48 protein-coding genes, 1 tRNA gene and 2 pseudogenes (2 of these 51 running past the window's edge) are annotated in these 57,671 nt (G+C 71.2%); 26 read left to right on the top strand and 25 right to left on the bottom strand.

The genetic code is table 11. The features are described 5' to 3' along the window. Positions 1–1,175 carry the 3' portion of a beta-ketoacyl-[acyl-carrier-protein] synthase family protein gene (locus tag KKZ08_RS07665; RefSeq protein WP_223773722.1) on the top strand. It extends 70 nt beyond the left edge of the window, so only the last 1,175 of its 1,245 coding nucleotides appear in the window; the start codon falls outside the window, past its left edge; the stop codon is at positions 1,173–1,175. 62 nt (positions 1,176–1,237) lie between these two features. Here KKZ08_RS07665 and KKZ08_RS07660 read toward each other — a convergent pair. Next, a tRNA-Leu gene (locus KKZ08_RS07660) sits at positions 1,238–1,325 on the bottom strand. Positions 1,326–1,523: 198 nt separating this feature from the next. Between KKZ08_RS07660 and KKZ08_RS07655 the strand changes: the two genes are divergently transcribed. The 3 genes from KKZ08_RS07655 to KKZ08_RS38835 all read left to right on the top strand — a co-directional run bounded on the left by KKZ08_RS07655 (position 1,524) and on the right by KKZ08_RS38835 (position 4,223). Continuing rightward, the gene (locus KKZ08_RS07655) at positions 1,524–2,849 is read left to right on the top strand and encodes a M20/M25/M40 family metallo-hydrolase (RefSeq protein ID WP_223773721.1); all 1,326 of its coding nucleotides are present in this window, start codon (positions 1,524–1,526) and stop codon (positions 2,847–2,849) included. A 190-nt stretch (positions 2,850–3,039) separates the two neighbouring features. Continuing rightward, positions 3,040–3,273, top strand: coding sequence for a chaplin (locus tag KKZ08_RS07650; RefSeq protein ID WP_223773720.1), 234 nt, complete (start codon positions 3,040–3,042; stop codon positions 3,271–3,273). Positions 3,274–3,410: 137 nt separating this feature from the next. After that, positions 3,411–4,223 carry a chaplin family protein gene (locus tag KKZ08_RS38835; protein WP_223773719.1) on the top strand — a complete coding sequence of 271 codons (813 nt, stop codon included), beginning with the start codon at positions 3,411–3,413 and terminating at the stop codon, positions 4,221–4,223. A gap of 116 nt (positions 4,224–4,339) precedes the next feature. Here KKZ08_RS38835 and KKZ08_RS07640 read toward each other — a convergent pair whose 3' ends face one another. Continuing rightward, positions 4,340–4,528 carry a DUF5703 family protein gene (locus tag KKZ08_RS07640; RefSeq protein ID WP_127911640.1) on the bottom strand — a complete coding sequence of 63 codons (189 nt, stop codon included), beginning with the start codon at positions 4,526–4,528 and terminating at the stop codon, positions 4,340–4,342. 47 nt (positions 4,529–4,575) lie between these two features. Here KKZ08_RS07640 and KKZ08_RS07635 point away from each other — a divergent pair, with 47 nt between their 5' ends. Then, complete coding sequence (locus KKZ08_RS07635) at positions 4,576–5,445, top strand: hypothetical protein (protein WP_223773718.1); 870 nt, start codon at positions 4,576–4,578, stop codon at positions 5,443–5,445. Positions 5,446–5,556: 111 nt separating this feature from the next. Here KKZ08_RS07635 and KKZ08_RS07630 read toward each other — a convergent pair. Both KKZ08_RS07630 and KKZ08_RS07625 read right to left on the bottom strand, forming a co-directional pair. Next, positions 5,557–7,814 (bottom strand): annotated as a pseudogene (locus KKZ08_RS07630) (ATP-binding domain-containing protein). A gap of 380 nt (positions 7,815–8,194) precedes the next feature. Then, complete coding sequence (locus tag KKZ08_RS07625; RefSeq protein WP_223773717.1) at positions 8,195–9,175, bottom strand: aldo/keto reductase; 981 nt, start codon at positions 9,173–9,175, stop codon at positions 8,195–8,197. Positions 9,176–9,355: 180 nt separating this feature from the next. Here KKZ08_RS07625 and KKZ08_RS07620 point away from each other — a divergent pair, with 180 nt between their 5' ends. After that, positions 9,356–10,411, top strand: a complete 1,056-nt coding sequence (locus KKZ08_RS07620) for an LLM class F420-dependent oxidoreductase (protein ID WP_223773716.1) — start codon at positions 9,356–9,358, stop codon at positions 10,409–10,411. Between the two features lie 228 nt (positions 10,412–10,639). Beyond that, the gene (locus KKZ08_RS07615; protein WP_223773715.1) at positions 10,640–11,350 is read left to right on the top strand and encodes a ferritin-like domain-containing protein; all 711 of its coding nucleotides are present in this window, start codon (positions 10,640–10,642) and stop codon (positions 11,348–11,350) included. 43 nt (positions 11,351–11,393) lie between these two features. Here KKZ08_RS07615 and corA read toward each other — a convergent pair whose 3' ends face one another. After that, positions 11,394–12,392 (bottom strand): magnesium/cobalt transporter CorA, encoded by a 999-nt coding sequence (gene corA / locus KKZ08_RS07610; RefSeq protein WP_223773714.1) that lies wholly within the window; start codon positions 12,390–12,392, stop codon positions 11,394–11,396. Between the two features lie 61 nt (positions 12,393–12,453). Here corA and KKZ08_RS07605 point away from each other — a divergent pair, with 61 nt between their 5' ends. The 5 genes from KKZ08_RS07605 to KKZ08_RS07585 all read left to right on the top strand — a co-directional run bounded on the left by KKZ08_RS07605 (position 12,454) and on the right by KKZ08_RS07585 (position 19,083). Then, the gene (locus KKZ08_RS07605; RefSeq protein ID WP_223773713.1) at positions 12,454–13,140 is read left to right on the top strand and encodes a histidine phosphatase family protein; all 687 of its coding nucleotides are present in this window, start codon (positions 12,454–12,456) and stop codon (positions 13,138–13,140) included. Between the two features lie 70 nt (positions 13,141–13,210). After that, positions 13,211–13,801 carry a DUF3090 domain-containing protein gene (locus KKZ08_RS07600; RefSeq protein ID WP_223773712.1) on the top strand — a complete coding sequence of 197 codons (591 nt, stop codon included), beginning with the start codon at positions 13,211–13,213 and terminating at the stop codon, positions 13,799–13,801. After that, a complete protein-coding gene (locus tag KKZ08_RS07595; protein ID WP_223773711.1) occupies positions 13,765–14,586 on the top strand; it encodes an SCO1664 family protein in 822 nt (273 codons plus the stop codon). The genes KKZ08_RS07600 and KKZ08_RS07595 overlap by 37 nt, the downstream gene beginning before the upstream one ends. A 112-nt stretch (positions 14,587–14,698) precedes the next feature. Continuing rightward, positions 14,699–15,928 carry a cysteine--1-D-myo-inosityl 2-amino-2-deoxy-alpha-D-glucopyranoside ligase gene (mshC, locus tag KKZ08_RS07590; protein ID WP_223773710.1) on the top strand — a complete coding sequence of 410 codons (1,230 nt, stop codon included), beginning with the start codon at positions 14,699–14,701 and terminating at the stop codon, positions 15,926–15,928. A 92-nt stretch (positions 15,929–16,020) separates the two neighbouring features. Next, complete coding sequence (locus tag KKZ08_RS07585; protein ID WP_223773709.1) at positions 16,021–19,083, top strand: NPCBM/NEW2 domain-containing protein; 3,063 nt, start codon at positions 16,021–16,023, stop codon at positions 19,081–19,083. A 61-nt stretch (positions 19,084–19,144) separates the two neighbouring features. On the opposite strand, the gene KKZ08_RS07580 is transcribed toward KKZ08_RS07585, so the two are convergent. The 10 genes and pseudogenes from KKZ08_RS07580 to KKZ08_RS07535 all read right to left on the bottom strand — a co-directional run bounded on the left by KKZ08_RS07580 (position 19,145) and on the right by KKZ08_RS07535 (position 29,579). After that, positions 19,145–20,209: a PAC2 family protein gene (locus tag KKZ08_RS07580; RefSeq protein ID WP_223773708.1), complete on the bottom strand. Its 1,065-nt coding sequence runs from the start codon at positions 20,207–20,209 to the stop codon at positions 19,145–19,147. A gap of 159 nt (positions 20,210–20,368) precedes the next feature. Next, positions 20,369–21,040 (bottom strand): FadR/GntR family transcriptional regulator, encoded by a 672-nt coding sequence (locus KKZ08_RS07575; protein WP_223773707.1) that lies wholly within the window; start codon positions 21,038–21,040, stop codon positions 20,369–20,371. Between the two features lie 78 nt (positions 21,041–21,118). Then, positions 21,119–21,874 (bottom strand): ferredoxin reductase, encoded by a 756-nt coding sequence (locus KKZ08_RS07570; protein WP_223773706.1) that lies wholly within the window; start codon positions 21,872–21,874, stop codon positions 21,119–21,121. Next, positions 21,867–22,505: a sulfite oxidase-like oxidoreductase gene (locus tag KKZ08_RS07565; protein ID WP_223773705.1), complete on the bottom strand. Its 639-nt coding sequence runs from the start codon at positions 22,503–22,505 to the stop codon at positions 21,867–21,869. Before KKZ08_RS07565 ends, KKZ08_RS07570 begins: the two co-directional genes overlap by 8 nt. After that, positions 22,502–23,857, bottom strand: a complete 1,356-nt coding sequence (locus KKZ08_RS07560; protein ID WP_223773704.1) for an amidohydrolase — start codon at positions 23,855–23,857, stop codon at positions 22,502–22,504. The genes KKZ08_RS07565 and KKZ08_RS07560 overlap by 4 nt, the downstream gene beginning before the upstream one ends. 34 nt (positions 23,858–23,891) lie before the next feature. Then, the gene (locus KKZ08_RS07555; protein ID WP_223773703.1) at positions 23,892–24,662 is read right to left on the bottom strand and encodes a nucleoside phosphorylase; all 771 of its coding nucleotides are present in this window, start codon (positions 24,660–24,662) and stop codon (positions 23,892–23,894) included. Further along, positions 24,659–25,624 carry an ABC transporter permease gene (locus KKZ08_RS07550; protein WP_223773702.1) on the bottom strand — a complete coding sequence of 322 codons (966 nt, stop codon included), beginning with the start codon at positions 25,622–25,624 and terminating at the stop codon, positions 24,659–24,661. Before KKZ08_RS07550 ends, KKZ08_RS07555 begins: the two co-directional genes overlap by 4 nt. Further along, on the bottom strand, positions 25,624–26,697 hold the full coding sequence (locus KKZ08_RS07545) for an ABC transporter permease (protein ID WP_223773701.1): 1,074 nt from the start codon (positions 26,695–26,697) through the stop codon (positions 25,624–25,626). Before KKZ08_RS07545 ends, KKZ08_RS07550 begins: the two co-directional genes overlap by 1 nt. A gap of 349 nt (positions 26,698–27,046) precedes the next feature. Then, positions 27,047–28,537: pseudogene (locus KKZ08_RS07540) on the bottom strand (ABC transporter ATP-binding protein); the annotation flags it as partial. Next, complete coding sequence (locus tag KKZ08_RS07535; RefSeq protein ID WP_223773700.1) at positions 28,521–29,579, bottom strand: BMP family ABC transporter substrate-binding protein; 1,059 nt, start codon at positions 29,577–29,579, stop codon at positions 28,521–28,523. The gene KKZ08_RS07535 and the pseudogene KKZ08_RS07540, both read right to left, overlap by 17 nt. Positions 29,580–29,931: 352 nt before the next feature. Between KKZ08_RS07535 and mtnA the strand changes: the two genes are divergently transcribed. Then, entirely contained in the window at positions 29,932–30,990 is a 1,059-nt protein-coding gene (gene mtnA / locus KKZ08_RS07530) for an S-methyl-5-thioribose-1-phosphate isomerase (RefSeq protein WP_223773699.1), read from the top strand. Between the two features lie 82 nt (positions 30,991–31,072). On the opposite strand, the gene mtnB is transcribed toward mtnA, so the two are convergent. The 7 genes from mtnB to KKZ08_RS07495 all read right to left on the bottom strand — a co-directional run bounded on the left by mtnB (position 31,073) and on the right by KKZ08_RS07495 (position 38,276). Further along, on the bottom strand, positions 31,073–31,687 hold the full coding sequence (mtnB, locus tag KKZ08_RS07525) for a methylthioribulose 1-phosphate dehydratase (RefSeq protein WP_223773698.1): 615 nt from the start codon (positions 31,685–31,687) through the stop codon (positions 31,073–31,075). Further along, a complete protein-coding gene (gene mtnC / locus KKZ08_RS07520) occupies positions 31,684–32,412 on the bottom strand; it encodes an acireductone synthase (RefSeq protein WP_223773697.1) in 729 nt (242 codons plus the stop codon). The genes mtnB and mtnC overlap by 4 nt, the downstream gene beginning before the upstream one ends. Then, positions 32,409–33,020, bottom strand: coding sequence for a cupin (locus KKZ08_RS07515; protein WP_223773696.1), 612 nt, complete (start codon positions 33,018–33,020; stop codon positions 32,409–32,411). Before KKZ08_RS07515 ends, mtnC begins: the two co-directional genes overlap by 4 nt. 141 nt (positions 33,021–33,161) lie before the next feature. Then, positions 33,162–34,772, bottom strand: a complete 1,611-nt coding sequence (locus KKZ08_RS07510) for a glycerol-3-phosphate dehydrogenase/oxidase (RefSeq protein ID WP_223773695.1) — start codon at positions 34,770–34,772, stop codon at positions 33,162–33,164. A gap of 4 nt (positions 34,773–34,776) precedes the next feature. Then, the gene (glpK, locus tag KKZ08_RS07505; protein WP_223773694.1) at positions 34,777–36,321 is read right to left on the bottom strand and encodes a glycerol kinase GlpK; all 1,545 of its coding nucleotides are present in this window, start codon (positions 36,319–36,321) and stop codon (positions 34,777–34,779) included. Positions 36,322–36,419: 98 nt separating this feature from the next. Then, positions 36,420–37,211, bottom strand: coding sequence for an MIP/aquaporin family protein (locus KKZ08_RS07500; RefSeq protein ID WP_223773693.1), 792 nt, complete (start codon positions 37,209–37,211; stop codon positions 36,420–36,422). A gap of 300 nt (positions 37,212–37,511) precedes the next feature. Then, entirely contained in the window at positions 37,512–38,276 is a 765-nt protein-coding gene (locus tag KKZ08_RS07495; protein WP_223773692.1) for an IclR family transcriptional regulator, read from the bottom strand. Between the two features lie 275 nt (positions 38,277–38,551). Here KKZ08_RS07495 and metH point away from each other — a divergent pair, with 275 nt between their 5' ends. From metH to KKZ08_RS07475, 4 genes are all read left to right on the top strand, one after another. Continuing rightward, entirely contained in the window at positions 38,552–42,091 is a 3,540-nt protein-coding gene (metH, locus tag KKZ08_RS07490; protein ID WP_223773691.1) for a methionine synthase, read from the top strand. A 224-nt stretch (positions 42,092–42,315) separates the two neighbouring features. After that, the gene (locus KKZ08_RS07485; RefSeq protein WP_223778945.1) at positions 42,316–42,939 is read left to right on the top strand and encodes an HAD family phosphatase; all 624 of its coding nucleotides are present in this window, start codon (positions 42,316–42,318) and stop codon (positions 42,937–42,939) included. A gap of 338 nt (positions 42,940–43,277) precedes the next feature. Next, positions 43,278–44,885 (top strand): ABC transporter substrate-binding protein, encoded by a 1,608-nt coding sequence (locus KKZ08_RS07480; protein ID WP_223773690.1) that lies wholly within the window; start codon positions 43,278–43,280, stop codon positions 44,883–44,885. 78 nt (positions 44,886–44,963) lie between these two features. Then, entirely contained in the window at positions 44,964–46,550 is a 1,587-nt protein-coding gene (locus KKZ08_RS07475) for an ABC transporter substrate-binding protein (RefSeq protein ID WP_223773689.1), read from the top strand. Positions 46,551–46,638: 88 nt separating this feature from the next. On the opposite strand, the gene KKZ08_RS07470 is transcribed toward KKZ08_RS07475, so the two are convergent. Together KKZ08_RS07470 and KKZ08_RS07465 are read right to left on the bottom strand one after the other, a co-directional pair. Next, complete coding sequence (locus tag KKZ08_RS07470) at positions 46,639–47,310, bottom strand: response regulator transcription factor (protein WP_127912309.1); 672 nt, start codon at positions 47,308–47,310, stop codon at positions 46,639–46,641. Between the two features lie 14 nt (positions 47,311–47,324). Further along, complete coding sequence (locus KKZ08_RS07465) at positions 47,325–48,206, bottom strand: RecB family exonuclease (protein ID WP_223773688.1); 882 nt, start codon at positions 48,204–48,206, stop codon at positions 47,325–47,327. A gap of 69 nt (positions 48,207–48,275) precedes the next feature. Here KKZ08_RS07465 and KKZ08_RS07460 point away from each other — a divergent pair, with 69 nt between their 5' ends. The 4 genes from KKZ08_RS07460 to KKZ08_RS07445 all read left to right on the top strand — a co-directional run bounded on the left by KKZ08_RS07460 (position 48,276) and on the right by KKZ08_RS07445 (position 52,277). After that, a complete protein-coding gene (locus tag KKZ08_RS07460; RefSeq protein ID WP_223773687.1) occupies positions 48,276–50,243 on the top strand; it encodes a site-2 protease family protein in 1,968 nt (655 codons plus the stop codon). A 57-nt stretch (positions 50,244–50,300) separates the two neighbouring features. Then, positions 50,301–50,525: a cold shock domain-containing protein gene (locus KKZ08_RS07455; protein ID WP_223773686.1), complete on the top strand. Its 225-nt coding sequence runs from the start codon at positions 50,301–50,303 to the stop codon at positions 50,523–50,525. A gap of 47 nt (positions 50,526–50,572) precedes the next feature. Further along, the gene (locus KKZ08_RS07450) at positions 50,573–51,475 is read left to right on the top strand and encodes a tRNA (adenine-N1)-methyltransferase (protein ID WP_223773685.1); all 903 of its coding nucleotides are present in this window, start codon (positions 50,573–50,575) and stop codon (positions 51,473–51,475) included. Between the two features lie 214 nt (positions 51,476–51,689). Continuing rightward, complete coding sequence (locus tag KKZ08_RS07445) at positions 51,690–52,277, top strand: hypothetical protein (protein WP_223773684.1); 588 nt, start codon at positions 51,690–51,692, stop codon at positions 52,275–52,277. 16 nt (positions 52,278–52,293) lie between these two features. Here KKZ08_RS07445 and KKZ08_RS07440 read toward each other — a convergent pair whose 3' ends face one another. Continuing rightward, a complete protein-coding gene (locus tag KKZ08_RS07440) occupies positions 52,294–52,608 on the bottom strand; it encodes a ferredoxin (protein ID WP_223773683.1) in 315 nt (104 codons plus the stop codon). A gap of 253 nt (positions 52,609–52,861) precedes the next feature. Between KKZ08_RS07440 and arc the strand changes: the two genes are divergently transcribed. From arc to prcB, 5 genes are all read left to right on the top strand, one after another. Then, the gene (gene arc, locus KKZ08_RS07435) at positions 52,862–54,628 is read left to right on the top strand and encodes a proteasome ATPase (RefSeq protein WP_223773682.1); all 1,767 of its coding nucleotides are present in this window, start codon (positions 52,862–52,864) and stop codon (positions 54,626–54,628) included. 213 nt (positions 54,629–54,841) lie between these two features. Then, positions 54,842–56,353, top strand: a complete 1,512-nt coding sequence (gene dop / locus KKZ08_RS07430; RefSeq protein ID WP_223773681.1) for a depupylase/deamidase Dop — start codon at positions 54,842–54,844, stop codon at positions 56,351–56,353. A 123-nt stretch (positions 56,354–56,476) separates the two neighbouring features. Beyond that, positions 56,477–56,695 (top strand): ubiquitin-like protein Pup, encoded by a 219-nt coding sequence (locus tag KKZ08_RS07425; protein ID WP_223773680.1) that lies wholly within the window; start codon positions 56,477–56,479, stop codon positions 56,693–56,695. A gap of 5 nt (positions 56,696–56,700) precedes the next feature. Then, positions 56,701–57,306, top strand: a complete 606-nt coding sequence (locus KKZ08_RS07420) for an endonuclease VII domain-containing protein (RefSeq protein ID WP_223773679.1) — start codon at positions 56,701–56,703, stop codon at positions 57,304–57,306. Further along, positions 57,258–57,671 carry the start of a proteasome subunit beta gene (gene prcB / locus KKZ08_RS07415; RefSeq protein ID WP_223773678.1) on the top strand. It continues 432 nt past the right edge of the window, so 414 of the gene's 846 nt are visible here — the first part of the coding sequence; its start codon is at positions 57,258–57,260; the stop codon falls past the right edge of the window. The genes KKZ08_RS07420 and prcB overlap by 49 nt, the downstream gene beginning before the upstream one ends.

Raw genomic sequence — 57,671 nt, 5'->3', positions numbered from 1 at the left:
CCTGGGACGGCCTGGTCGCCGGCCTGCCGACCGCTGCCACCGACCCCGTCCTCACCGGACTCCCGCAGGACTTCTCGTGCCGCGTCCCCGACTTCGACGCCTACCGGCAGCTGGGAAGACGTCTGGCATGGCGGCTCGACCGCGGCACGCAACTGGCCCTGGTCGCCGCCCGCGAGGCCGTGGCGGACGCGGCCCTGGACCCGGCTTCCTGGCCGTCGTGCGATGTCGCCGTCGTCATGGGGGTGGGCACCTGTAGCTTCGAGCACTACGAGCGGGAGTTCGCACGGGCCGCAGCCGGCCGGCCCGACAGGGTCTCGCCCTTCGCCCTGCCGCGGAGCGTGCCGAACATGGTCGCCGGCGAGATCGGCCTGGACCTCGGCGCCCGCGGCGCCAACCTCACCGTCAGCACGGCATGCGCATCCGGGACCACGGCTCTGGGCGTGGCCCGCGACCTGCTCCGCTCCGGGAGCTGCGACATCGTGCTCGCCGGAGGCGCCGAATCCGTCTGTCATCGCATCCCGGCCATCTGTTTCGCGCAGATGGGCGCGCTCTCGACCCGCCGCCACGACCCGGGCGGCGCCTCCCGCCCCTTCGATCGCGACCGGGACGGCTTCGTCCTCGGGGAAGGAGCGGCCGTCCTCGTCCTGGAGCGCAGCGACCACGCCCGCGCCAGGGGTGCCACGGCCAGGGCACTGCTGACCGGATACGGCGCCTCCTGTGATGCCCACCACATCACCTCGCCCGATCCTCAGGGGCGCGGGCTGGCACGGGCTATCCGGTCGGCGTTGCGCGACGCACGGCTGGGCCCTGACGACATCGACCACATCAACGCCCACGGAACCTCGACCCGGCCCAACGACCTCGCGGAACACCACGCCTTCCACTCGGTGTTCACGCCACCCCCGCCGGTCACCGCCTCGAAGAGCGTCCTGGGGCACGCCGTGGGCGCCGCCGGCGCCATCGAGGCAGCGGCGACCGTTCTCACCTTGCAGCACCAGATAGTCCCGCCGACCGCCAATGCCGACACGCCTGACCCCGACATCGACCTCGACATCGTGCACAAGTCCGTACGCGCCGTCCGGATGCGGACGGCCATCAGCACCTCGAGCGCCTTCGGAGGGCAGAACGCCGCAGTCATTCTCAGCCGGAGCGCACAAGGCCTGCCCCGCCCATGACGCGGTCGGACGCGCCACCACCCAGGAACGCAGAAAACCCCACGTGAAGTGGGGTTTTCAACTGGTGTCCGAGGGGGGACTTGAACCCCCACGCCCGATAAAGGGCACTAGCACCTCAAGCTAGCGCGTCTGCCATTCCGCCACCCGGACCAGGTGTCTGTCTTCGCGGGGTGTTCCCCGCGGCGACACAGAGAACATTACCAGGCTTCCGGGGGCACTCGATCACCCCTCCGCCACCCCTGCACCCAGCGTGAACTGCTGATGACGGCACCCGCCCGCCCTTGGGCCCGGAGCCCGGGAGAGAGAGGATGAGGGGGACCACCAGCAGCGAATGCGGGAGGAGCCAGCGTGAGCGGGTCCAGCACGGGCAAGGCCGTCACCGGTGAGGACGAGGTCGTCGACCTCTGTCGCGAACTGATCCAGATCGATACGAGCAATTACGGCGACCACTCGGGCCCGGGGGAGCGCAAGGCCGCCGAGTACGTCGCCGAGAAGCTCGCCGAGGTCGGTCTCGAGCCGAAGATCTTCGAGTCCCACCCCGGCAGGGCGTCCACGGTGGCGAGGATCGAGGGCGAGGACCCGTCACGGCCCGCGCTACTCATCCACGGCCACACCGACGTCGTACCGGCCAACGCCATGGACTGGACGCACCACCCCTTCTCCGGGGAGATCGCGGACGGCTGCGTGTGGGGCCGGGGCGCCGTCGACATGAAGGACATGGACGCGATGACCCTCGCGGTCGTCCGCGACCGGCTGCGCACCGGCCGCAAGCCCCCGCGCGACATCGTCCTCGCCTTCCTCGCGGACGAGGAGGCGGGCGGGACGTACGGCGCGCGGTACCTCGTCGACAACCACCCCGACCTCTTCGAGGGCTGCACGGAGGCGATCAGCGAGGTCGGCGGCTTCTCGTTCACCGTCAACGAGAACCTGCGGCTCTACCTCGTCGAGACGGCCCAGAAGGGCATGCACTGGATGAAGCTGACCGTGGACGGCACCGCCGGCCACGGTTCGATGATCCACAAGGACAACGCGATCACCGAGCTGTCCGAGGCCGTCGGCCGCCTCGGGCGGCACAAGTTCCCCGTACGCGTCACCAAGACGCTGCGGCACTTCCTCGACGAGCTCGGCGACGCCCTCGGCACCGAGCTCGACCCGGAGAACATGGACGAGACGCTCGCCAAGCTCGGCGGCATCGCCAAGCTCATCGGCGCCTCCCTCCAGAACACCGCCAACCCGACGCAGCTCGGCGCCGGTTACAAGGTGAACGTGATCCCCGGCCAGGCCACCGCGCACGTCGACGGCCGCTATCTGCCGGGTTACGAGGAGGAGTTCCTCGCCGACCTGGACCGGATCCTCGGCCCGCGGGTCAAGCGCGAGGACGTGCACGCGGACAAGGCGCTGGAGACCACCTTCGACGGAGCGCTGGTCGACGCCATGCAGACCGCACTGCGGGCCGAGGACCCGATCGCGCGCGCGGTGCCCTACATGCTCTCCGCCGGCACGGACGCCAAGTCCTTCGACGACCTCGGCATCCGGGGCTTCGGCTTCGCGCCGCTGAAGCTGCCGCCGGAGCTGGACTTCGCGGGCATGTTCCACGGGGTCGACGAGCGGGTACCGGTCGACGGCCTCAAGTTCGGCGTCCGGGTGCTGGACCGGTTCATCGACGCGTCCTGACGGGAGCCGGCCGGAAGGCGGCCGGTTATCGTCTGCTTTTCATGGTGAAACGACACTCCAATAATCGCCAGCGCGTGCGTACTTGACTGAAAAGAGTGAAAGCACTCTTCAGCTCGTAGCCCCCTTACTCCTTCCTCGTTACAGGTGGTGCAGTCCGCGGCTGGGACTGCATTGCCAACAAGGAGGAACAATGATCAAGAAGATCGTCGCTGCTGCGGCTGCCACTGGTGGTCTCGTGCTCGCCGGCGCGGGCGTCGCCGCTGCCGATGCCGGTGCCCAGGGTGCCGCCGTCAAGTCTCCCGGTGTCGTCTCGGGCAACGTCATCCAGGCCCCGATCCACGTCCCGGTGAACGTCTGCGGCAACACGGTCAACGTGATCGGGCTGCTGAACCCCACCTTCGGCAACACCTGCATCAACAAGTGACGTTGTTGTGCCTCACCCCTTGAGGGGCTGAGTCCGTCGGCCCCGGAGCGCGCGCCATGCGCTCCGGGGCCGACGGGCATTCCAGGTCCGGGCAAGGGCCCGGGCGTATTCCGGAAGGTAGAAGGCAGGGAACAGCTATGCGACAGGGCACCCGCAAAGGATTGATCACCATGGCGGCCGCGACGGGCGTACTCGCCATGTCCGGTGGCTACGCGCACGCCGACTCGACCGCCAGGGGGGGCGCCTCGGATTCCCCCGGAGTGCTGTCGGGCAACACCGTCCAGGCCCCCATTGACGCCCCGCTCAACGTGTGCGGCAACACCGTGAACGTCGTCGGGGTCCTGAACCCCGCGATGGGCAACAACTGCGCCAACTCCGGCAAGGGGGGCGGCTCGCACAAGCCCTCCGGCGGGGCCAAGGCCGAGGGGCGCACCAGCGACTCCCCGGGCGTCGGTTCCGGCAACACCGTCCAGGTGCCGGTGAACGCTCCGGTGAACGTCTGCGGCGACAGCGTCACCGTCGGCGGTCTCGGCAACGCGACCAGTGGCAACGGCTGCGCCAACGACAGCGGCCCGGTGACCCCGCCGGGCGGCGAGAAGCCGCCGACGGACCCCGAGCACCCCGGGAAGCCGGAGGAGCCGGGCAAACCGGGGGATCCGGGCAAGCCCGAGCAGCCTGGTAAGCCGGGAGAGCCCGGTAAGCCGGGGGACCCGGGCAAGCCCGAGCAGCCCGGTAAGCCGGGGGATCCGGGTAAGCCCGAGCAGCCCGGTAAGCCGGGGGATCCGGGTAAGCCGAACCACCCGGGCACGCAGACCGTCACCCCGCCCGAGGGGACCTCGCAGCTCGCGCAGACCGGCAGCTCGCTGCCGGTCGGCCTCGCGTTGCCGATGGGCGCGGGCGTGCTGCTCGCGGGCGCCGTGCTGTACCGGAGGGCGCGGGCGGGCGCCTGAGTCACCCTGTGCCCGTGCGGTCAGCTGCCGCCGGGCACGCCGGAACGGAGCGGGCCCCGCCGTCGCGGGGCCCGCTCCGGTTCCCGCGGCCCCGGATCAGACGGGCTCGCGCCCGCTCACCAGGTGGCCCGCACCTGGCGGATGATCCGTCGTTTCAGCCGCACTCTGCGGCTCCCGTCGGGGTGCAGACTCAGGCGGTCCAACTCCCAGTGTCCGTACTCTGCGTGGTCTGTCAGCAGACGTGTGGCTTCCTTGCGGGTGACCCCGCGCGGTACATACACGTCGACAAATTCGTATTCCGGCATCGCATCTATTGTGCGGGCACGGGCCCTGTACGGATAGCGTCTGCACTATGTCTGATGCTGCGCAGCCCACCGCTGCCGAGGTACGTGCCGCCGCCGAGGCGGTCAAGACCGCGCTCGACCGCCACCTGGCCGCGGTCGAACGCAGGTCGGGCGAGGACGATCCGGCCGTGTACGAAGCGTTCAACGAACTCGCCGCCGCGGCGGAGGAGTACGACGAACTCCTCTACGACCGCTACGACGAGGTCACGCCCTTCGAGATCCCCGGTACCGACGACGCGTTGCCGCCCTACCAGGGCCCGGCGCAGGCGAAGGCGCTGAGCGTGCTGATCCGCCGCGACTACGCCGTGGCGGAACCGCAGCGGCTGCTCGCCCAGGCGCAGCGGGTCGCCGACCTCGACGCGGACGGGCCGGGAGGGACCGGTCCGGCCGACACCGTGCACGGCGCGCTCGGCGTCCTCTTCGGGGAGTTCGAACCGGACGAGATCGCCTCCCGGCACAAGGAGTTCGGCCTGGAGGAGGGCGATTCCACGCTGTGGGTCACCGCGGCGGACGTCACCGCCGAGCCGGGGGAGTGGCTGGGCGCCCCCTTCGACCAGGCCGACCCGCACCGGGTGGTCTGCCGCTTCGACGTCAGCTCGGTCTTCGACGACGAGCTGGATCACGACGGACTCGACGGCCTGGACGGACTCGACGGGCTCGACGCGGACCCCGACATCGACCCGGATGTGGCCGTGCCTCTCGACGACATCGACGAGGTCGAGGAAGCCGATGTGACTGACGCGCCGGATGTGACTGGCGACGTGGCTCATGGGGCTGCCGTGCCTGATGTGGCGAAGGGGGCGAATCGGGCGGACGAGGCAGGTGATGCTCGTGAGACCGGTGGGGCGGAGCCCGGTGTGCGGGAAGCCGGTCGCTGACGCCCTTCACGGACGTCTCCCTCGGTGGGCGCGCCGTCCCCTCAAGGGGGCGGCGCGCTCGTTCGTGGAGCAGGGCCGGGCCGCGCCCGTGGCGCCGCCCGGCTCAGCGGCTCAGGGCGCCGCCGAGGGGACCTGGGGGCGCAGCAGCGTCCGCAGGCGCGTCGTACGGTCCTTCCAGAGGCGCTCCGCCACCGCGCGCGGCAGGGCCTGTTCGACGCCCTGCACGACCGACAGGTGCCGCTCGCCCCGGGTGAACGCCGTGTAGACCCACGGCCGGGTCAGCGTCTGCGCCGCGTCGCCGGGGAGCACCACGACCACGGCGGGCCAGCGCAGCCCGGCCGCCTGATGTGCCGTGAGCGCCCAGGCGTGCCGCACCTCCCGCTCCACCCGCTCCCTGCGTACGAGCACGGGGTCGCCGTCGCACTCCAGGTGCAGCCCCTCCGCGTCGGCCCGCACCACGCGGCCGAGCGTCGTGTGGCCCGCCGCCGGGACGTGGGCGACCCGGTCGCCGGGGTCGAAGCCGCCGAACCGGCCGGGGCCGGGGTTCAGCCGCTCCTTCAGCGCGGCGTTGAGCGCGCGGGTGCCGGCGGCGCCGCCGTGCCCCGGTGTGATGACCTGCGTCTGCTCGGCGGGCACGCCGATCGCCCTCGGCACCGAGTCCGCGACGAGCTGCACCGTGCGGTGGATCGCCTCGGCGGCGTCGCGCACCGGGACCAGCACGACCTCCTTGCCGGGCGCCTCGACCGCGTTCAACTCGCCGATGCCGATGCCGGACGTCAGCTCGCCGAGGGGGCCGGGGTCCGGGGTGCGGGAGACGACGTGCGGGCAGCAGCGGGCGGCGACGAGGTCGGCGAAGACCCGTCCGGGGCCCGCCGACCACAGCACGCCCGGATCGCCGCTGAGCACCAGGCGGGCGCCGTCCGGCAGGGACTCCACGAGCATCGCCGCGGACTCCACGTCCAGCTGCGGGGCGTCCAGGACCACCAGCAGGTCAAGGGCGAGGGCACCGTCGGCGTCGCGTCCGGGGCCCTGCGCGCCGGAGAGCAGTCCCGCGACGGTCACGGCCGCCTCGTGTGTACCGGTCGCTTGCGCGAGGCGGCGCCGGCCGTCGGCGCTGTGGGCGGCCGCGCACACCGGAGGCCGAGCGCGGCGGCGGCGGCCACCAGCGCGGCGGGCTCCGAGCGCGCCGCCTCGCCACCGGAGTGCAGCACGAGGCCGTGCCCGCCCACGGCACGGATCAGCTCGGCCGTGGACCCGGAAGCCTCGGCCGCGGCTGCCTCCCAGTCGGTGTCACGGGGGCCAGGGCCGTCCTCCTTGGGCAGGGAGTTGATGATCCGGGCGAGTCCGTCGGCGAGGCTCTCCTCCGCCATGGCGTACCGCTCCAGGCCGATCAGGACGCGGACCGGGCGCTCCTGCTCTTCCTGTCCGCCCTCCGGCCCTTGCCCGCCCTCGTCGTCCGAGCGCTGGACCGGCACCGTCTCGGCTCCTTCGAGGGCGTCCTGGAAGACCAGGGCGTCGCCCTCCGCCAGGGCGCCGTGCACCGCGGCATCCGGGTCGGGCACCGCGCGCTGCCCCAGGGCCGCGGTCAGCGCGGCGGCGTCCAGGGCGGTGTGTCCCGCGACGGCGGCCTGCTCCAGGAGCCACACGGTGATCGCGCGGCCCCTGCGCTCGTCGCCGGGACCGCAGTCGGGGCCGAGCAGTGCCCTCGCGAACCCGTCGGCCTGCTCGGGGCGGACACCGCCGACCCGCAGCAACTGCCAGGGGTCCGCGCGCAGTCGGTCGTCCGCGCCCTCGCCGAGCGTGGCCGCCGTCGGCGCGGCGAGCGTCTCCGGCGCGCCTCCTTCGGCGAGCACGGCACGGACCGCGGCGACACTCTCCTCGGCGGGCGCCGCCTCAGTGGCGGGGTGCGGCCGTACGGGCTCCCGCGCGGGTGGCGGGGTGGGCCTGCGCCGCGCGGGCTCGGGCTCGCGGAAGGCACCGACGACGGGCTTCTCGCCGCTCTCCACGGCACGCACGGCGGCGAGCAGGTCGGCGGCCGTCCCGCTCAGCTTCGTCCCGGCCTCGATGGGCCCTTCCTTGGACGCCTTGCGCTGCTCGATCCGCTCCCGCAACTCCCGCTGCGCGGCGATCTCCGCCTCGGCCTCGGACAACGCGACGGCTTCGGCGCTTTCGGCCGCGCCTTCTGCCGCTGCCCCGCCGACGCCTTCCTCCTCGCCTGGCCCGGCGGGGGCCGACGGTCCCTCGGGCAGCCCGGCGGCTGCCGACGGCCCCTCGCCCGGCCCGGCAGATACTGACGGGGTCTCGGACAACGCGGCGGCCGCGGCGTTCTCGGCCGCGCCTTCTGCGGCCGTCCCGTCGGCGTCCTCCACCGTGCCCGGCCCGGCGGCTGCCGACGGAGGGGTGGCCGGCCCGGCGGCCTCGGTGCTTTCGGCTGCGCCTACTGCGGCTGTCCCGCCCACGTCCTCCTGGGCGCCCGGCCCGGCGGGCGCCGGCGGAGTCTCGGACCACGCGGCGGCCTCGCGGCTCTCGGCCGTGTCTTCCGCTGCCGTTCCGCCCGTGTGTTCCTCCCCGCCGGGCTCGGCGGCTGTCGACGGAGGGGCGACCGGCCCGGCGGCCTCGGCACTCCCGCCCCCGTTCTCCTCCGCACCCGGCCCGGCGGGCGCCGGCGGAGTCTCGCCCGGCCCGGCGGGCGACTCCGCTCGCTCCGCGGCAGCGGCTCCGGGGTCCTCCGCGGCAGCGGGTTCCGTACTCACAGCGTGCTCCAGTCGTGATCGGGATAGCGGTGCACGGGCGCCGACACATCGTCGAGCGCCTGGCAGATCTCGTCAGGAAGACTAAGGCTCTCCACTGACAATGCGGCCGTGAGCTGCTGCGCGTTGCGCGCGCCGACGATCGGGGCCGTCACTCCGGGGCGGTCGCGCACCCAGGCCAGGGCGACCTGGAGCGGGGTCGCCGCGAGTCCGTCGGCGGCCGTCGCGACCGCGTCGACGATGTGCCCCGCCGCGTCGTCCAGGTACGGCGCGACGAAGGGCGCCATGTGGTCGGAGGCGCCGCGCGAGTCGGCGGGGGTCGCGCGGCGGTACTTCCCGGTCAGTACTCCCCGGCCGAGCGGCGAGGAGGGCAGGAGGCCCACTCCCAGGTCGATGGCGGCGGGCAGCACCTCGCGCTCGACGCCGCGCTGGAGCAGGGAGTACTCCATCTGCGTACTGGCGATACGGGTGCGCGCGCCCGGCATCGAGAGCTGCCACGTCGCGGCCTTGGCGAGCTGCCAGCCGCAGAAGTTGGAGACGCCCGCGTAGCGCGCCCGGCCGGTGCTGACCGCGATGTCGAGGGCCTGAAGCGTCTCGTCCAGCGGGGTGCGTGGGTCGAAGGCGTGCACTTGCCACAGGTCCACGTAATCCGTGCCGAGGCGGGCGAGCGAGGCATCGAGCGCGGAGAGCAGATGGCCCCGGGAGCCGTCGAAGCGCCGCTCGGGATCGGGGACGCTGCCCGCCTTGGTGGCGATGACCAGATCGCGCCGGGAGACGAGCCGCTCGATCAGGCGGCCGAGCAGATACTCGGACTCGCCGTCGCCGTACACGTCGGCCGTGTCGACGAGCGTGCCGCCCGCCTCCCAGAACACCTTCAACAGCTCGGCGGCGTCGCTCTCCTCGGTATGGCCCCACGTGAGGGTGCCGAGTCCGATGCGGGACACGCGCAGGCCGGTCCGGCCGAGATGCCTCTGCTCCATGGGCGCTGAGATTACTGGCCACACCCCGGCGACGGGCGAGCCTGTGGACAAACCCGCGACTGTGGAGAACTCGGCCGCCCATCAGGGGAACCGACCAGCCCCTGACGGATCCCGCGCCCGCGCGCTACAGTCCCCGGCACAGGCACGTTACTCATGAGTACAGCGGTTAGGGGATCGGCCATGCAGCTCGGGATCAACCTCGGCTACTGGGGCGCCGGGATGGACGCGGACAATCTCGCGGTCGCCAAGGAGGCCGACCGGCTCGGCTACGCGGTCTGCTGGGCCGCGGAGGCGTACGGCTCGGACGCCGCGACGGTGCTGACCTGGGTGGCCGCGCAGACCGAACGCATCGACGTCGGGTCCGCGATCTTCCAGATCCCGGCCCGGCAGCCCGCGATGACCGCGATGACGGCCGCCACCCTCGACTCGCTCTCCGGCGGCCGGTTCCGCCTCGGCCTCGGTGTCTCGGGCCCCCAGGTCTCCGAGGGCTGGTACGGCGTGAAGTTCGACAAGCCGCTGGCCCGCACGCGTGAGTACGTCGAGATCGTCCGCAAGGCCATGACGCGCGAGCGCCTCTCCTACGAGGGCGAGCACTGGACGCTCCCGCTGCCCGGCGGCCCCGGCAAGCCCATCAAGCTGACCGTCCACCCGCAGCGCGAGCACATCCCGCTCTACATCGCCGCGATCGGCCCGAAGAACCTGGAGCAGACCGGCGAGATCGCCGACGGCGCCCTGCTGATCTTCCCGGCCGCCGAGCACCTGGAGGAGACCGCGCTGCGGCACCTGCGCGCCGGACGCGAGAAGGCGGGCAAGACCATGGAGGGCTTCGACGTCGTCCCGACGGTGCCGCTCGCGGTCGGCGCGGACGACCAGGTCGACGCCCTCGCCGACATGTTCCGGCCCTACACCGCGCTGTACGTCGGCGGCATGGGCAGCCGCAAGCAGAACTTCTACAACCAGCTCGCGCGGCGCATGGGCTACGAGAAGGAGGCCGCCGAGATCCAGGACAAGTACCTGGCGGGCGACAAGGACGGCGCGGCGGCCGCCATCCCGCGACAGCTGATCGACTCGACGACGCTGCTCGGTTCCGTGGAGCGGATCGCCGACCGGATGCAGGCCTACGCGGCGGCCGGTGTCACCACCCTCACGCTGGCGCCCGCGGGTTTCACGCTGGAGGAGCGGATCGCCGCGCTGCGGGCCGGCACCGAGGCGCTGGAACGCGCCGGACTGGCGTAACGAGGGGAGAGGGATTTCTGCGGCCGTGGTGGGGGCTCGGGGGGTCTTCCCCGCCACGGCCGTCACGCGGAACAACGCGCCACGGGCGCCCTCGGTTACGGCCTCGGGCCCGCCGTCGACGTCCTTCGGCCGGCCCACTCGCCCCGCACACCTGTTGCCCGGTGGCGGGCCTCGCATTTGACTTCGTCTTCGCGGAGGTCCACGTCCAGGGGCATGGAGGTGCCAGTGATGCTTTCGGCCAGGAGCGTCTTCGAGAACGGCCGCATCGCCGCCCTCGTTCCGGCGAGTGAGCGCGCGTTCGTGCCCAAGATCACCCGGCACGGCGCCGACGAGGACAAGCACGGCCGGATCTTCCGCGCCCTGATGAAGAGGCGCGGCCTGCGCCCCGTCGACGTACCGCACGAGACGGACTACACGATGCTGCTGGAGAAGCACGGCATCGGCCTCGCCCACGAGCGGCTGAAGACCGACCGGGAACTGACTGTCCGGGACATCGTCACCTATCTCGCGCACAGCCGGGTCACCGAACAGCGCGCCGCCGAGCAGATGCGGCTGCTGCTCAGGTACTTCGCCGACCACCCGGAGATCGGCCGTGCCGTCCGGATGATCTCGGAGGACGAGGACAACCACCTCGCGTACTGCCACGAGGAGCTGCTGCGCTTCGCGTCCGCCGGGTACGGCCACACCATCCAGCGCGTCCTGCGCGACTACGCGCTCGCCGAGATCCGCGTCCACCGCGACGTGAGCCTCGCCGTGCTGGACCACACGGGGCGCATCCTCCACTGGCCGCCCACCAAGCGGAAGGTGCTCGCCACCGGCATCCACGCCGCGTACACGTACGAGCGGCTCGGCGGCTGGCGGCGGATGGTCTCCCTGAAGCGGCCCGAGCGGCGCGACGCACTGAGCGGCCCTGCGGCCCCGGCGCCCGAGTACACCTAGGCCGCCTCTCCGAAGAGAAGGGCCACCTCTCCGAAGAAGCGGCCTACAGCCAGCCGCGGTGCTTGAACATGCGGTACAGGAGCACTTCCAGGACGACCATCACGACGATCACGGCCGGGTACGTCCACGTCCAGTGCAGCTCCGGCATGTGGTCGAAGTTCATGCCGTAGATCCCCGCGATCATCGTCGGGACCGCGGCCATGGCCGCCCACGCCGAGATCTTCCGCATGTCGTCGTTCTGCCGCACGCTCATCTGCGCCAGATGCGCGGACAGGATGTCCGACACGAGCCGGTCGAGGCCCTCCACCGATTCGTTGACGCGCGTCAGGTGGTCGTTGACGTCCCGGAAGAAGGGCTGCGCCGTCTCGTCAGCGAACGGCACCGGAGGGCCGAAGGGGCCCGCTCCGGAGAGGCGCGCCAGCGGCAGGGACAGCGGCCCGGTCGCCCGGCGGAATTCGAGGATCTGCCGCTTGAAGTTGTAGATCCTGGACGCCGTGTGGCGCGAACCGCCGCCGTCCGGTGAGAAGACCTCCGTCTCCAGGACCTCCAGGTCCTCCTGGAGCTCGTCGGCGACCTCCAGGTAGTGGTCGACGGAGGCGTCGGCGATCGAGTACAGGACCGCCGTGGGCCCGTGCTTCAGGACGTCCGGGTCGGCCTCCAGGCGGTCGCGCACGGCACCGAGCGGGGCGCCCTCGCCGTGCCGGACGGTCACCACGAACGAGTCGCCCACAAAGATCATGACCTCGCCGGAGGAGACGTTGTCGGTGTTCGGCTCGTACACCACCGGCTTCAGGACCATGAACAGCGAGTCGTCGTACACCTCCAGCTTCGGCCGCTGATGGGCCTTGAGGGCGTCCTCCACGGCCAGCGGATGAAGCCCGAACTCCTCGCTGACCTTGTCGAACTCGCTCTCGGTCGGTTCGTGCAGGCCGATCCAGACGAACGCCTCGCCCGTGGACCGCGCCTCGTCCAGGGCGTCGGAGAAGTCATGCGGGCCCTCGCGGCGACGACCCTCTCGGTAAATGGCACAGTCGACAATCACACCGCACATAGTTCCCAGCCACCCCGGAGGTATCACTTCTCCGGCGCTTAGGCTGGTCCGCATGCCCACGCTGATCCTCGTCCGGCACGGACGCTCCACCGCCAACACCGCGGGTCTGCTCGCCGGGTGGACCCCCGGTGTGGCCCTCGACGAGCGCGGCGCCGAACAGGCCGCCGCGCTGCCCGCCCGGCTGGCCGGCATCCCCCTCGCCGAAGTCGTCACGAGCCCCTTGCAGCGCTGCCGGGAGACCGTCGCGCCGCTGCTCGCCGCCCGCCCGGGGCTCCAGGCGCACACCGAGGACCGCATCGGGGAGTGCGACTACGGCGACTGGTCGGGCCGCAAACTCGCCGAGCTGGCCGACGAGCCGCTGATGGAGGTCGTCCAGCGGCACCCGTCCGCCGCCGCCTTCCCCGGCGGCGAGTCCATGCGCGCCATGCAGACGCGCGCCGCCGAGGCGGTGCGCGAGTGGAACGCGCGCGTGGAGCGCGACCACGGCGAGGACGCCGTCTACCTGATGTGCTCCCACGGGGACATCATCAAGTCCCTGGTCGCGGAAGCCCTCGGGCTCCACCTCGACCTGTTCCAGCGCATCTCCGTGGAGCCCTGCTCCGTCACCGTCATCCGCTACACCCGGCTCCGCCCCTTCCTCGTACGCCTCGGGGACACCGGCGACTTCGCCTCGCTGGTCCCGAGGGAGGAGCCGCCGGGCGACGACGCGACGGTGGGGGGCGGTGCGGGCGCACCGTGATCGTCGCCCGCAGTAGGGTGAAGCGGTTGAAGCAGCAGCCCCCTTGCAGTCGATCCAATGGAGACAGGACGTGTCCCGTCAGGTGTTCCTCTACGACCCCCCGGAGCGTTTCGTCGCGGGAACGGTCGGGCTGCCCGGACGGCGTACCTTCTTCCTCCAGGCCTCGGCGGGCGTCAGGGTGACCAGCGTCGCCCTGGAGAAGACCCAGGTGGCCGCGCTCGCCGAGCGCATGGAGGAACTCCTCGACGAGGTGGTGCGCCGCAGTGGGGGCAACGCCGCCGTGCCGGCCGTCGCGCCCGCCGAGATCACCGACAGCGCGCCGCTGGACTCCCCCGTGGAGGAGGAGTTCCGCGTCGGCACGATGGCGCTCGCCTGGGACGGCGAGGAGGAGCGCATGATCGTCGAGGCACAGGCCCTCGTCGAACTGGACGCCGAATCCGAGGACGACCTCGCCGAAGCCGAGGAGAAGCTCCTCCAGGACGAGGAGAACGGCCCGCCGATGCTCCGCGTCCGGCTCACCGGCGCCCAGGCCCGCGCGTTCGCCAAGCGGGCCCTGGACGTCGTGAACGCGGGCCGCCCGCCGTGCCCGCTGTGCAGCCTCCCGCTCGACCCGGAAGGACACGTATGCCCGCGTCAGAACGGATACCGGCGGGGAGTGTGACCACCGACCCCGGCACGCTCCTCACGCACGGCGAGCTGACCGTGCGCGGGCGGATCCGCGAGGCCTCGAACGCGGTGCTCTACTGCACGGTCGCGTACGAGAGCGAGGAAGCCCCCTGCGTCTACAAACCAGTCGCCGGGGAGCGTCCCCTGTGGGACTTCCCCGACGGCACGCTCGCCCAGCGCGAGGTCGCCGCGTACGAGGTGTCGCGGGCCACCGGCTGGGACCTCGTGCCGCCGACCGTGCTGCGCGACGGGCCCTACGGCCAGGGCATGTGCCAGCTGTGGATAGAGCCCTCGGGCGACGAGGCGCTGCTCGCCCTGGTCGACGCCGACGAGCCGGAAGAGGGCTGGAAGGCGGTCGGGCGCGCCCAGATCGACGAGGACCGCACCGCGCTGCTGGTGCACGCGGACGACCCCCGGCTGCGGCGGCTCGCGGTGCTCGACGCCGTGATCAACAACGGTGACCGCAAGGGCGGCCATCTGCTGGCCGCCGGAGGGCGCCTCTACGGCATCGACCACGGCGTCACCTTCAACGCCGAGGACAAGCTGCGCACGCTGCTGTGGGGCTGGGCGGGGGAGCCGCTGACCGAGGAGGCCGTCGAGGTCCTCCAGGCCCTGCGGGACGCCCTCAAGGAGGGTGCCGCCCTCGCCGAGCGGCTCGCCGGGCTCATCACGGCGGCGGAGACCGACGCACTGCGCGCGCGGGTGGACGCCCTGGTGGAATCCGGCCGCCATCCCGAGCCGTCGGGCGAGTGGCCCGCCATCCCCTGGCCGCCGGTGTAAGGCACCGCGCAGGGCCTTGCACAGGCCGGGCGGCGCCACAAGAGGGCCCGTCCGGCCATCGAACGATGATCCCCACTCGTATACGGACGCCCCGTCCGGTTAGGCTCAGGTCATGCATGCCTGGCCCGCTTCTGAGGTCCCCGCCCTTCCTGGCAAGGGCCGCGACCTCCGGATCCACGACACCGCGACCGGTGAGCTCGTCACCCTCGACCCCGGTCCCGTCGCCCGTATCTACGTCTGCGGCATCACTCCGTACGACGCGACCCACATGGGTCACGCGGCGACCTACAACGCGTTCGACCTCGTGCAGCGCGTGTGGCTCGACACCAAGCGGCAGGTTCACTACGTCCAGAACGTGACCGACGTGGACGACCCGCTTCTGGAACGCGCCAACCGCGACGGCAAGGACTGGGTCGAGCTCGCCGAGGGCGAGACCGCTCTGTTCCGCGAGGACATGACCGCGCTGCGGCTCCTGCCGCCGCAGCACTACATCGGGGCCGTCGAGGCGATACCCGGCATCGTGCCGCTCGTCGAACGCCTCCGGGACATGGGCGCCGCCTATGAACTGGAGGGCGACACCTACTTCTCCGTCGAGTCCGACCCCCACTTCGGGGAGGTGTCGGGGCTCGACGCCGCCGCCATGAAGCTGCTCTCCGCCGAGCGCGGCGGCGACCCCGAGCGCCCCGGCAAGAAGAACCCCCTCGACCCGATGCTCTGGATGGCGGCCCGCGAGGGCGAGCCGAGCTGGGACGGCGGCTCCCTGGGCCGCGGGCGGCCCGGCTGGCACATCGAGTGCGTGGCCATCGCCCTGGACCACCTCGGGATGGGCTTCGACGTGCAGGGCGGCGGCTCCGACCTCACCTTCCCGCACCACGAGATGGGCGCCTCGCACGCCCAGGCGCTGACCGGCGAGTACCCCTTCGCCAAGGCGTACGTCCACGCCGGCATGGTCGCCCTGGACGGCGCGAAGATGTCGAAGTCCAAGGGCAACCTCGTCTTCGTCTCGAAGCTGCGGCGCGACGGCGTCGACCCGGCGGCGATCCGCCTCGCCCTGCTCGCGCACCACTACCGCGCGGACTGGGAGTGGACCGACGCCGTCCTCACGGAGGCCGTGGAGCGGCTCGGCCGCTGGCGCGCGGCGGTGTCCCGCCCCGACGGGCCCGCCGCCGAGGCGGTCGTCGAGGAGATGCGGGAGGCGCTCGCGAACGACCTCGACGCGCCGGCCGCGCTGGCCGCCGTCGACCGTTGGGCCGCCCGTCAGGCCGCCGAGGGCGGTACGGACGAGGGCGCGCCCGGTGTCGTATCGCGTGCGGTGGACGCGCTGCTCGGCGTGGCCCTGTAGCACCCGCCCCCTGAATGGGCCGCTCCACAAATCCAGGAGCGGCCCAGCAAAGTCCATGGCCCCGGCGGGGGTCGACGCGCTAGACCTCCGCCATGAGATCTCCCACGCGCTTCAGATCGGCGGTCGCCGCCGCCCTGCTGGGCCTCCTCGCGGCGTTCGCGGTGCCCGGCGGCGACGCCCCCGCGCAGGCCGACGACGACGGTGCCACCACCGTCGGGGACGTCACCGGCTTCGATCACGCGGGCGGCGTCTACCGCCTGAGCGCGGGCCAGGCCGTGGCCCGCGTCAGCTTCGTCTCCCCGGAGACCTTCCGGCTCGAACTCGCCCCCGACGGCACGTTCACCGACCCGACGGGCAAGGACATCGTCCTGCCGCAGGGCCGCGCCCCGCACACCAAGTGGCGCGAGAAGAGCGACCGCTACGAGCTCAGCACCTCCAAGGTGACGCTGCGCGCCTACAAGTCGCCGCTGCGCTTCGCCCTGTACCGCGCCGACGGCACCCGCCTGTGGGCCGAGACCAAGGGCCTGTCCTGGACGAAGGACACCACCACGCAGAGCCTCGCCCGCGGCGCCGACGAGCAGTTCTACGGCGCCGGCATGCAGAACGGCCGCGGCAACACCTCGCACCGCGGCAAGAAGGTCGAGGTCGCCGTCGACTACAACTGGAACGACGGCGGCCACCCCAACTCCGTGCCCTTCTACCTCTCCTCGGCCGGGTACGGCGTCTTCCGCAACACCTACTCCCCCAATACGTACGACTTCGCCGAGCCCGTGACCGCCACCGCGAAGGAACAGCGCTTCGACGCCTACTACTTCGCCGGGCGCGGCTCCGACGCGGCCAAGGACGTCATCGGCCAGTACACGAAGCTCACCGGCAAACCATTCCTGCCGCCCATCTACGGCATGGAGATAGGCGACGCCGACTGCTACCTCCACAACGCCAACCGCGGCGAGAGGCACACCCTGGACGCCCTCAAGGTCGCCGACGGCTACGTCGAGCACGACATGCCGAACGGCTGGATGCTCGTCAACGACGGCTACGGCTGCGGCTACGAGAACCTCGCCGAGACCTCCAAGGGACTCGCCGAACGCAAGATGAAGCTGGGCCTGTGGACCGAGGACGGCCTCGACACGATCGCCGAGCAGGTCAAGGCGGGCCAGCGCGTCGCCAAGCTGGACGTCGCCTGGGTCGGCGACGGCTACAAGAAGGCGCTGGACGGCTGCAAGGACGCGTACCAGGGCATCGAGGACAACAGCGACGCCCGCGGCTTCACCTGGGCCCCCGAGAGCTGGTCGGGCGCCCAGCGCTGCGGGGTCCAGTGGTCCGGCGACCAGAGCGGCAGCTGGGAGTACATCCGCTGGCAGATCCCGACGTACGCCGGGTCCACCATGTCCGGCCTCGCCTACACGACCGGTGACGTCGACGGCATCTTCGGCGGCAGCCCCAAGACGTACGTACGCGACCTCCAGTGGAAGATGTTCCTGCCCGTCACCATGACGATGGACGGCTGGGCCGCAAGCGACAAGCAGCCCTTCCGGTACGGCGAGCCCTACACCTCCATCAACCGCGAGTACCTCAAGCTGCACGAATCGCTGCTGCCCTACCTCTACTCGTACGCCCACGAGGCGACCGAGACCGGCGTCGGCGCCGTGCGGCCGCTGGCCCTGGAGTACCCCGACGACCCGAAGGCGGCGACCGACGCCGCCAAGTACGAGTTCCTGACCGGCGAGGACTTCCTCGTCGCCCCCGTCCACAAGGACGCCACCACCCGCGACGGCATCTACCTCCCCAAGGGCACCTGGACCGACTACTGGAGCGGCCGCACCTACCAGGGGCCGACCACGATCGACGGCTACAACGCGCCCCTCGACACCCTGCCGCTGTTCGTCAGGGGCGGCGCGAGCGTGCCGATGTGGCCGGGCGGCATCCGGTCCTACGAGGACAGGAAGGCGGACTCACCGCTCGCCTGGGACATCTACCCGCAGGGGAAGTCCTCCTTCGAGCTGTACGAGGACGACGGCGTGACCCGGCAGCACCGCGACGGGAAGTACGCCACGCAGCGCGCCGACGTACGGGCCCCCCGCTCCGGCGCGGGCGACGTGAGCGTGCGGATCGGCGCGAGCAAGGGCCACTTCGCCGGAAAGCAGAGCACCCGGCCCTACGCCTTCACGCTGCACACCGGGGACGCGCCGAGCCGCGTGGAGCTGGACGGGCGCGGGCTGCCGCGGCTCGCGTCGGAGGCCGCGTACGAGAAGGCGGCGCGGGGCTGGTTCTACGACCGGGACGACCGGGGCGGTGTGGTGCGGGTCAAGACGGCTTCCCTGCGCACCGACCGCGCCTTCGCGCTGACCCTCGACGACACCAGCGCGGTCGGCGGCGCCGTGCCCGGAGCAGCCGCCGCCGTCGGCGCGCCCGCGGGCCAGGAGCTGGGCGCGGGCACGCCGGGCAAGGTCGCCGTCGACGTCACGGCGGGCACGAAGGACGCCACCGACGTCGAGGTCACCCTCGACGTGCCCGAGGGCTGGAGCGCCGACACCGCGAAGGCCGACCGGATCCCGGCGGGCACCACGCGCCGCGTCGAGGTGGCCGTCACTGCGGCCAAGGACGCGAAGCCGGGTGAGCAGCCGCTGACCGCGAGCGCCCGCTACCGCTCGGCGGGCCAGGAACGCACCGCCGTGCAGCGGTTCGCGCTCGGCGTGATGCCCGAGGCACCGGGCAGGGACACCTGGGCGAGCGACATGGTGTGGCTGAAGTCCACCAACGGCTACGGGCCGGCCGAACGCGACCGCAGCAACGGCGAGTCGGGCGCCGCCGACGGCCGGACGCTGACCCTCGCGGGCAAGGCCTACGAGAAGGGGATCGGCACGCACGCGGACTCCGTCATCGAGGTCTATCCGGGCGGGCGCTGCACGAAGTTCACCGCCGACGTGGGCATCGACGACGAGATCAACGGCTACGGGGAGGTGGCCTTCTCCGTCGAGGCCGACGGCAAGGTGCTGTGGACCTCGCCGAAGGTGACGGGCGCCTCGGCGACCGTGCCGGTCGACGTCGACGTGCGCGGCGCCCGGCATGTGGAGCTCAAGGTGCGGGACACCAACGGCTCCAAGAGCGGGGACCACGCGGACTGGGCGGCGGCCAGGTTCAGCTGCGGGTAGGAAGTGGGTGACAGGGGCGGAGGGAGCAGTCCCTCCGCCCCGTGCCGACCGGCGGAATCTCTCAGTCGTCCGAGGAATCCGAGGAATCCGAGGAACCCTCGGCATCCGAGGGGCTCTCGCCGTCGCCCTCGCTCTCACCCTCCGCGACCGGCCCCTCCGCCACGGGTCCTTCGGCCACCGGCCCCTCCGCGTCCTGTCCGGGCCGCTGGGTGGGCTTGGGCTTCGGGGGGCGGGTGCGGTCGCTCGGCGGGGTGTCGCGGGAGAACGTCCCGCCGCCCTCGCCGCCGCCGTCGCGGCGCCGCAGATAGCGCTCGAACTCCCGGGCGATGGCCTCGCCCGAGGCCTCCGGGAGCTCGGCGGTGTCCCGCGCCTCCTCCAGCGACTGGACGTACTCGGCGACCTCGCTGTCCTCGGCGGCCAGCTGGTCCACGCCGAGCTGCCAGGCCCGCGCGTCCTCGGCCAGCTCACCCAGCGGGATGCGCAGGCCGATCAGGTCCTCCAGGCGGTTGAGGAGCGCGAGCGTCGCCTTCGGGTTCGGCGGCTGCGAGACGTAGTGCGGGACGGCCGCCCAGAGGCTGACCGCCGGGACGCCCGCGTGCGTGCACGCCTCCTGAAGGATGCCGACGATGCCCGTCGGACCCTCGTACTTCGTCTCCTCCAGGTCCATGGTGCGCGCCAGGTCGGCGTCGGACGTCACACCGCTGACCGGGACCGGGCGGGTGTGCGGGGTGTCGCCGAGCAGCGCCCCCATGATCACCACCAGCTCGACGCCCAGTTCGTGCGCGAAGCCGAGGATCTCGTTGCAGAACGACCGCCAGCGCATGGACGGCTCGATCCCGCGGACCAGGACGAGGTCGCGCGGCTTGTCGCCGCCGACGCGGACCACCGAGAGCCGGGTCGTCGGCCATGTGATCTTGCGTACCCCGTCGTCGAGCCAGACGGTCGGGCGGTTGACCTGGAAGTCGTAGTAGTCCTCGGCGTCCAGCGCCGCGAACACCTCGCCCTTCCACTCCTTGTCGAGGTGCGCGACCGCGGCGGAGGCGGCGTCGCCGGCGTCGTTCCAGCCCTCGAACGCGGCCACCATGACCGGGTCGACCAGCTCGGGAACCCCCTCGAGCTCGATCACCCAGGCCTCCTTCCGATGTTCCCTTGCGTACGCCCCAACCTTACGGCGTCCGAAGGGGCCCCCAGCAGCCCCCTCGGTCGGGGGAATGCGTGATCACTGCCCACCCTCGGCGGCGGGAAACGGCGGGAAACGGCAGGTTCACGCGGGCCGGTACCACCGTCACAGCGTGGAACGCAGCCACTGCTCCACACTCGCGATGTGCACCGTCGCCCACGACCTGGCCGCCTCCGCGTCGCGGTCGCGCAGCGCCGTGAGGATCGCGCGGTGCTCGTGCAGCGTGCGGCTGACGGCGTCCTCCTGGGTCAGGCCGCGCCAGATGCGGGCCCGGGTGGTGGGCCCGGAGAGGCCGTCCAGCAGGGAGCACAGCACGGAGTTCCCCGACGACTGGACGATGCCGCGGTGGAACTCCAGGTCGCAGGCGACCAGCTCCTCCACGGACGGGGCGGCCCCCAGCTCGTCCAACTGCTGGGTCAGCGCGTCCAGTTCCGCCTCGCTGATGCGGGCGCAGGCCATCGCGGTGGCCGCCGGTTCCAGGATGCGGCGTACGGCGAGGAACTCCAGGACCGTGTCGTCGCGGTGGAAGTCGACGACGAAACTCAACGCCTCCAGGAGGAGTTGGGGGTCCAGACTCGTCACGTATGTGCCGTCGCCCTGGCGCACATCGAGGATGCGGATCAGCGACAGCGCGCGGACCGCCTCGCGCAGGGAGTTGCGGGAGAGGCCGAGGTCGGCGGCGAGTTCACTCTCCTTGGGCAGCCGGTCGCCGGGGCGCAGCGCGCCGGAGACGATCATGCCCTTGATCTTCTCGATGGCCTCGTCGGTGACAGCCATGGGGACCTCGCCTCAGGAATCAGAGAACCAACAGACATCCGATGTGCGAGCTGATTATGTCCCCTGCGCTGCGCGGCTTCAGCCGAAGCGTTCGATCCTGATCCGGTCCACCGGCTGGCCGCCCTCCACCAGGAGCCGAGAGGCGTGCTCCGCGAACCCGTTGGAGCCGCAGACGTACGCCTCCCAGCCGCCCTCGGGCCGCCGCGCTCCGCCGAGGAAGGGCGCCAGGTGGCCGGCGTTCAACCGGCCTTCGGTGCGGGTCAGCACGACGCTGGTCTCGTCCGCGTACTCGTCGGCGTAGATCAGGTCCTCGGGCGTGCGCGCGGAGACGATCAGCCGCAGCGGCACGGTGAGACCCGCGAGGCGGTGGTGGCGGATCATCGACATCAGCGGGACCACGCCCGACCCGGCGCCGAGCAGCAGCGCGGGGCGGTCGCCCGGCCACGCGAAGAAGCCGGACAGCGGCCCGCGCACCTCGACCGTGTCGCCGACCCGCGCGACGGTGTGCAGATGCCCCGACACCTCGCCGCCCGGCACATGGTCGAGGGTCAGCTCGATCTCGCCGCTGCCGTCGGGCGCGGAGGCGATCGAGTAGTGCCGCTGGGCGACATAGCCGTCCGCGGCCGTGAGCCGCAGCATCAGGTGCTGGCCCGGCAGGTGCCCCTGCCAGTCGGGGGCCTTGAGGCGGAACGTCGAGACGGCCGCCGTCTCCCGGCGGATCTCCGTGATCAGCGCCCGCTGCCACAGGGCGGCGGCGCGGTTGCTCACGGCGATCCGGCCGGGCACGGCGAAGCGCGTCGGCGGCACGAAGGTGCCCTGCGAGTTCTCAGTCACCTGCGTAGCGCTCCTCGGCCCACGGGTCGCCCCGGTGGTGATAGCCGTTCTGCTCCCAGAAGCCCGGCTCGTCGCGGTCCAGGAGGCGCAGCCCCGCGATCCACTTGGCGCTCTTCCAGAAGTAGAGGTGGGGGACGATCAGCCGGGCCGGGCCGCCGTGCTCGGCGGGCAGCGGCTCGTCCCCGTACTCCCAGACGATCCACGCCTTGCCGTCGCTGACGTCGCTCAGCGGCAGGCTGGTGGTGTAACCGGTGTGGGAGTACGCGACGACGTGCGTGGCGCCGGGCAGCGGGCGGGCGGCGGCCAGGAAGGTGTCCAGGCTCACCCCGCCGAAGCGCACCCCGAACTTGGACCAGCTGGTCACGCAGTGGATGTCGCCTCGGTACTCGGAGCCGGGCAGCGCGTGCGCCTCGTCCCAGCTCCAGGTGTGCGGGGCCGCCACGAGGCCGTCCACGCGGAACGTCCAGTCGGCGGCGGCCAGGTGCGGCGTCACCTCGGCCGACAGGACGGGCCAACCGTCGCGCGCGTCGTATTGGCCCGGCGGCAGGCGCGGGTCGCGGTCGGCGGCGCGGGCGCGGCCGGTGAAGCCGCGGGTGGGCTCGCGGGTGGTGGTCCGCTCGTCGTACGTCATACGGTGCTCGTCACTTCGGGGTCGGTCGCCGCGTCCCGCAGGGCGCGCAGGACAGCCGGTTCGTCCAGCGTACGCAGGGTGCGCCCGCGCATCAGAATCCGCCCGTCGACGACGGTGTCCCGCACGTCCGCGGCCGTGGCGGCGTACGCGAGCGTCGACCAGGGGTCGTGCCGGGGCGCGAGGTGCGGCCGGTCCAGGTCGACGACGACGAGGTCGGCGCGCTTGCCCGCCTCCAGCGAGCCCAGTTGAGCGTCGAGACCGAGCGCCCGCGCCGACTCGATGGTCGCCATCCGTACGGCCTGCTCGGCGCCGACCGCCGTGGGGTCGCCGCCGGCCTTGTGCACCAGCGCGGCCATCTTCACCGCGCCCAGCAGATCGAGTGTGTTGGAGCTCACGGCGCCGTCCGTGCCGAGGCCCACCGTGACGCCCGCGTCGAGCAGCTCCGGTACGCGCGCGATGCCGCAGCCCAGCTTGAGGTTGGACACCGGGCAGTGCGCGACGGCCGTACCGGTGCGGGCCAGCGTCACGATCTCCGCGTCCGTGAGGTCGACGGCGTGCGCGAGCAGCGTGTCGGGGCCGAGGACGCCGAGCGAGTCGAGCAGCTCCACCGGGCGCATGCCGTGCCGCTCGGTGACCATCGCCACCTCGCCCGCGTTCTCGGCGGCGTGCAGGTGCAGCAGCGCGCCGTGCTCGCGGGCCAGCGCGGATATCTCCGTCAGCTGCGCGGGGTCCAGCGTGTACGCGGAGTGCGCGAAGACGACGGGGCGGGTACCCGGCGGGGGCGTACGGGACTTCAGGTCGGCCGCCGCCCAGCCGGCGCGCTCCGCGTAGGCGCGGCCGTCCGGCGGGCCCGGCACGTCCATGAACGTCGGCCCGGTCAGCAGCCGCCACCCGGCCTCGCGCGCCACCGACTCGGCCGCCTCGTGGAACCAGTACATGTCGAGGGCGGTGGTCACCCCGCCCCGCACCGATTCGGCGATCGCGGCGCCGAGGGCGGCCGTCACCGTGGTGGGGGAGAGGATCGCGGCCTCGCGCGGGATCACGCGGGCCAGGAAGCCCTGGAGGGTGACGTCGTCGGCGATGCCCCGCATGAGGTTCATCGCGAGGTGCGTGTGGGTGTTGATGAGACCCGGCAGCACGAGGCAGCCTTGGGCGTCGATCTCCTCGGCGGCCTCGTACGCTGCGCGCAGCCGCCCGGCGGGGCCCACCTCGACGATCCGGCCGTCCCGGACCGCCACCGCGCCGTCCGCGACGACCGTGCCCGAGGCGTCGACGGTCAGCACGTCGCCGCCGTGCACCAGCAGGTCGAGGGAGCCGCCGCGGGCCTGGGCGGGCAGGTCGGTGAGCTGCATGGGTTCTGTTCTCCCTGGTCGCCGGGGTCGGACGTCAGTGCTCGGCCGCGGCCAGCAGACGCAGCGCGTCCAAGGCTATCCGGGCGCCCCGGTCGACCCCTTCGGCCACCACGTCGCGGTGCGGGTCGTAGCCGCTCGTCGAGAACGGCGCGTCCTCGGCGACGAGTTCGTCCGCGTTCGCGCCGTCCACCACCAGCGCGCCGCCCGCCGTCAGGCCGTGCGTGGAGGCGAAGACGTACAGCGCGGACAGCTCCATCTCGATGGCGGCGATCCCGGCGGCCGTGTACGCCTCGCCGGGCAGCGGCAGGAAGCCCGGCTGGAACGCGGCCCGCGTCCACACCACGCCCCGGTGGTAGGGGGCGCCGGCCGCCCGCGCCGCGCGCTCCAGGGCGATGACCGCCTCCGGGGCGGAGAACGCCGGGTACTCGGCGGGGATCAGCTGCTGGGTCACGCCGTCGTCGCGTACCGCCGCGTCCGCGATGACCAGGTCGCCGTCGCGGATGCCGGGGCGGATCGCGCCCGCCGTGCCGAGCCGCACCATCGTGCGGACGCCCGCCTCGGCGAGCTCCTGGAAGAGCAGGATCGCGCCGGGGGCGCCGACGCCGTGCGAGGAGACGACGACCTCCGTGCCCTGCCAGGTGCCGGTGAAGGTGCGGTACTCACGGTGGTACGACACCTCCTTGGCGTCGGACAGCAGATCGGCGACGGCGGCCGCGCGGCCCGGGTCGCCGACCACGACGGCCTGGGCGGGCAGCCCGGTGCGCGGGACGCGGGTGATGGGCAGGGCGTCGGTGAGCGACGTCATGAGGAGGCTCCTACCAGGGGCTCGGGGTCCCGGGGCGCCGAGCCCCCGGCCTTGGGCCCCACGGACTTGAGGCGCTTACGCCGCTTGCGGCGCGCCGTGGACAGGAAGAGGGCGATGAGGGTCACCACGTAGGGGGCGGCGTCGGTCGCCTGCTGCGGCAGGCCGTTGCCCTGGAGCCGGAAGCCGACCGCCTCCGCGACCCCGAAGAGCAGCGCGGCGAGCAGCACGCCGAGCGGCAGCGCCCGGCCCAGCATGACCGCGACCACGGCGATCCAGCCGCGCCCCGCCGTCATGTTCTCCGAGAACAACGTGACGTTTCCGAGGGCGAGTTGAGCGCCCGCGAGACCGCACAGGACGCCGCTGGTGAGCACGGCCGCGTAACGGTACTTGGCCGGGCTCACGCCGAGCGTCGCCGCCGCGTCCGGCGCCTCGCCCACCCCGCGGAGCCGCAGCCCCCACGGGTGCCGGGAGAGGAACACGGCCGCGACGGCAACGGCCGCCCACGACACGTACACGAGAGGGGAGTGGCCGGAAAGCGCCGGCCCGACGAAGGGGACGGCCTCCAGACCCGGCAGGCCGATGTCGCCGAGGCCCGCCAGCTGCGGGTCGGAGAAGGTGCCCTGCACGCCGAAGACCGTACGCAGCAGGAACCCGGTCAGGCCGACGGCCAGGAGGTTGAGCGCGACCCCGAGGACGACGGCGTCACCGCGCAGCGTGATGGTTCCCACGGCGAGGATCATCGCGTACGCCGCCGAGGAGAGGGCGCCGAACAGGACACCGAGCCACGCGCTGCCGGTGGACCAGCTGCCCGCGACCGCGCTGAAGCAGCCGATCAGCATCATGCCTTCGAGGCCGATGTTGAACACGCCCGCCCGCTCGCAGATCGCGCCGCCGAGCGCGGCGAGCAAGATCGGGGTGAGGGCGAGCAGCGCCGAGTGGAACAGCGCGGAGTCGACGGACATCACAGGTCCCCCTTACGGCGTGCGGCCTTGGTGGCGCGCCGCCACGTCAGCTGGAGGCGCGCGGCGAGGAAGACGATGACGACGGCCTGAAGCACCTGGGTCAGCTCCCGCGGCACCTCGGTGGCCCGCTCCATGGCGAGCCCGCCGACGTCGAGCGCGGCGAAGAACAGCGCGGCGAGCGCTGTGCCGAGCGGCGCGGCGGAGGCGAGCAGCGCGGCGGTGAGCCCCGTCCACGTGTGTCCGGCGGCCGTCAGCGAGCCGTCGATGAAGCGGTACGGGAAGCTGAGCACCCCGATCGCGCCGACCAGCCCGGCGACCGCCCCCGACAGGCCCATCAGCCGCAGCGTCAGGCGCGGCCTGTCGACGCCCGCGTACGCCGCGAAGCGCGGATTGAGCCCCGTCATGCGGATCTCGTAGCCCGTGGCGGTGCGGGCGTCCGCGAAGGCGAACACCGCGGCGGCGAGCGCGACGAGCACGAGCCCCACGGTGACCGTCGAGGAGCCGAAGGCGGGCAGCGCGACACCGTCCGGCAGCCGCCTGGTCTGCGGCAGGCTGGAACCGTCCTCCTTGAGCGGGAAACGCGCGAGGTAGGAGGCGAACGACATCGCGGGATAACCGAGCAGCAGGCTGCTCACCAGCAGCGGTACGCCGAACCGGTTCTGGCAGACGGCGGCGAGCGCGGCGTAGGCGCCGCCGGCCAGCATCCCGGCGAGCAGCGCGGCGGCCACGGCGAGCGGCGCGGGCAGTGGGACGTAGAGCCCGGTGGCCGCGGCGGCGATCCCGCCGAGCACCAACTGGCCGTCACCGCCGAGGTTCAGCAGCCCCGCCCGCATCGGCAGGGCGAGCGCCACGGCGAGCCCGAGGATGCTGGTGCCGGTCGTCAGCGTGGACCCGATGCCGTCGGGCCCGAGGGCCCCGCTGATGACGGAGCCGTACGCCCCCACGGGGTCGGCGCCGGTCCCGACGAGGAACAGCGCACCGACGAGCACGGCGGCGACGACGGAGTGCAGCGCGGAGGAACGCAGCACGCGGGCCGCGCCCGCGCGCCCGGCGACCGAACTCTGAACGGCCATGTCAGGGGGCCTCCTTCGGGGGCGTGGGCGTGGGCGTGGCCGTGGGCGCAGGCGGGCGTGCGGGCGCAGGCGCAGGCGTGGGCTGGGCCTCGGCGGGCTTGTCCGCGGGTGGTGCGGCGCTTGGGCGGTCCACGGCCCCGGTGGACGCTTGCCGCCGCGGGCTAGGGGCTGGCCGCGGCACGGGCGAGACCACACCGCCGGGCGTTGGGACGCCGGCGGCCTGGCGGCCGGCGCTTCCGGTGTCGCTTCCGCTGCCCCGGCCACCGTCGCTGTCGCTGTTGCCGCCCCGGCCGCTTCCGCCGCCGTCACTTCCGCTGTCGCCCCTCCCGCCGCCCGCGCAGCGCCCCGCTCCCGCCATCGTCAGCCCCAGCGTCCTCTCGTCCGCCTCCGCGCGCGCGTACTCCGCCACGACCTCGCCCTCGTACATCACGAGGACCCGGTCCGCGAGAGAGCGGATCTCGCTCAGCTCCGCGGAGACCAGCAGGACCGCGTGGCCCGCGTCGCGGTGGGCGATCAGGTGGTCGTGGATCGTCTGCACGGCGCCGATGTCCACGCCCCGCGTGGGCTGCTCGACGACCAACAGCGGGGAGTCATGGGCGAGTTCACGGCCGATGACCAGCTTTTGCAGGTTGCCGCCCGACAGGGACCGGGCCGCGTGCCCGGTCGACGCCGCCTTGATGCCGAAGCGTTCGATCAGGGCCCGCGCATGCGCGCGGAGCCAGGCCGGGCGGAGCACGCCGTGCCCGCGGTGGTGGCCCATGGCGAGGTTCTCCGCGATCGTCGCCCCCGGCGCCGTGCCGACCGCCGAGCGGTCCTCGGGGACGTACGCGAGACCCGCCGCACGCCGTCCCGCCACCGTCGCGTCCGTGACGTCCCGCCCGGCGAGCGTGACGCGCCCCGCCGTCAGCGGCCGCAGGCCGGTGACCGCCTCGATCAGCTCCGACTGGCCGTTGCCCGCGACCCCGGCCACGCCGACGATCTCCCCGGCGCGGACCGTGAGCGAGACGTCCCGCACCCCGGCCGCCGTCAGCCCGGAGACCGACAGGACCTCGGCGCCCGGCGCGCCCACCGGATGCGTCCGGTCCAGCTCCACCGCGCGCCCCGTCATGGCCGCCGCGATGCCGTCCGCGCTCGTCTCGGCGGTCCGCATGCGCGCCGCCACCCGCCCGTCCCGCAGCACGGTCACCGCGTCACTGCCCTCCATGACCTCGCGCAGCTTGTGCGTGACCAGCAGGACGGTGCGGCCCTCGGTGGCGAGGGAGCGCAGCACGCCGAAGAGCGCGTCCGCCTCGGCGGGCGTCAGCACGGCCGTCGGCTCGTCCAGGATGAGCGTACGGGCGCCCCGGTAAAGGAGTTTGAGGATCTCCACGCGCTGGCGCACGCCGACCGGCAGGTCCCCGACCTTCGCCGCCGGATCGACGGCCAGCCCGTGCTCCTCCGCGAGCGCCGCCACCCGCCGCAGCGCCTCCCGGCGGTCGGTGAGACCGAACCGGCGCGGCTCGGCGGCGAAGACGACGTTCTCCGCGACCGTGAAGGACGGGAAGAGCTTGAAGCTCTGGTGCACCATCCCGAGCCCGGCCGCGATCGCCTCGCTCGGGCTCGCGAAGGACACCTCGCGACCGTCCAGCAGGACCTGCCCCGCGTCCGGCCGCTGGAGGCCGTACAGGACGGACATCAGCGTGGACTTGCCCGCGCCGTTCTCGCCCATCAGCGCGTGGATCTCACCGCGCCGGACCGTCAGGTCGACCCGGTCGTTGGCAAGCGTGCCGGGGAACTCCTTGGTGATGCCCCGCAGTTCGACGGCGGGCGCGCCGCCGGTGCCCTCAGGCGGCGGGGTCATCGACGGTCAGCTTCCCGGCGACGATCGCGTCACGCAGCTTCTCGACGCGCGTCAGCACGTCCTTGTGGGCGGGCTTCGCGATCAGGCACTTGGAGCCGGCTACCCCCGGCTCCAGACCGGTCAGCGACATACCGCCCTCTTTGAGGCCGTACGACACCGTGGTGCCGCCCTTGCCGTCGAGGATCTGCGCGATGCCCTTCTCCACGGCGACGTCGGTCTTCTTCAGTACGTTGTCGACGACGACACCCGGGCTGCCCGGGCACTGGTTGGCGTCCACGCCGTACGCCGCAAAGCCCTTGTCCTTCGCCGCCTGGAAGACGCCCGTGTTGCCGCCCGCGGCGGCGGCCATCACCTGGTCGGCCCCGCCCGAACGGAGCGTCGCCGCCTGGTCCTTGGCGCGCGCCGCGTCGTTGAACGGCGACTGCCCGCCCACGAACAGCGTCCGGGCGCTCACCTTCGGGTTCACCTTCTTCGCGCCCGCCGCGAACGGCTCGCTGTACCGCCGGAACTGCGGGGTGTCGAGCACGTCGACGGCCCCCACCTTCCCGCTCTCGGTGAGCAACCCGGCCTCGGCACCCGCCAGGTACACCGCCTCGTGCTCGCGGAACACGGCGCACGTGACGTTCTCGTACGTCTTCTTCGTGCACGCGTCGACGAGCAGGAACCGCTGCTTCGGATGCGCCTCGGCCTGCTGCGCCACGATGTCCGCGAACTCGAAGCCGACCAGCGCCACGACGTCGGGCGCGGCGTCCACGGCCGAGGCGACGTTCTGCTGGCGCGAGCCGTTGTCGCTGCTCTGGAAGACCTTCTGCGAGCCGCCCTGCGCCCTCGCCGCGGCCCGCACCCCGGTGACGGCCAGTTTGAGGAACTCGTTCTGGGCGACCGGGTCGGGCGTGACGAGCGTGAACGTCTTGCCGCCCCCGCCCTTGCCCGCGTCCCCGCCCTTGGCGGCGGCGTTGCAGCCGGTGGCGAGGAGCGCGGCACAGACGACGCCGGCGGTGGCGGCGGTGAGCCTCGGGGACGTACGCGTACGCAAGGACATGAGGAGCGCCTTCGTGGAGGTGCCCGGGAGCGGCCCGGGCGGTGGCGGGAGAGTCGTACGTGCGTGAGCGGCGTCGCTCAGCGAGAACAGCGGCGACAGCCACACATTCGGCGGCCACACGTGTGACGGCCGCAGGACACGGCGGGGCAGCGCGGCGCGGCGAGTGTCGCGGTCATGGGCTGCCTCCTCACGCCATGGATCGGACCGATCTGTCCTGGGTGGCGGTGAGAGTAGCACCGGGTTTCGGACACCCGCACGAACGTCTCGAAATGTGGTTCGCGCACGTCAGGTACGGTGACGGCACCCCTCCTCCCGTGGCCGGAATCGCCCCCATTCATTCGGAGTTGAGCACATGAACAGCCAGGACCTGCGCGCCGTGACATGGACGGCCGCCGCGGAGGACGGCGCGCCGTGCCTGTCCCTCATCGACCAGACGGCCCTTCCGCACGCGCTGGAACGGCTCGACGTCACGACGGTCGACGCGCTGATCGACGCGGTCGTGCGCCTCGTCGTCCGCGGGGCTCCCGCGATCGGCGCCGCGGGCGCGTACGGAGTGGCGCTCGCCATGGCGCAGGCGGAGCGCGACGGCTGGGACCGCGCCCGCCTGGACGCCGAGATCGCCCGCGTCCGCGCGGCCAGGCCCACCGCCGTGAACCTCATGGTGTGCGTGGACCGCGTGGCGGCGCGCGTCGACGAGGGCATCGCCGCGGTCCTCGCGGAGGCCGACGCGGTCGTCCGCGAGGACCTGGACGCCAACCACGCGATGGGCGCGCACGGCGCGGACTGGCTCCTCAAGCGCGTCGCCCCGAAGGGAGACCGCCCCTTGCGCGTCCTCACCCACTGCAACACCGGCGCCCTCGCCACGGCGGGCTGGGGCACCGCCCTCGGTGTCATCCGCGAACTCCACGCCCGGGGCCGCATCGAGGCGGTGTACGCCGACGAAACGCGCCCCCTGCTCCAAGGCGCGCGCCTGACCGCCTGGGAACTCGTCCAGGAGGGCATCCCGCACTACGTCCAGGCCGACGGCGCCGCGGCCGGCACGATCCTGCGCGGCGAGGTCGACGCGGCGATCGTCGGGGCGGACCGCATCGCCGCCAACGGCGACACGGCCAACAAGGTCGGCACGGTCGCCGTCGCCCTGGCGTGCGCGCACGCGGGCATCCCGTTCATGGTGGCGGCGCCCACCACGACGGTGGACCTCGGCACGGCCTCGGGCGACGGCATCCCCATCGAACTGCGCGGCGAGGACGAGGTGTTGGAGTGGTCCGGCGTCCGCACGGCCCCGGCGGCCTCGCGCGGCCACAACCCCGCCTTCGACGTGACTCCGGGCTCCCTGGTGACGGCGCTGGTCACGGAGCGCGGCGTACTGGAGGTGGCGGCGGGGGAGCTGCCGGGCACCCACCTGAGGTAGCGCCCGGAGCACCCACCTGAGGTAGCGCCCGGAGCACCTGAGGTAGCGCCCGGGCCGCCCAGCCCGGGGCCCCGCCCGGTACTCAGCCCCGCGCCAGCGCCAGCTCCAGCAGCCACTCCACGACCTCGGCACGGTGCCGCGCCTCGCGGGGATCCGCACCCCAGACGTAGATCCCGTGCCCGGCGACGACCACCGCCGGCATCCCGGGCCGCAGGGCGGCCTCCAGCCGGTCGCCCAGCTCGGTCATGTCCTGGCTGTTGGCGATCACCGGCAGGGTGACGGACACCTCGTGCGTCGGATGCCCGAGCCCCTTCAGCATCTCCAGGCCCTCGAAGGGGATCCCGGCGGGGGAGCGCTGCCCCATGACGACCGAGGCCACCGTGTGCACATGCACCACGGCGCCCGCGCCGGTGAGCCGCACCACGCGCGCGTGCAGGGCCGCCTCCGCCGAGGGGTGGCCCGGACCGACGGCCGCGCCCTGACCATCCGTCACCACCACGTCCGTCGCCGTCAGTTCACCCTTGTCCCGCCCGCTCGCGGTGACCGCGAGCCGCAGCGGCTCCCGCGAGAGCACCACGGACAGGTTCCCCGAGGTGCCCCGCATCCAGCCGAACGAAGCGAACCGCGCGGCCTCGGCGGCCAGCACGGCGCCGGCCTCCTCCACGTCCAGGGCGGCGGCAGGGGTGGTCTCGGTCATGAACTGCTCCCGGTGGAAAGGGAAAGGGTGATGTCGGAGAAGGCCGAGGCCACGGGATGGGCACCGAACTCGGCCTCGGCATGAGGCTCCCCGGCCCGGCGCACCCCGGCCGACCGCAAGCCCGCGGCCCGCGCCGCGTCCAGCTCGCCGGGCCGGTCGGAGAGGAAGAGCAGACGCCCGGGAGTGTCACCGGTGTCCGCGGCGATGGCCCGGTAGGAGTCCGGCTCCTGCTTGGGTCCCGCGTTCACGGTGTCGTACAACCCGCTGACGAGCCCCAGCAGATCGCCCTCGGGCGAGTGCGCGAACCACGCCCGCTGCGCCGCCACCGAGCCCGACGAGTACACGTACAGCCGGACCCCGTCCGCGTGCCAGCGCCGCAGGACGCCGATGACGTCGGGGTAGAAGTGCGAGACCAGCTCACCGCGCGCGAAGCCCTCCGCCCAGAGGATGCCCTGGAGCGTCTTGAGGGGCGTGGCCTTGCGGTCCTCGTCGATCCACTCACCGAGGACCTTTTCGACCCGGCCGGCGTCGGCGTCGGGTTCACCGATCTCCCGGCGCACCTCGTCGACGGCCCGCGCCACCTCCGGCTCCCCGCCCCGCGCGGACAGGAGCGTGCCGAACCGCTCGCGCGCGTACGGGTAGAGGACGTCCACCACGAAACCGGTGGCGCTCGTGGTGCCCTCGATGTCCAGCACCACGGCGTCCACGTCGAACCCGGGACTCACGCCGCGGACCCCGTGGCGCCCGCGGCCCCCGCGTACCCCGAGTGGATCTCGTCGAAGTCGGGGAAGCGGTCCGCGATCGGGCTGCCCGTGAAGTTCCCGATCCAGCCGTCCTCCTCGTGGAAGAAGCGGATCGCGGTGAAGGCGGGGGAGGTGCCCATGTCGAACCAGTGCGTGGTGCCGCGTGGCACGCCGAGCAGGTCGCCCTTCTCGCAGTAGACGGCGTGCACTTCGCCGCCCACGTGGAGGTAGAAGATGCCGGCGCCGGCGACGAAGAAGCGCACCTCGTCATCGTCGTCGTGCGTGTGCTCGGCCAGGAACTTCTGGCGGGCGGCGGCCGCCTTCGCGGGCCACTCGGGAGATCCGTCGGGATGCAGCGCCACCACGTCGACGGTCCGGAAGCCCTCTTCGGCGTTGAGCTTGTCGATCTCGGCACGGTACGCGGCGAAGACCGTGTCGCTGTCCGCGTCGGCCACCACGTCCTCGCGCACCGGCCACTGTTCGAAGCGCACGCCTATCGGTGCGAGGGCGGCGGCGATCTCGGCAGGGTCCGAGGTGCGGCGGACGACGGTGTCGGGCCCGGCCTCCGGCCAGGTCGTCAGGAGAGTCATGAGTCACTCCGGGGCAGGTCGGCGGGTGTTCCCGGGATCGTAGCTCCCGGCCGGGACCCGTCCCAGGGTGTCCCAGTGCGTGGACGTGTAAGGGGCGGCCTCCATGGAGGCCGCCCCTTACATGCTTCTACCGATGGGCCGTCAGGCCTTCTTGCCCAGCAGGTCCTCGACCTTGCCCCGCACCTCGTCCGTGGCCAGGCCGCGGATCGTCAGGGTGGTGCGGCGGCGCAGCACGTCGTCCGCCGTCTCGGCCCACTCGTTGTCACGGGCGTAGACGACCTGCGCCCAGATCTCCGGGGCGTCCGGGTGGACGCGCTCGGCCAGCTCCGGGTTGTCGTTCGCCAGGCGGGCGATGTCGAAGGAGAGCGAGCCGTAGTGCGTCGCCAGGTGCTTGGCGGTGTCGGCGGCCATGCGCGGGCCGGGCGCCGGGCCGTCCACCAGCAGGCGGTGGGCGACAGCGCGCGGGTTGGCGATGCCCGGCAGCGGCAGCTTCTTCGGCAGCTCGGAGATCGGCTCGTAGTCGTCGCCCAGCGGGTGCCCGGGCAGCGACTCCAGCTTCTTCATCACTGTACGGCCGATGTGGCGGAACGTCGTCCACTTGCCGCCCGCGACCGACAGCATGCCGCCGCGGCCCTCGGTGACGACCGTCTCGCGCTTGGCCTTCGAGGTGTCGCCGGGACCGCCGGGCAGCACCCGCAGACCCGCGAAGGAGTACGTGATCAGGTCGCGCGACAGCTGCTGGTCGCGGATGGAGAACGCGGCCTCGTCCAGGATCTGCGCGGTGTCGGCCTCGGTCACCCGCACGTCCGCCGGGTCGCCCTCGAACTCCTCGTCCGTGGTGCCCAGCAGCAGCATGTCCTCCCAGGGGAGGGCGAAGGTGATGCGGTACTTGTCGATCGGCGTCGCCAGCGCGGCCTTCCACGGGGCGGTGCGCTTGAGGACCAGGTGCGCGCCCTTGGAGAGGCGGATGGAGGGCGCCGCGTCCGGGTTCTCCATCTTGCGCAGGTGGTCGACCCACGGGCCGGTCGCGTTCAGCACGAGCCGCGCGTTCACGCCGAACTCGTCGCCGCTCATGCGGTCCTTCAGCTCCGCGCCCGTGACCCGGCCCCGGGTGAAGCGCAGGCCGGTGACCTCGGCGTGGTTGAGGACGGCGGCACCGGCCTCGACGGCCGCGCGGACCGTCATCAGGGCCATGCGGGAGTCGTTCATCTGGTCGTCGCCGTAGACCGCGACGGCCTTCAGGTTGTCGGTCCGCAGCTCCGGCACGTCCTGCGCGGCCTTGGAGGGCGACAGCAGGTGGCCGACGCCGTCACCGAACGCGGACAGCGCGCTGTACGCGAAGACGCCCGCGCCCAGCTTGGCCGCGCCGTGCGGGCCGCCCTTGTAGACCGGCAGGTAGAACGTGAGCGGGTTCGCCAGGTGGGGGGCCACCTGACGGGAGACCGCGCGACGCTCGAAGTGGTTCTCCGCCACCAGCTTCACCGCGCCGGTCTGGAGGTAGCGCAGACCGCCGTGGAGCAGCTTGGAGGAGGCGGAGGAGGTGGCGCCGGCGAAGTCACCGGCGTCCACCAGGGCCACCCGCAGACCCGACTGCGCGGCATGCCAGGCGGTGGAGATGCCCAGGATCCCGCCGCCGATCACCAGGAGGTCGTACGTCGCCTTGGAAAGCTGCTCCCGGGTCTCGGCGCGGCTCGGGTTGAGGCCGGCAGCCGGATGCGTCCCGAGGGCAGGGACGCTCTGCAGGGTGGTCATTGTCTTACTCCTCGCCACTCTCATCGAGCCAGCCCATCGACCGCTCCACGGCCTTGAGCCAGCTCTTGTACTCACGGTCGCGGGTGCCCGCGTCCATGTTCGGGGTCCATTCGGCGGCCCGCCGCCAGTTGGCGCGCAGCTCGTCGGTCGAGGACCAGAAGCCGACGGCGAGACCGGCGGCGTAGGCGGCACCGAGGCAGGTCGTCTCGGCCACCATCGGACGCACCACGGGCGCGTCGAGGAAGTCCGAGAGGGTCTGCATCAGCAGGTTGTTGGAGGTCATGCCGCCGTCGACCTTCAGGGCCGCGAGCTCGACGCCGGAGTCCTTCGTCATGGCGTCGGTGATCTCACGGGTCTGCCAGGCCGTGGCCTCCAGGACGGCGCGCGCGATGTGCGCCTTGGTGACGTACCGGGTCAGACCGGCGATCACACCGCGGGCGTCGGAGCGCCAGTACGGGGCGAACAGGCCGGAGAAGGCCGGCACGAAGTAGGCACCGCCGTTGTCCTCGACCGACGACGCGAGCGTCTCGATCTCGGCGGCGGAGTTGATCAGGCCCATCTGGTCCCGCATCCACTGCACCAGCGAACCGGTGACCGCGATGGAGCCCTCCAGGGCGTAGACCGGCTTCTGGTCGCCGATCTGGTAGCCGACCGTGGTCAGCAGCCCGGAGTAGGAGTTGATGGCCTTGTCACCGGTGTTCATCAGCATGAAGGTGCCGGTGCCGTACGTGGACTTGGCCTCGCCCTCGGCGAAGCAGGTCTGGCCGAACAGGGCCGCCTGCTGGTCGCCGAGTGCCGAGGCGACGGGGATGCCGCCGAGCAGGTCGCCGAGCTTGCCGCCGGTGACCTCGCCGTAGACCTCGGCGGAGGAGCGGATCTCGGGCAGCATCTGCTGCGGGACACCGATGGACTCGCAGATGCGCGCGTCCCACTCCATCTTGTGCAGGTTCATCAGCATGGTGCGGGAGGCGTTGGTGACGTCGGTGACGTGCTTGCCGCCGTTGACCCCGCCGGTGAGGTTCCAGATGACCCAGGAGTCCATGGTGCCGAAGAGGATGTCGCCCGCCTCGGCGCGCTCGCGCAGGCCCTCGACGTTGTCGAGCAGCCAGCGGGCCTTGGGGCCCGCGAAGTAGGAGGCCAGCGGCAGGCCGGTCTCGCGGCGGAAGCGGTCCTTGCCCACGTTGCGCCCGAGCTCCCGGCAGAGCGCGTCGGTGCGGGTGTCCTGCCAGACGATGGCGTTGTGCACCGGTTCGCCGGTGTTCTTGTCCCACAGCAGCGTGGTCTCACGCTGGTTGGTGATGCCGATCGCCTTGATGTCGTCGCGGGTGATCCCGGCCTTGGAGACGGCCCCGGCGACGACCTCCTCGACGTTGGTCCAGATCTCGGTGGCGTCGTGCTCCACCCAGCCCGGCTTCGGGAAGATCTGCTCGTGCTCCTTCTGGTCGACGGAGACGATCCGGCCGTCCTTGTCGAAGACGATGCAGCGGCTCGAGGTGGTGCCCTGGTCGATGGCCGCGATGAAGGGGCCTGCGGTGTGTGCGTCGGTCACGGTGTGCTCCAGAATTCTTTGCTGACGGCTCTCAGGCGTCGGTGGCGGTCATCCGTCTTACGCGGTCATCGGTCGCTGTCGCGGTTCCACTTGAACGCCTACTTGAAGGCGACGTTGTAGAGACCGCCGGCGATGGCGCCGCCGATCAGCGGACCGACGATCGGCACCCAGGCGTACGACCAGTCCGAGCTGCCCTTGTTCGGCAGCGGGAGCACGGCGTGGACGATGCGGGGACCGAGGTCACGGACCGGGTTGATGGCGTAGCCCGTGGGACCGCCGAGCGAGAGGCCGATGCCGACCACGACGAGGGCGGTGATGAGGGCGCCGAGGACACCGAGGCCGTTGCCGCCGTCGTTCAGGCCCTGCGTGAGGATGGCGAGGACCAGGACGACCGTGGCGATGATCTCCGTGACCACGTTCTGGACGTAGTTACGGATCTCGGGGCCGGTGGAGAAGATGCCGAGCACCGGGCCGGCGGCGGGAGCTGCCTTCTGGTCGACCATGCCCTCTTCGGCGGGCTGCGCGGCGAGGATCTCGGGGTCGGTCAGGTGGGCCTTGAACTGGCCCATGTACGTGACCCACACCAGGACGGCACCGATCATGGCGCCGAGGAGCTGCGAGGCCAGGTAGAGCGGAACATCGCTCCACTTGGTGCCGCCCTCGATCGCGAGGCCGAGCGTGACCGCCGGGTTGAGGTGGGCGCCGGAGACGCCGCCCGCGAGGTAGGCACCGGTCAGTACGGCGAAGCCCCACCCGAAGGTGATGGCGAGCCAGCCGGCGTCCTTGGCCTTCGAGCGCTTGAGCGTGACGGCGGCGCACACGCCGCCGCCCAGCAGGATGAGCACGGCGGTACCGATGGTCTCGCCGATGAAGATGTCGGAGCTGGACACCCGCGACTCCTTTGTCCTTCGTCCAGGGGAAGGCGAACCCCGGGTCCCTCCGGTGGTCCGCGACCTCAGGTGAGGTCGTTGCCGGCCCTTGGCCTTGTCACACTCTAGCGCGTAATGCCGGTAGGTGTTCGACAATGCCGACCGATGGACGCGAGTCTCGCCCCGGGGTTACTCGCTCGTCAAGAGTTCTGTTATTGAAAACACGATCGTTATTGATCGTTTCGCGTTATCGATGATTCCGCAGCTCGACGGCGGCTCGGCGGGCGGGAGAAAGGGGTTCGCGGGGCGCCTGGGGGCGGCTCAGAAGCGGCCGGCGCCCAGGTCCCGCGAGACGGCGCGCGCGCAGTCCCGTACGGCGGCGATCAGCTCGGGGCGCAGCTCCCCGTCCTTGCAGACGCGCTCCACGGCGCCGGTGACGCCGACCGCGCCGACCGGCATGCGGCGCCGGTCGTGGATGGGCGCGGCGACGGAGGCGATGCCCTCCCAGGTCTCCTCGACGTCCGCGGCGTACCCACGCGCGCGGGTGAGGTCAAGGACGCCCTCGAAGCCTTCGGGGTCGGTCACGGTGCGCGCGGTGAAGGCCTCGCGCTCGACCTCGACGGCTTCGTTGTGCGCGACCGGGTCGTAGGCGGACAGGACCTTGCCGAGGGCCGTGGAGTGCAGCGGCTGCATGGCCCCGACCTCCAGGACCTGGCGGCTGTCGTCGGGCCGGAAGACGTGGTGGACGATGAGCACGCCCTGCTGGTGCAGGACGCCGAGGTGCACGCTCTCGCCGCTGGATCGGGCCAGGTCGTCGGTCCACACCAGGGCACGGGCCCGCAGCTCGTGCACGTCCAGGTAGCTGTTGCCGAGGCGCAGCAGCTCGGCGCCCAGCTGATAGCGGCCCGACGCGGAGTCCTGCTCGACGAAGCCCTCCGCCTGGAGGGTGCGCAGGATGCCGTGGGCCGTACCCTTGGCCAGATCGAGCGCCGAGGCGATCTCCGAGAGGCCGAGCCGTCGCTCGCCGCCCGCGAGCAGTCGCAGCATCGCCGCGGCCCTTTCGAGCGACTGGATGTTGCGTGCCATCGCAGCCCCGACCTCCGTCCCCTCGCACCATTCCACGTTCGACAATGCTGAACACTATCGGTCGTTGTCGACCTCTCGCTAATGCCCGGACAACCCGTGTTGCTCCGCTCTGTGCTGTCAAGCCCCTGTTCGAGCCAGGTCAGGGGCGCACGTCCAGGCACGTCCGCCCCGTGGACGCCTTCACAACAGGACCTTGGTCCCGGCTACCCTGGCCGAGTGCGCCCTCCAACAGAAGGCGCAAAGCCGACAGCCGTCGCACTCCAGGGAGCTCTTTCATGGCCTCGTCGCCTACCCCGTCCTCGCAGCCCACGCCTGTCACGTCCGAGAGCAGGACCCGAGCCGACGCCCTCCGTGAGGCCCTCGCCACCCGGGTGGTCGTGGCCGACGGAGCGATGGGCACGATGCTCCAGGCGCAGGACCCGACCCTGGAGGACTTCCAGAACCTCGAGGGCTGCAACGAGGTCTTGAACGTCACCCGCCCCGACATCGTGCGCACCGTGCACGAGGAGTACTTCGCGGTCGGCGTCGACTGCGTGGAGACCAACACCTTCGGCGCGAACTTCGCGGCTCTTGGCGAGTACGACATCCCCGAGCGCGTCTTCGAGCTCTCCGAGGCCGGCGCCCGCATCGCCCGCGAGGTCGCCGACGAGTACACCGGCAAGACCGGGCAGCAGCGCTGGGTCCTGGGTTCCATGGGCCCCGGCACCAAGCTGCCCACCCTGGGCCACGCCCCGTACACCGCCCTGCGCGACGCCTACCAGCAGAACGCCGAGGGCATGATCGCCGGCGGCGCCGACGCGCTCCTGGTGGAGACCACCCAGGACCTCCTGCAGACCAAGGCCGCGATCCTCGGCGCCCGCCGCGCCCTGGACGCCACCGGCGCGAACCTCCCGGTGATCTGCTCGGTCACCGTCGAGACCACCGGCACGATGCTCCTCGGCTCGGAGATCGGCGCCGCCCTGACGGCCCTGGAGCCGCTGGGCATCGACATGATCGGCCTGAACTGCGCCACCGGCCCCGCCGAGATGAGCGAGCACCTGCGCTACCTCGCCCGCCACTCCCGCGTCCCGATCTCCTGCATGCCCAACGCGGGCCTGCCCGTCCTCGGCAAGGACGGCGCCCACTACCCCCTGACGGCGCCCGAGCTGGCCGACGCCCAGGAGTCCTTCGTACGCGAGTACGGCCTCTCCCTGGTCGGCGGCTGCTGCGGCACCACCCCCGAGCACCTGCGCCAGGTCGTCGAGCGCGTACGCGGCATGCAGCCCCAGGCCCGCGACCCGCACCCCGAGCCCGGCGCCGCGTCCCTGTACCAGACGGTGCCGTTCCGCCAGGACACCGCGTACATGGCGATCGGCGAGCGGACGAACGCCAACGGCTCGAAGAAGTTCCGCGAGGCCATGCTGGAGGGCCGCTGGGACGACTGCGTGGAGATGGCCCGCGACCAGATCCGCGAGGGCGCGCACATGCTCGACCTCTGCGTCGACTACGTGGGCCGCGACGGCGTCAAGGACATGGCCGAGCTGGCCGGCCGCTTCGCCACCGCCTCCACCCTGCCCATCGTCCTGGACTCCACCGAACTGCCCGTCATCCAGGCGGGCCTGGAGAAGCTCGGCGGGCGCGCGGTCATCAACTCCGTCAACTACGAGGACGGCGACGGCCCCGAGTCCCGCTTCGCGAAGGTCACCGCCCTGGCCAAGGAGCACGGCGCCGCGCTGATCGCGCTGACCATCGACGAGGAGGGCCAGGCCCGCACCGTCGAGCACAAGGTCGCCGTCGCCGAGCGCCTGATCGAGGACCTGACCGGCAACTGGGGCATCCACGAGTCGGACATCCTCATCGACACCCTGACCTTCACCATCTGCACCGGTCAGGAGGAGTCCCGCAAGGACGGCGTCCACACCATCGAGGCCATCCGCGAACTGAAGCGCCGCCACCCGGACGTACAGACCACGCTCGGCCTGTCCAACATCTCCTTCGGCCTCAACCCGGCCGCCCGCGTCCTGCTGAACTCCGTCTTCCTCGACGAGTGCGTCAAGGCGGGCCTGGACTCCGCGATCGTGCACGCCTCCAAGATCCTGCCGATCGCCCGCTTCGACGACGAGCAGGTCACCACCGCCCTCGACCTCATCTACGACCGCCGCGCCGAGGGCTACGACCCGCTGCAGAAGCTCATGGAGCTGTTCGAGGGCGTCTCGACGAAGTCGATGAAGGCCGGCAAGGCCGAGGAGCTCTTGGCCCTGCCGCTGGAGGAGCGTCTCAAGCGCCGCATCATCGACGGCGAGAAGAACGGTCTGGAGGCCGACCTCGACGAGGCCCTGACCGACACGCCCGCCCTCGACATCGTCAACAACACCCTCCTGGAGGGCATGAAGGTCGTCGGCGAGCTGTTCGGCTCCGGCCAGATGCAGCTGCCGTTCGTGCTCCAGTCCGCCGAGGTCATGAAGACCGCGGTCGCCTACCTGGAGCCGCACATGGAGAAGGTCGAGGGCGAAGAGGGCAAGGGCACCATCGTGCTGGCCACCGTCCGCGGCGACGTGCACGACATCGGCAAGAACCTCGTCGACATCATCCTCTCCAACAACGGCTACAACGTCGTCAACCTCGGCATCAAGCAGCCCGTCGCCGCGATCCTGGACGCCGCCGCGGAGCACAAGGCCGACGTCATCGGCATGTCCGGCCTCCTGGTCAAGTCCACGGTGATCATGAAGGAGAACCTGGAGGAGCTCAACCAGCGCAAGATGGCCGCGGACTTCCCGGTCATCCTCGGCGGCGCCGCCCTGACCCGCGCCTACGTCGAGCAGGACCTCCACGAGATCTACGAGGGCGAGGTCCGCTACGCCCGCGACGCCTTCGAGGGCCTGCGCCTGATGGACGCCCTCATCGCCGTCAAGCGCGGCGTGCCCGGCGCGACCCTGCCCGAGCTCAAGCAGCGCCGCGTCCCCACCAAGGCCACCGCCGCGGTCCTGGAGGCCAACGAGGACGAGGGGCCCGCCCGCTCCGACGTCGCCACCGACAACCCCGTGCCCACCCCGCCGTTCTGGGGCACCCGCGTCATCAAGGGCATCCAGCTCAAGGAGTACGCCTCCTGGCTCGACGAAGGCGCCCTCTTCAAGGGCCAGTGGGGCCTGAAGCAGGCACGTACCGGCGAAGGACCCTCGTACGAGGAACTCGTCGAGACCGAGGGCCGCCCGCGGCTGCGCGGCTGGCTGGACGAGCTGCACACCAAGAACCTGCTGGAGGCGGCCGTCGTGCACGGCTACTTCCCGTGCGTGTCCAAGGGCGACGACCTCATCATCCTCAACGACGACGGCTCGGAGCGCACCCGCTTCACCTTCCCGCGCCAGCGCCGCGGCCGCCGCCTGTGCCTCGCGGACTTCTTCCGCCCCGAGGAGTCCGGCGAGACCGACGTCGTCGGCCTCCAGGTCGTCACCGTCGGCTCCAGGATCGGCGAGGCCACCGCCGAGCTGTTCGCCGCCGACTCCTACCGCGACTACCTCGAACTGCACGGCCTGTCCGTGCAGTTGGCCGAGGCACTCGCCGAGTACTGGCACGCCCGGGTCCGCGCCGAACTCGGCTTCGGCGGCGAGGACCCCGCCGACGTCGAAGACATGTTCGATCTGAAGTACCGCGGCGCCCGCTTCTCCCTCGGCTACGGCGCCTGCCCCGACCTGGAGGACCGCGCCAAGATCGCCGACCTCCTCCAGCCGGAGCGGATCGGCGTCCACCTCTCCGAGGAGTTCCAGCTCCACCCGGAGCAGTCCACGGACGCGATCGTCATCCACCACCCGGAGGCGAAGTACTTCAACGCGCGCTGATCCGAGCACAGTCGTACACTGGTCGGTCCAGTGCAGGCCGGTTGCCTCGTCGTCAAAAGCGGGCAACCGGCCTTCTCGTCCCTCATGGAAGGTGTGGTCGCATGACCAGTACGGTTCCGGCGCTCGGCACCCCTCTCCACTCCGTCGGCTCCCAGGCACCGGCCCCCCTCGCCCCATCCGTCCCCCTCGCCGAAGGGGCCGCGCTGCAGGGCGTCCTGCTCGACATGGACGGCACGCTCGTCGACACCGAGGGCTTCTGGTGGGACGCCGAGGCCGAGGTCTTCGCCCGCCTCGGCCACACCCTCGACGAGGCCTGGCGCGATGTCGTCGTCGGCGGCCCCATGACGCGCAGCGCCGGCTTCCTCATCGAGGCCACGGGTGCCGACATCACCCTGGACGAGCTGACCGTGCTGCTCAACGACGGCTTCGAGGAGCGCATCTCCCGCTCCCTGCCGCTGATGCCGGGCGCCGCGAGCCTGCTTGCCGAACTCGCCGCCCAGGACGTCCCGATGGCCCTGGTCTCCGCCTCGCACCGGCGCATCATCGACCGTGTCCTCGACTCGATCGGCGCCCACCACTTCGAACTCACCGTCGCGGGCGACGAGGTGGCCCGTACGAAGCCCCACCCGGACCCCTACCTCCTGGCGGCGGCGGGCATCGGCGCCGACCCCGCACGGTGCGTCGTCATCGAGGACACCGCCACCGGCGTCGCCGCCGCGGAGGCCGCCGGCTGCCGCGTGGTCGCCGTGCCGTCGGTCGCCCCCATCCCGCCGTCCGCGGGACGCACCGTCGTCCCCTCCCTCGAACACGTCAACCTTCCTTTCCTGCAAGGGCTCATGACCCTGTGACAGCTCCGGCGCACACCTGTCCCGGAGTGTGACGTTTCCCACGCCATCCGGGGTCGACACTGGGACCGGTGTGTGCAGCGACCCCTTCCGGGGTCCCTGAGGGCATGACGTTTGGTCCCGATTGGTGGAAGCATGCGCGAAACCTTCCGGTGTTGGGTTATCGGTGCGTCCACGCCCGGTTTCCCTGCGTGATTGGGGCCCGGCTCCCACCCCGACAGGTGCTCAAGTGGTGCGGACTAATGTCGTCGCGAGAACATCGCCCCACCCCCCGTGCCCCATCAACCCACACCCCGCGTTGCGGGATTCACGGGATCCAAGAGCCCTGGAGAACGTCGAGCATGAACCGCAAGACTTTGGTGCTGCCGGCTGTCGTAGGTCTGCTCGCCCCCGCTCTCGCCGCATGTGGCGGATCGGGCAGCGGAGACGGTGACGACGCGATCGCCGTCGGCACCACGGACGCGTTCGCCATCTCGAAGGAGGTGCCGGCACCCTTCGACCCCGCGTACGCCTACGACGCCGGTTCCTGGAGCCTGCTGCGGCAGACCGTCCAAGGGTTGATGGCACTGCCGCGCGCCGGTGGCGACCCGCAGCCCGAGGCCGCCGAGCAGTGCGGTTTCACCGACACGGGCAACGAGCGCTACTCCTGCACCCTGCGCAAGGGCCTGACGTTCTCCGACGGCGAGCCGCTGACCGCGGCCGATGTGAAGTTCTCCATCGAGCGGGTCCGGGACATCAAGATCAAGGACCCCAGCGGTTCCGACGCCCTGGTGGCGAACGTCGAGGAGATCGAGACGCAGGGTGACCGAGAGGTCATCTTCCACCTCAAGTCGCCGGACGCGACGTTCCCCTACAAGCTGGCCACCCCCACCGCGGGCATCGTCAGCAAGGACCACTACCCCAAGAACAGGCTGCGCGACGGCTTCGAGGTGTCCGGATCCGGCCCGTACATCGCGGAGCAAGAGGTCGACGGCGACCGCCTGGTGAAGACGGTGTTCACCAAGAACCCCAAGTACAAGGGGGAGTTCAAGCCCCAGAGCGACAAGGTGGAGCTGCGCAGCTTCGACGACACCAAGTCCATGGGCAAGGCACTCGAGGACGGCGACATCGACCTGATGGCGCGCACCATGTCGCCCGAGCAGGTCAGGGACCTCGACGCCTCCTCGGACAAGAAGATCGACCTGGTCGAGATGCAGGGCCTGGAGATCCGTTACCTGGCCTTCAACACCAACGCCCCGGTGGCCAAGAGCAAGGCCGTCCGCCAGGCCATGGCGCAGGTCATCGACCGCGGCGCGCTGGCCTCCTCGGTGTACGGCCCGACGGCCGAGCCGCTGTTCTCGCTGGTGCCCTCCACCATCACGGGCCACGCCAACTCGTTCTTCAACAAGTACGGCAACCCGAGCCCGGCCAAGGCCCGCGCGCTGCTCGACAAGGCGAACATCTCCACGCCGGTGAAGCTGACGCTGCACTACACCACCGACCACTACGGTCCCGCGACGAAGAAGGAGTTCGAGCTGCTGCGGACGCAGCTGAACGACTCCGGCCTGTTCGACGTCTCGATCAAGGGCGTGCCGTGGGGCACGTTCCGCCCCGCCGAGCGTGACGGCAAGTACGCGGTCTACGGCATGGGCTGGTTCCCCGACTTCCCCGACGCCGACAGCTTCATCGCGCCCTTCCTCGACAAGGGCAACTTCCTCGGCTCGCCGTACGCGAACCCCGACATCATCGACCAGCTGATCCCGACCTCGCGCCGCGAGGCCGACCGCCTGGCCGCGTCCAAGAGCATCCGCAAGATCCAGGACATCGTCGCCGAGGACGTCCCCGTCCTGCCGCTCTGGCAGGGCAAGCAGTACATCGCCGCACGGGACGACATCACGGGCGTCGAGTGGGCCCTCAACTCCTCCTCGAGCCTCCAGCTCTGGGAGCTCGGCCGCGGCGTCAGCGGCTGACCCTCCCGTGCGAGGAGGCGACCGGCCTCCGCGCCCTGCGAGAACCACCGAACGAACCCAAGATCTAAAGGCACGTAAGTGAATCGTCGTAACCAGTGGCTGGCCCTTCCCCTCACGGGAGGGCTGGCCGCCGCTTTGTTGACCGGCTGCGGAACCGAGTCGGGCGGGGCCGGGGACACGGGTGACGCGGTCGTGATGGGGATGTCCGACGACGTCCTCGCCACCGACCCGGCGTCCGGCTACGACCCCGGGTCGTGGCTCCTGTTCAACAACGTCTTCCAGTCCCTCCTGAGCTTCCCCAAGGGCGCCACCGAGCCGGAGCCGGAGGCCGCCAAGAGCTGTGCCTTCACGGACACGGAGACGAAGGTCTTCAAGTGTGAGCTGCGTGACGGACTGAAGTTCAGCAACGGCAACGAGCTCACCTCGAAGGACGTCAAGTTCTCCTTCGACCGCATGCGGAAGATCAACGACGACGCCGGCCCGGCGATCATGTTCCCGATGCTCGACAGTGTCCGGACCCCGGACGCCAAGACCGTCGTCTTCCGGCTCAAGTACGCCGACGCGACCTTCCCCAGCAAGGTCGCCTCGGGCGCGGGTTCGATCGTGGACCACCGCGAGTACGACATGAACGCGCTGCGCGAGGACGGCAAGGCGGTCGGATCCGGCCCCTACAAGCTCGACTCGTTCGACAAGGAGGAGGCGAACTTCTCCGTCAACTCCTCCTACAAGGGCAGCGCCAAGGTCAAGAACGAGGGTGTCGCGCTCAAGTTCTTCCACGGCGACCAGAAGGGCCTGAAGAAGGCGCTCCTGGACCACGACATCGACGTGGCCTACCGAGGTCTCGCCGCCGCCGACATCGCGGACATCGAGCAGGACACCTCCGAGGCCGGCCGGGCCGTCGACATCGTCGAGGGCAGCAGCGCCGAGGTGCAGCACCTGGTCTTCAACATGAAGGACCCGGTCGCGGGCAAGCTCGGCGTGCGCAAGGCCATGGCCTACCTCCTGGACCGGGAAGCCCTCGTCCAGGAGGTCTACCAGAACACGGCCACGCCGCTGTACTCGATCGTCCCGGCGGGCATCGGCGGCCACAACACCGCGTTCTTCGACACCTACGGCGCCCGCCCGCAGCGCGCGAAGGCCGCCTCCGCACTGCGCGGCGCCGGCATCGACGGCAAGGTCAAGCTGACGCTCTGGTCGACCCCCACGCGCTACGGCCCGGCCACCGACCAGGAGCTGAAGGCCATCGCCAAGCAGCTCAACGCGTCCGGCCTCTTCGACGCCGACGTGAAGTCCGTGGAGTTCGAGCAGTACGAGAAGGACATCGCCGCCGGCAAGTACGGCGTCTACGTCAAGGGCTGGGTGCCGGACTACCCGGACCCGGACAACTTCACGCAGCCCTTCTTCGGCAAGGGCAACGTCCTCGACAACCACTTCGAGAACTCCGAGATCACCGGGAAGATCATCCCCGGCACGGCGACCGAGAGCGACCGCACCAAGACCGACAAGCAGTACTCCGCGCTCCAGGACATCGTGGCCGAGCAGGTGCCGGTCCTGCCGGTCTGGCAGGCCAAGCAGTACGCGGTCGTCCAGGACAACGTCTACGGCCTGGAGTCGTGCCTGGACGCCTCCACGGTCTTCCGCTTCTGGGAGATCAGCAAGGGCTGACGGCACCTGACCGCGCCTGACCGTAACGACGACGGTGGCCGCCCCCTCGGGGACGGCCACCGTCGTCGTTCCAGCCGGGTTTCCAGGGCTACTGCGCGCCGGGGCGCACCAGCCCGCTCTCGTACGCGTACACGGCCGCCTGCACCCGGTCGCGCAGGCCCAACTTCGTGAGCACGTGCCCGACATGGGTCTTCACGGTCGTCTCGCTCACGAAGAGGTCCGCTGCGATCTCGGCGTTCGACAGGCCGCGGGCCACCAGCTTCAGGACCTCGACCTCGCGGTCGGTGAGCGTGTGCAGGGTGTCCGGCACCGGCTCCTCACCGGACGGCAGGTGCGCGGAGTACTTGTCGAGCAGGCGGCGCGTGATGCTCGGCGCGAGCATCGCCTCGCCACCGGCGACCACGCGGATCGCCTGCACCAGTTCGTTCGCCGGAGCGTCCTTGAGGAGGAAGCCGCTGGCACCGGCGCGCAGCGCCTCCACCACGTACTCGTCCAGGTCGAAAGTGGTCAGCACCAAGACCTTGGCCGGACCGTCGCGGCCCGGCCCGGTGATCTGCCGCGTCGCCTCGACGCCGTCCATCCGCGGCATCCGGATGTCCATCAGCACGACATCGGGCTGGAGCGCCCGCACTTGATCGAGAGCCTGCAGGCCGTCTCCGGCCTCGCCGACCACCGCGATGTCCTGCTCGGCCTCCAGAATCATCCGGAACCCGGTGCGCAACAGCGGCTGGTCGTCGACCAGTAGGACGCGGATCGCCACGTAACTCTCCTTAGCTAGCCCGGGCCCATTCTGCCCTGCTCACCCTCGGCGGAGTCGGGCGCCCTCACCGGAAGCGGATACGGCGGGGGAGTCCCACCGAATTCCGGACATACGGCTTGGTGATCGCACCAACCGCACAATTTCGTCGGCCGGGGCCGCCACTCGCCCGTCGCCGTCGCCAGCTCGATCGCCTCCCAGAGCGCGAGCAGCTTCCGCTCGACCCGCTCCAGATCCGCCACCACCGGGTCGTACGTGATCACGTCACCGCTGCCCAGATACACCAGCTGGAGGCGGCGCGGGACGACGCCCTTCAGCCGCCACACCACCAGGGCGTAGAACTTCATCTGGAAGAGCGCGCCCTCCGCGTACTCCGGACGCGGGGCCTTGCCCGTCTTGTAGTCGACGATGCGGACGTCACCCGAAGGGGCGACGTCGACGCGGTCGATGATGCCGCGCAGCTTCAGACCCGACGCCAGCTCGGCCTGCACGAACAGCTCCCGCTCGGCCGGCTCCAGGCGCGTCGGGTCCTCCAGGGTGAACCAGCGCTCGACGAGCTTCTCCGCGTCCGACAGCCACCGCGCCATGCGCTCGCCCTGCGGGTCGTCGGCGAACAGCTCGGTCAGCTCGGGCTTCGTCTCGCGCAGCCGGTCCCACTGGCCGGGGATGAGCGACTTGGCGCGCGGCGCCGTGCGCTCGCTCGCGGGCGCGTCGAAGAGCCGCTCCAGGACGGCGTGCACCAGCGTGCCTCTTGTGGCGGCCTCGCTCGGCTTCTCGGGCAGCTTGTCGATCACCCGGAACCGGTAGAGCAAGGGGCACTGCATGAAGTCGCCCGCCCGCGAGGGTGACAGGGATGCCGGGCGCACGGCCGCCGCGGCACCGTCGGTGCTGGTTTCCATGAGGACAGACCCTACGACCCGTCACTGACAACGGCCGCATACCATCGACGGCAGACCCTCTCGCCCTGCATGATCGTGCAGGTAATCGCGCCATACCGGGGCGAGGGACGCTTCGATCGAGGGGACATCGTGGACGAAAGCGGCGAGAGCGGCAGGCCGCGGTCCGACGGCGCCGAGGGGCTGCGGCCGAACGGGACGGACGGCTCCCCCGAGCCGCCACGCCCGGACGCCACCCCCCAGCACCCGACGCTCCCGGTCGACCCGGACCCCGCGTCCCGACCGGCCCCCCCTGTGACGAACCCCGCAGAAGACAAACCCGCCCAGCCCGACCCGACCCCACCCACCTCCCCAGAAGCGAAGCCCTCGCAGGGCGACGACGGTGCAACGGCCGGCGGACCGGCCTCCGCCCCGCAGCAGCCCGCGCCGCGCCCGGCCGTCCCTGCGGCGGAGTCGCCGCAGGGTGACGACGGCGGGGCTGGCGAGCGGCGCCGGGTGCCTACGGTCGACGAGGCAGCCGCGGTAGCCGGTCAGCCTGCAAAGGCTCCGGACGGCGGGGCTGGCGACCGGCGCAGGATGCCCACGGTCGACGAGGCGCCCCCGGCAGCCGGTCATCCGGCAAAGGCCCAGGCCCCCGCCACCGACACGCCACAGCAGCCCCCCGCACGGCCCGCCGTCCCCATGACCAAGCCCCCGCGCGCCGCGGACGGCCAGGATGCCGCGCCCCCCGCCACCGAGCACGGCCAAGATCCCGCGCCACACGCCACCGGTCACGGCCAAGACCCCGCGCCCCGCTCCACCGAGCACCCGCCCGCACCCCGCCCCGGTGACGCCGCCTACGGAGCCGCCGACGGCAAGGGCGGGCCCACCCCGCCCAAGACGCGGAAGAACCCGGGCGGCGGACTGCTCATGGGCAGGCCCTTCGGCGTGCCCGTGTACGTCGCGCCCAGCTGGTTCCTCGTCGCCGCCCTCATCACCTGGGTCTTCGGCGGCCAGCTCGACCGCGTCCTGCCCGAGCTCGGAGCCACCCGCTACCTCGTCTCGCTCTTCTTCGCCGTCGCCTTCTACGCCTCCGTACTCGTCCACGAACTGGCCCACACCGTCGCCGCCCTCCGCTTCAAACTGCCGGTACGCCGCATCCAGCTCCAGTTCTTCGGCGGAGTCTCCGAGATCGAGAAGGAGTCGGAGACCCCCGGACGCGAATTCATCCTCGCCTTCGTCGGCCCGCTCCTCTCCCTCATCCTCGCCGGTGTCTTCTACGCCGGCATGCGCGCCGTCGAGCCCGGCACCGTCCCCGGAGTCCTCCTCGCCGGCCTGATGATCTCCAACCTCATCGTCGCCGCCTTCAACCTCCTGCCGGGCCTGCCCCTGGACGGCGGCCGCATGCTGCGCGCCGTCGTCTGGAAGATCACCGGCAAGCCCATGAGCGGAACCATCGCCGCCGCCTGGGTGGGCCGCGCGCTCGCCATCTCCGTACTGATCGGCCTGCCGCTCCTCAACCAGTCCGGCGCCCTCGGCGGCGAACCCCAGGACATCGGCGGCATGGACACCGTCACCGACGCCCTGCTCGCCGCCATCCTCGCCGCCATCATCTGGACCGGCGCCGGAAACAGCCTGCGCATGGCCCGCCTGCGCGAACACCTGCCCGAACTCCGCGCCCGCACCCTGACCCGCCGCGCGGTCCCGGTCGAATCCCACACCCCCCTCTCCGAGGCGCTGCGCCGTGCCAACGGCGCGGGCGCCCGCGCCCTCGTGATCGTCGACCCCGACGGCGACCCGATGGCGGTCGTCCGCGAAGCGGCCATCGTCTCCGTGCCCCAGCACCGCCGCCCCTGGGTCGCGGTCAGCGGCCTCGCCCAGGACATCACCGAAGGCATGCGGATCTCCGCCGAACTCGCGGGGGAGGAGCTGCTCGACACCCTGAGGGCCACGCCCGCCACCGAGTACCTCGTCGTCGAGGACTCCGGAGAGATCTACGGAGTCCTCTCCGCCGCCGACGTGGAACGCGCCTTCGTCAAGGCGATGGCCCGGCCCTCCTGAGCCACTCCCCGGACCCGGACGGACTCCGCCACCGTCGGCATCCGTAGGATGCCGCCCATGGTGACTGCGACCGTCCGTGAGTGGCGCGACGAGGAAGGCTGGGGCGTGCTCGACTCCCCCGAGACGCCCGGCGGCTGCTTCGGCCACTACTCCGACATCCAGGCGACCGGCTTCCGCACACTGTCCCCCGGCCAGCGAGTGGACCTCACCTGGGAAGCCCCCGGCTTCAAACAGGACGGCTACGACTACCGCGCCGTGAGCATCGTGCCCCGGCCCGCCTGACCTCCGCGATGGTCCGCAGCCCCCCGCGCGGCCGGTAGGCTGTTCACATGTCCGAACCGACCGGTGCCGCCCGCCGTCGCGGGCCCTTCAAGGTCGGGGACCAGGTCCAGCTCACCGACCCCAAGGGACGCCACTACACGTTCACGCTCGAAGCCGGGAAGAATTTCCACACCCACAAGGGTTCCTTCCCCCACGACGAGCTGATCGGTGCTCCCGAGGGCAGTGTTGTCCGTACCACGGGAAACGTCGCCTACCTCGCGCTGCGCCCCCTGCTCCCCGACTACGTCCTGTCCATGCCCCGCGGCGCCGCCGTGGTCTACCCCAAGGACGCGGGGCAGATCCTGGCCTTCGCCGACATCTTCCCCGGCGCACGCGTCGTCGAGGCGGGCGTGGGCTCCGGATCGCTCAGCAGCTTCCTGCTGCGCGCCATCGGCGACCAGGGAATGCTGCATTCCTACGAGCGCCGCGAGGACTTCGCCGAGATCGCGCAGGCGAACGTGGAGCGCTACTTCGGCGGCCCCCACCCCGCCTGGCAGCTCACCGTCGGCGACCTCCAGGACAACCTCAGCGACACCGAGGTCGACCGCGTCATCCTCGACATGCTCGCCCCCTGGGAGTGCCTGGAGGCCGTCTCCAAGGCACTCGTCCCCGGCGGCATCCTCTGCTGCTACGTGGCGACCACCACCCAGCTCGCCCGGACCGTCGAGTCCATCCGCGAGATCGGCGGCTTCAACGAGCCGACCGCCTGGGAGTCGATGATCCGCAACTGGCACATCGAGGGCCTGGCCGTCCGCCCCGACCACCGCATGATCGGGCACACCGGCTTCCTCCTCACCGCCCGCCGCCTCGCGGACGGCGTGGAGCCCCCCATGCGCCGCCGCCGCCCCGCCAAGGGCGCGTACGGCGAGGACTACTCCGGACCGAACGCCGACGGCGGCACCCCGCGCTGACCCGCGCGGCGAACCCCGTCCAATGAGCAGGCGCCGCCGCCGAGTTCCCTGACCGACCAGGGAACTCGGCGGCGGCGCCGTTTCGTTGACGGAACACCAGCCGCGTGCCAAAAGAGCTACGAGTACCCCCGGACCCCGGTGTTCCACCTCACTGTGACCTATGGCACGATGCTCGCCATCCCACCGGCACAGCCCTCACAGGAGACACTTCCTCGTGCAGCACCCCGCCGTCCCGGAACTGGCACACACCACCGCCCGCCCCGTCCACTGGCTGGCCACCGCCGCCGCGCTGGCCGCCGTCGTCGCGGCCTCCGCCTTCCTGGAGCCCGACCCGGCGACCGCCGCCCAGCCGACGCCCCAGGCACACACCAGGGCCACCGCGGGCGCACCCGCCCCGGCCCCCGCACCCGACCCCGCCGCCGTGGACTTCCCCCTCGAATGTGGCACCGTCGGATCCGCCGTGAAGAAGAAGGCCACCGGCGACCTCGACGGCGACGGCAGGACCGAGACGGTGGCGGTCGTCCACTGCCGGGCGGGATCGGGCACCCCACCCGACGGGGTCTACGTGATCACCCGCCCCGACACGGGCAAGCCCCGCGTCGTCGCCACCCTCGTGGACCCCAAGGACGGACTGACCACGACGGACTTCGCCGTGCGTGACGGCGCCGTGACTGCCACCCTGCTCGGCTACTCCTCGCTGGACGTCCCCCGCTGCTGCCCCGACCGCAAGGACGCGGCCAAGTGGCAGTGGAAGGACGGCGCGTTCACCCGGACCACACCCGCCGGCGCGCGCAGCGTCTGACGCGGCGGGCGCCAGCTCACTCCGCGTCGGGCCCGTAGACCTCGACCCTGTCCGAAACGCGCCGTACATGGATGCAGTCGCCCGGGCACTCCTTCGCGGAGTCGACGACATCGCGGAGCAGCGGCAGCGGCACGGGCGTTGTGGCCCCAGGGGCCTGGAGCAACTCGTCGTGGCCGCTCTTCACATAGGCCAGGCCGTCGATGTCCAGCTCGAACACCTCGGGCGCGTACTGCGCGCAGATGCCGTCTCCGGTGCAGAGGTCCTGGTCGATCCAGACCTCCAGCAGATCGTGGCCCTCACTGCCGGTCTCGGCGTCGTGCCGCACGGTCATCTCTCCTGCCGGTTGCTGCGTCGAGCGGCCTGACCATCGAGTAAGTCGGGCCAGCTCTGACGGGTGTTGAACGCTTCGACGATACAACCGCCCGCTTTCCGATGTTGTTGGGTGGGTATTCACCTGGTGTGAGGGAGAGCGCAAGGGTGAAGATCGGACACACCCCCTCGTCTTTGTGATCTAGGGGTTTCAATCGACACCCACCCAGGTAGGGTCTGGAAGCGTCCAGCTCCCCTTGGAGGAGGTGAGGACCGTGGCAGCCCACGACGACGACAACAACCGCGGCATCCGGCCGGGACGAGGGTCTGAAGACCCTGCCGGTCAGGTTGCCTATCTCGAGCAGGAAATCGCCGTCCTGCGACGCAAGCTCGCCGACTCTCCGCGTCATACGAGGATTCTCGAAGAGCGGATCGTCGAGCTGCAGACCAACCTGGCCGGCGTGTCCGCACAGAACGAGCGGCTCGCCAACACGCTCCGCGAGGCCCGCGACCAGATCGTGGCCCTCAAGGAGGAAGTCGACCGGCTCGCACAGCCACCGGCCGGCTTCGGAGTCTTCCTCGTGGCGAACGAGGACGGCACGGCGGACATCTTCACCGGCGGCCGCAAGCTCCGGGTGAACGTCAGCCCCAGCGTCGAGCTCGACGAGCTCAAGCGCGGCCAGGAAGTAATGCTCAACGAAGCGCTCAACGTGGTCGAGGCCATGGAGTACGAGAGCGTCGGCGACATCGTCACCCTCAAGGAGATCCTTGAAGGCGGCGACCGAGCCCTGGTGGTCGGACACACCGACGAAGAGAGAGTGGTACGGCTCGCCGAACCCCTCCTCGACGTCACCATCCGCGCCGGCGACGCCCTCCTGCTCGAACCCCGCTCCGGCTACGTCTACGAGGTCGTACCCAAGAGCGAGGTCGAGGAGCTCGTCCTCGAAGAAGTCCCCGACATCAGCTACGAGAAGATCGGCGGCCTCGGCGGCCAGATCGAGATGATCCGGGACGCCGTCGAGCTTCCGTACCTCTATCCCGACCTCTTCAAGGAGCACGAACTGCGGCCGCCCAAGGGCGTGCTGCTGTACGGGCCCCCCGGCTGCGGCAAGACGCTGATCGCGAAAGCCGTCGCCAACTCCCTTGCCAAGAAGGTCGCCGAGGTCACCGGCCAGCCCGCGGGGAAGAGCTACTTCCTCAACATCAAGGGCCCCGAACTCCTCAACAAGTACGTCGGCGAGACCGAGCGCCACATCCGCCTGGTCTTCCAGCGTGCCCGTGAGAAGGCGAGCGAGGGCACCCCCGTCATCGTCTTCTTCGACGAGATGGAATCCCTCTTCCGCACCCGCGGATCCGGAGTCAGCTCGGACGTGGAGAACACCATCGTCCCCCAGCTGCTCGCCGAGATCGACGGCGTGGAAGGGCTGGAGAACGTCATCGTCATCGGCGCCTCCAACCGCGAGGACATGATCGACCCCGCGATCCTGCGACCCGGACGACTCGACGTCAAGATCAAGATCGAGCGCCCGGACGCCGAGGCGGCGAAGGACATCTTCGCCAAGTACCTCACCGAGCGGCTCCCACTGCACGCCGACGACCTGTCCGAACACGGCGCCGACCGGCACGCCACCGTGCAGGGCATGATCCAGTCCGTCGTCGAGCAGATGTACGCCGAGTCCGAGGAGAACCGCTTCCTCGAGGTCACCTACGCCAACGGCGACAAGGAAGTCCTGTACTTCAAGGACTTCAACTCCGGCGCCATGATCGAGAACATCGTGGGCCGCGCCAAGAAGATGGCCATCAAGGCCTTCCTCGAGGCGAACCAGAAGGGCATCAGGGTCTCCCACCTCCTGCAGGCTTGCGTCGACGAGTTCAAGGAGAACGAGGACCTGCCCAACACCACCAACCCCGACGACTGGGCCCGGATCTCCGGAAAGAAGGGCGAGCGGATCGTGTACATCCGCACGCTCGTCACCGGAAAGCAGGGCGCGGACACCGGACGCTCCATCGACACGGTGGCCAACACCGGTCAGTACCTGTAGAACGCAGGGCGGCTGCGGGTGTCCTTCACGGGTACCCGCAGCCGTCTGCTTTTCAATGAAGGCAATGATCTCCCCACCAGCGCAAAGGCGTTCTAGGCTCTTCAATACCGCCGAGTCGCGCAGTGCGGGGACGGGCACCGCACACGCACCGGAGAACCAGCGGTACTTGAGCGCCGTTCCCGAAGGGGAGCGCCGCCGGGCAAGGAGGGCCGCATGACCGTACGGCGAGTAATGGGCATCGAGACGGAGTACGGGATCTCCGTCCCCGGCCACCCCAACGCCAATGCCATGCTCACCTCATCCCAGATCGTCAACGCCTACGCCGCGGCGATGCGCCGGGCGCGACGCGCCCGCTGGGACTTCGAGGAGGAGAACCCGCTGCGGGACGCGCGGGGTTTCGACCTCGCCCGCGAGGCCGCCGACTCCAGCCAGCTGACCGACGAGGACATCGGCCTCGCCAACGTCATCCTGACCAACGGAGCGCGCCTCTACGTCGACCACGCGCACCCCGAATACAGCTCACCGGAGATCACCAACCCTCTGGACGCCGTCCTGTGGGACAAGGCCGGCGAGCGCATCATGGCCGAGGCGGCCGACCGGGCGGCCCAGCTCCCCGGCGCCCAGCCGATCCACCTGTACAAGAACAACACCGACAACAAAGGCGCCTCGTACGGCACGCACGAGAACTACCTCATGAAGCGGGAGACCCCCTTCTCGGACATCGTGCGCCACCTGACGCCTTTCTTCGTCTCCCGCCAGGTCGTCACCGGCGCCGGACGCGTCGGCATCGGCCAGGACGGCCACGAGCACGGCTTCCAGCTCAGCCAGCGCGCCGACTACTTCGAGGTCGAGGTGGGCCTGGAGACGACGCTGAAGCGGCCCATCATCAACACCCGGGACGAGCCGCACTCGGACGCCGAGAAGTACCGCAGGCTCCACGTCATCATCGGCGACGCGAACCTCTCGGAGATCTCCACCTACCTCAAGCTCGGCACCACCTCGCTCGTCCTCGCCATGATCGAGGACGGCTTCATCGCCGTGGACCTCGCCGTGGACCAGCCGGTGCGCACCCTGCACCAGGTCTCGCACGACCCGACGCTCCAGCATCTGGTCACGCTCCGTAGCGGACGCTCGCTCACCGCGGTGCAACTCCAGATGGAGTACTTCGAACTTGCCCGCAAGTACGTCGAGGAGCGCTACGGCTCCGACGCCGACGAGCAGACCAAGGACATCCTGGCCCGCTGGGAGGACGTGCTCGGCCGCCTGGAGAGCGATCCGATGAGCCTCTCCGGAGAGCTCGACTGGGTCGCCAAGCGGGAACTCATGGAGGGCTACCGCCGCCGCGACAGCCTCGACTGGGACGCCGCGCGGCTGCACCTCGTCGACCTCCAGTACGCCGACGTACGGGCCGAGAAGGGTCTGTACAACCGTCTGGTGGCCCGGGGCAAGATGAAGCGGCTCCTGGACGAGGCGGACGTCGAGCGGGCCATCACCAAGCCGCCCGAGGACACCCGCGCGTACTTCCGCGGGCGCTGCCTGGAGCAGTACGCGGACGACGTGGCAGCGGCCTCCTGGGACTCGGTCATCTTCGACCTGCCCGGCCGTGACTCTCTGCAACGAGTGCCTACTCTGGAGCCCCTGCGCGGCACCAGGAACCACGTCAAGGAGCTCCTGGACCGCTGCCGCTCGGCAGAGGATCTGGTTCGGGTGCTCTCCGGCGGCTGAAAGGTCACCGGCGGGGGAATCACTGAGGTGGGTCCCGCACGTTGAACGAACGCGGGGCCGATGTCGGACCCGGCTTGTAGGGTCTGATCAAGAACGTCTAACCGAGCGAGCGGGGTGAGGTAGATGGCGACCAAGGACACCGGCGGCGGACAGCAGAAGGCGACGCGCTCCACCGAGGAGACCGAGGAGCAGGCGCAGGACGCGCAGGCCTCGGAGGACCTCAAGGAGCGCCAGGAGAAGCTGAACGATGACGTGGACTCTGTTCTCGACGAAATCGATGATGTGCTCGAGGAGAACGCCGAGGACTTCGTTCGAAGCTTTGTGCAAAAAGGTGGTCAGTGAGTTAAATGTCCGATTCTGTCGGAGGGAAGCAGTGCGCGGGGTGCGGGCGAGCGCTGTCACTTGAGTCCTTCGCGGCGGACAGAAACCGACGAGACGGTCTCCAGACGCGGTGTCGGCAGTGCGTCGCGGAGTATGGCGCACAGCGCTACCGACGCCGCCAGGAGGCCAAGGGCAAGAAGGTGCACGAGAGAGGCGGCGTGCCAGCCGGACACAAGCGGTGCCGTGTCTGTGGGGAGACCAAGCCGCACAGCGAGTGGCATCGCAACAGCACGGCTCCGGATGGTCTCGCCACGCGCTGCAAGCCATGTAAAGCGGCTGAAGGGCGTGCCGGTCACCTCAAGCGCCAGTACGGCATGACCCAAGCCGAGCGCGACGAAATGATCGCCGCCCAAAAGGGACTCTGCGTGATCTGTCTCAGTGCCCCCGCAATCCATGTGGATCACTGTCACGAGACGGGTAAAGTCCGTGGCGTACTGTGCTTCAACTGCAACTCAGGCCTCGGCAAGTTGGGGGACGACCCCGACAAGACCCGCCGAGCCACCGCTTACCTGGAAGGAAACTCGTGGAAGCCAATCCTCGTAGCACCGGGCGTCTACCAGCTGCCTTCCTGACGCCTGGCTCGTCGTCCTTCATGGATTTCCTGTCCGAGCACCAGCCCGAGATCCTGCCGGGCAATCGCCAACTGCCGCCCACCAAGGGCGTCATCGAGGCTCCGCACGGCACCACCATCGTGGCCGTGACGTTCCCCGGCGGTGTGGTCCTCGCCGGTGACCGGCGGGCGACGATGGGGAACGTCATCGCGCAGCGGGACATCGAGAAGGTCTTCCCCGCCGACGAGTACTCGGCGGTGGGCATCGCCGGTACGGCGGGCCTGGCCGTGGAGATGGTGAAGCTCTTCCAGCTGGAGCTGGAGCACTTCGAGAAGGTGGAGGGTGCCACGCTCTCCCTGGAGGGCAAGGCGAACCGTCTTTCCACG

The organism is Streptomyces sp. 135 (assembly GCF_020026305.1).
Classification (GTDB): Bacteria; Actinomycetota; Actinomycetes; order Streptomycetales; family Streptomycetaceae; genus Streptomyces.
This window is presented reverse-complemented; position numbering and strand designations above follow the sequence as displayed.

Coding starts and splice junctions, on each gene's coding strand:
- KKZ08_RS07605 (WP_223773713.1), top strand. CDS start 12,454: ATGCCCACGCTGATCCTCGTCCGGCACGGACGCTCCACCGCCAACACC.
- KKZ08_RS07440 (WP_223773683.1), bottom strand. CDS start 52,608: ATGACCGTGCGGCACGACGCCGAGACCGGCAGTGAGGGCCACGATCTG.
- mshC (WP_223773710.1), top strand. CDS start 14,699: ATGCATGCCTGGCCCGCTTCTGAGGTCCCCGCCCTTCCTGGCAAGGGC.
- KKZ08_RS07420 (WP_223773679.1), top strand. CDS start 56,701: ATGTCCGATTCTGTCGGAGGGAAGCAGTGCGCGGGGTGCGGGCGAGCG.
- KKZ08_RS07425 (WP_223773680.1), top strand. CDS start 56,477: ATGGCGACCAAGGACACCGGCGGCGGACAGCAGAAGGCGACGCGCTCC.
- KKZ08_RS07625 (WP_223773717.1), bottom strand. CDS start 9,175: ATGGAGCAGAGGCATCTCGGCCGGACCGGCCTGCGCGTGTCCCGCATC.
- KKZ08_RS07535 (WP_223773700.1), bottom strand. CDS start 29,579: ATGTCCTTGCGTACGCGTACGTCCCCGAGGCTCACCGCCGCCACCGCC.
- KKZ08_RS07615 (WP_223773715.1), top strand. CDS start 10,640: ATGCTTTCGGCCAGGAGCGTCTTCGAGAACGGCCGCATCGCCGCCCTC.
- KKZ08_RS07510 (WP_223773695.1), bottom strand. CDS start 34,772: ATGACCACCCTGCAGAGCGTCCCTGCCCTCGGGACGCATCCGGCTGCC.
- KKZ08_RS07545 (WP_223773701.1), bottom strand. CDS start 26,697: ATGGCCGTTCAGAGTTCGGTCGCCGGGCGCGCGGGCGCGGCCCGCGTG.
- metH (WP_223773691.1), top strand. CDS start 38,552: ATGGCCTCGTCGCCTACCCCGTCCTCGCAGCCCACGCCTGTCACGTCC.
- KKZ08_RS07465 (WP_223773688.1), bottom strand. CDS start 48,206: ATGGAAACCAGCACCGACGGTGCCGCGGCGGCCGTGCGCCCGGCATCC.
- KKZ08_RS07455 (WP_223773686.1), top strand. CDS start 50,301: ATGGTGACTGCGACCGTCCGTGAGTGGCGCGACGAGGAAGGCTGGGGC.
- KKZ08_RS07650 (WP_223773720.1), top strand. CDS start 3,040: ATGATCAAGAAGATCGTCGCTGCTGCGGCTGCCACTGGTGGTCTCGTG.
- KKZ08_RS07550 (WP_223773702.1), bottom strand. CDS start 25,624: ATGTCCGTCGACTCCGCGCTGTTCCACTCGGCGCTGCTCGCCCTCACC.
- KKZ08_RS07575 (WP_223773707.1), bottom strand. CDS start 21,040: ATGGCTGTCACCGACGAGGCCATCGAGAAGATCAAGGGCATGATCGTC.
- KKZ08_RS07480 (WP_223773690.1), top strand. CDS start 43,278: ATGAACCGCAAGACTTTGGTGCTGCCGGCTGTCGTAGGTCTGCTCGCC.
- KKZ08_RS07450 (WP_223773685.1), top strand. CDS start 50,573: ATGTCCGAACCGACCGGTGCCGCCCGCCGTCGCGGGCCCTTCAAGGTC.
- KKZ08_RS07485 (WP_223778945.1), top strand. CDS start 42,316: ATGGACGGCACGCTCGTCGACACCGAGGGCTTCTGGTGGGACGCCGAG.
- KKZ08_RS07555 (WP_223773703.1), bottom strand. CDS start 24,662: ATGACGTCGCTCACCGACGCCCTGCCCATCACCCGCGTCCCGCGCACC.
- KKZ08_RS07640 (WP_127911640.1), bottom strand. CDS start 4,528: ATGCCGGAATACGAATTTGTCGACGTGTATGTACCGCGCGGGGTCACC.
- KKZ08_RS07620 (WP_223773716.1), top strand. CDS start 9,356: ATGCAGCTCGGGATCAACCTCGGCTACTGGGGCGCCGGGATGGACGCG.
- dop (WP_223773681.1), top strand. CDS start 54,842: ATGACCGTACGGCGAGTAATGGGCATCGAGACGGAGTACGGGATCTCC.
- mtnA (WP_223773699.1), top strand. CDS start 29,932: ATGAACAGCCAGGACCTGCGCGCCGTGACATGGACGGCCGCCGCGGAG.
- KKZ08_RS07585 (WP_223773709.1), top strand. CDS start 16,021: ATGAGATCTCCCACGCGCTTCAGATCGGCGGTCGCCGCCGCCCTGCTG.
- KKZ08_RS07565 (WP_223773705.1), bottom strand. CDS start 22,505: ATGACGTACGACGAGCGGACCACCACCCGCGAGCCCACCCGCGGCTTC.
- KKZ08_RS38835 (WP_223773719.1), top strand. CDS start 3,411: ATGCGACAGGGCACCCGCAAAGGATTGATCACCATGGCGGCCGCGACG.
- KKZ08_RS07595 (WP_223773711.1), top strand. CDS start 13,765: ATGCCCGCGTCAGAACGGATACCGGCGGGGAGTGTGACCACCGACCCC.
- KKZ08_RS07460 (WP_223773687.1), top strand. CDS start 48,276: ATGATCGTGCAGGTAATCGCGCCATACCGGGGCGAGGGACGCTTCGAT.
- mtnB (WP_223773698.1), bottom strand. CDS start 31,687: ATGACCGAGACCACCCCTGCCGCCGCCCTGGACGTGGAGGAGGCCGGC.
- KKZ08_RS07495 (WP_223773692.1), bottom strand. CDS start 38,276: ATGGCACGCAACATCCAGTCGCTCGAAAGGGCCGCGGCGATGCTGCGA.
- KKZ08_RS07635 (WP_223773718.1), top strand. CDS start 4,576: ATGTCTGATGCTGCGCAGCCCACCGCTGCCGAGGTACGTGCCGCCGCC.
- KKZ08_RS07560 (WP_223773704.1), bottom strand. CDS start 23,857: ATGCAGCTCACCGACCTGCCCGCCCAGGCCCGCGGCGGCTCCCTCGAC.
- KKZ08_RS07515 (WP_223773696.1), bottom strand. CDS start 33,020: ATGACTCTCCTGACGACCTGGCCGGAGGCCGGGCCCGACACCGTCGTC.